The sequence below is a fragment of the Escherichia sp. MOD1-EC7003 genome (assembly GCF_002965065.1).
Taxonomy (GTDB): domain Bacteria; phylum Pseudomonadota; class Gammaproteobacteria; order Enterobacterales; family Enterobacteriaceae; genus Escherichia.
Genome location: NZ_PTRE01000090.1, coordinates 1 through 44,230 on the forward strand (window position 1 = coordinate 1; position 44,230 = coordinate 44,230).

Here is a 44,230-nt window from a genome sequence, read left to right on the forward strand (position 1 = left end):
CTGGCGCATTTGCTTTATCATGTAAAAATCCTCTCTGCTCAGCATGAGTGTTCCCTTTGTGGTGTAGGAACCTTAAGGAAACAACATGTTGGGTGGAGCGGACAATCCAAATGGTGAATTACTGTCTTATATCATTGGCGCTGACAGATTGGTCTGTAGATAGTGTAGAGCAGAAAAGAAAAGGTGGCGTCAGAACAGGATGAAAGTCGGAGGATAAAAAATCAGTTCGAGTATGGGGGATTCAGTGGTTACCAGTAGGGCTTGCAATGGGGGCAGTGAATGTTAACGGTAGCCACGGATAAAATTTACCGATACTTGTCTCATCATTATTCACTGCACAACCAGACATAAGAAAAACATTCATTAATTTCTTCAACACCATTATTAAATGTGAGTAATAATGACAAACAGATAGATGAAACTAAAGCGGAATTTTTATTTTATGCAGCCATCAGAAAATGATGTCAAAATATTCCAATGCTTTCGGTTCATTTTTTTGTAAGCATTAAACATGCACACTCTGGCTGTGCGTAGCGAAACCCGTGCGAACACGATGCCGTTAAGTGAAAGGTATTGTGCTATGAAGGGGGAATCTATCGATGTGGTCAATGGAAGATGGCTACCAGGGATAAATCCTTCTGTTTCATTGAGTGAGTCGCAAAAAAATAAGCCCGTGTAAGGGAGATTACACAGGCCAAGGAGGTGGTTCCTGGTACAGCTCGCATTTTATGGGTTATGTTTTTCAGCGAAACGGATGATAACCTTAATAAATGCAGCTGTATGTGATCGGTTTCTAAGAATTTTCCATCCGCGAAAAATAATCGAAATTAATCATTTAGCGTGCGGGTTACGCGTGGTTTCACCGGAGAAATTACGCATCAGCAGCGCGTAATCCAGTTCGAGATCCTGCGGTACTGGGATCCACACAGTATAACCATCGCCAGGTGCGACTGGCATTGCTTCACCTTTGGCGTTTTCCATATGCGCAAGGGTAAAGTTAATGTTGCCTTGCGGCGTCATCAGCTCAAGGCTGTCGCCAACGGAGAATTTATTTTTCACCGCTACCGCCGCGAGGTCACCCTTGCGCTCACCGGTAAACTCACCAACAAACTGCTGGCGGTCAGAAACTGAATAACCGTATTCGTAGTTCTGATAATCGTCGTGAGTATGACGACGCAGGAATCCTTCGGTGTAACCACGATGCGCCAGACCTTCCAGAGTTTCCAGCAGGCTGGTATCGAACGGTTTTCCCGCAGCTGCGTCATCAATAGCTTTACGATAAACCTGCGCAGTGCGTGCGCAATAGTAGAAAGATTTGGTGCGGCCTTCGATTTTCAGCGAGTGCACGCCCATTTTGGTCAGGCGTTCTACATGGGCGATGGCACGCAGATCTTTCGAGTTCATGATGTAAGTGCCGTGCTCATCTTCAAACGCGGTCATATACTCGCCCGGACGTTGGGCTTCTTCAATCATAAACACTTTGTCGGTTGGCGCGCCGATACCCAGCGTCGGCTCAACATTTTGCACTGGAATCGGCTCGTACTTGTGTACGATGTTGCCGACGTCATCTTCTTTCCCTTCCTGAACGTTGTACTCCCAGCGGCAGGCATTGGTGCAGGTGCCCTGGTTCGGGTCGCGCTTGTTGATATAACCAGAGAGCAGGCAGCGACCAGAGTAGGCCATGCACAGCGCGCCGTGAACGAAGATCTCGATCTCCATATCCGGCACCTGATTACGGATCTCTTCAATCTCTTCCAGCGACAGCTCGCGAGAGAGGATCACGCGGGTCAGGCCCATTTGCTGCCAGAATTTAACCGTCGCCCAGTTCACAGCGTTAGCCTGTACCGAGAGGTGGATCGGCATTTCGGGGAAGTGCTCACGCACCAGCATTATCAACCCTGGATCGGACATAATCAGCGCATCCGGCCCCATTTCCACCACCGGTTTCAGGTCACGGATAAAGGTTTTCAGCTTGGCGTTGTGCGGAGCAATGTTGACCACGACATAAAACTTTTTCCCCAGCGCGTGGGCTTCATTGATGCCGAGCTGGAGATTTTCGTGGTTGAATTCATTGTTGCGCACGCGCAGGGAGTAACGCGGCTGGCCTGCATAAACTGCATCTGCGCCATAGGCGAAAGCGTAACGCATATTTTTCAGCGTTCCCGCCGGGGAAAGGAGTTCCGGTTTAAACATAATTCTCTCGTTCTGATGACAGGTCAGATCCGCTTCACCTGATGAAGCGGCCAGGGGAGTTCCCCCACTTTAAGGGCGGGCATTGTAGCGCAATCGGCGGGGGTGGCTCCAGTGTAATTGTGATGAGCTTTTCGATGCCTGGCGTACAATTGACATCAGAATTGAGTATATTTACGACCGTGAATGTTAAGGAGTTAAAACATGTGGATGTTAAAGAAGGGATTCACGCTGGCTCTGTTGGTTCTGTTTTCTCTGCCCGCTACTGCCGGTCTTTCGCTGGAGGAGACTGCTCGCAAGGTGATTATCGGCTTTCAGCAAGAAGATGCTCAATTAATCAACTCGTTAATTGATAAAAAAACGGGGTTGTATGTTCTCTTCCAGCGTGGCGCTTCGATGGATGTCGAAAATTTTAAGTCAATTGATTTTAAAACGCCTGTTCCCGAGTATTTGCTGTGGCCTTCGGCAGGGGAACATATTCCGCGAGATGAAGAGTTTGATAAGAAAACTATCCCGGAATTTGACTGTGAACGTGGCTGGAATAAGCACGGATATTTTATTAGCAGCAGCGATACACACCATAAAGTCAGCCGTAATTTGGTCTTCACGCAGATGTTTGGTTCACCGCGAAACACTATTTCTGATGCGCAGATTGCCGCAGCGCGTCGAATGGAGTACGGGGCCGTGCGTGTGGTCGCTGCGCCAGAAGGGGGTAGCGATGGACTGGTATTTTATTTAAGTCAACTTTACGGTTATGACCGTGACTGGTATCTGACGGTGGTGGATCAGATTGGTGATTGTGGGGCGTGATAAAGATTTATCCGTCCGCAAGCAGTGATGCTATTTAAAAGGTATGTAACCCCATAATCTGTTGTGAAGTTCCGGATTGCGGGTAAAAAGCGCCTGAAGTTGCTGACGCTGGGGAGCATTCGGTTGAATGCCCGAAAGATTGAAATTGCGTTGCCATACTGCGAGCTGTTTACCTGCAAATTCTTCAGTTAGCTTGTGTTGCGATTGCAGCAGAAGAATTAAACCGTCCCATTTGTTCAAACTATGATACAGCCGACAATATGCGCAAGCATGTTTAACTGACGGCGCGTTTTCCAGCAACTGACGTATTTCCTCGAACGTGAGCGGAACGCGACACCATACACATACGTTAACCATAAATCGAAGCCCGGAGGCGTCCGGGTTAGCCAGTGTGGTCAGAATAATCCCTTTGACACCACCATCAGGATTGGCTTTCGCAAGAATGTGCATAGCGGCTAAACGCAGTGGGAATACATCCTGTGATAATCCCCATTCTGCCAGTTTTAAAATATTGGCATCATGAATGGAGTCCAGCCCATATAAAGCAGCCCGGCGCTGTGAGGGAGTATATTCAGTCGAGGTGACAACATGACGCCAGAATTGTGCAACATCCATGACTTTTTGCAGCATGTTTTTAGCGCGTAGACGGATCAACATATTGTTATCCAGCAGTAATGCGCTGTTCAACGCTGGAGGAATTTCTATAGCTCGGTCAGTAAGGCTAAACAATGTTGCTTGTCGAATATGCGGCCAGCGGTCTTTTAACAGACGAGTTAATACCGCTTCGCTTAACGGTAATTGTTGGCGAGCCAGTGGATGACCGCCAGCATTCGTAAACCTTCGTCGGGCTGCTTGAGTATTAAAAGCAGCGAAGATTCATCATTAAAATAGCCATATTCAATCAGCGTTTGTAATACTGAGCGGGAGAGGTTTTTATCAGGGAAAGTAAGCCAGCGCATTAATTGCGGGCGGTTATTTTCTTTCAGTAAGAAGCTCAGGATCTCGTCTACAAAGGCACGATGAGCGTAACGCTGGCATTGGAGAAGGTTACGTATCAAGGGAAGGTTAACGGCAAATGCAGCTGCATTCTTATCCTTCATTAAATGAAGTAACGCGGAAGAAGCAGCGATATGTACTTCTTTTGCCCAGTCATTGGCAGCAAGTAATAGTTCTTCTATAGCCGCAATATCCTCTTTGTGTCCCAGACATTGCACGGCCTTTTCTCGTATATATCCATTATGGTGATGGGTAAGCTGACAAAGGACCTGGGTATCATGGATATCACAATCATGCGCTAAATAATTGCCTGGCTCGACTATCATTGCCTGGAGTTGTTGCACGACCTCATCCGCTGGCTGTTTTGGTGTTAATGTCGGGTTGTTGTTTTTGCGCCAGAAAAAGGAAATTAATTTTTTAATCGTAATCATCCTGGTCTTCTCAATCGACACGAAGGTAAGGGCCGTCTGCACTAACGTTGGCCCCGAAGCCACAGTCGTTTGGCGTATCGGTGCTTACATCAAGCGTTTCGGTCGTAAGTTTAAGAGCAATATTGCAGTGAATCATATCGTCGGCATCATCACGCAACGCGATTACGCCTGTGCCATTTTTAAGCGTTACAGATTCAGAAAATTCACCGATATTTGGTCCAACGTAAATACCCATCATGCCAAAGTAATAACCCTGATAATCTACCTGCATCGTGCCTGTTAACCGCGCAGGTTTAAAGGTGAACGTACTCCATGTCGCTTTGCCCGCGTAGCCCCAGTATTCACTGGTTGCTGAAAAATCAGCGGGCAAAGCCGCGAGCTTATCTTTGATAAGCTGCAAATTGTAGATGGATTTGGGATCTTGCGGTTTAAGCATGAGCCAGGCACGGGCTTTGCGCCATTGATTCTCGCGCATCTAGGTCAGCGCGACATTGTTATAAGCCGTGGCGATCGCTTTCTCATCATCGGCTTTACAGTCTTCACTCCATGCAGCTTGCTGTTCAAAGTATTTGCGTGCCGCAGGGTAGTTTTTCGCTTTATACAGTGCTTGCCCCTGACTTGCATAGTTGTCGATTTTTGCACAGTCAGCGTGAATTTGCTCGTCAGTTATTTCAGCACAGGCATTAGCCGACAGTAGCAAAATCAAAGATATGACAAAGGGTAATCGCATGCTAAATCCATTTAAAGTAAATAATTCCAGCTGGGATAGTAACGCTGTGAAAATCGGAAATAAAGCCGGACGCAACACACCTGCGCCCGGCGTAGCGATAAATGTTAAGCGATGCGGCAGGCGTCGGCTTCCCAGCGGTAACCGACACCGTAAACGGCACGGATAAATGACTGCTCTTCGTCGAGAGATTCCAGCTTGCGGCGCAGGTTTTTAATGTGGCTGTCGATGGTGCGGTCGGTCACCACACGGTAGTCGTCATAAAGATGATTGAGCAATTGCTCGCGGGAGAATACTTTTCCTGGTTCATGAGAGAGCGTTTTCAGCAGACGAAATTCCGCAGGTGTCAGGTCAAGCATTTTACCGCGCCAGGAAGCCTGAAAACGACCTTCGTCGATAATTAACGGACTTTCGGCATCCTGTTGCTGTAACTCGCGCTGCGGTTTGCAACGGCGCAAAATGGTTTTTACGCGTGCCACGACTTCCCGCGGGCTGTACGGCTTGCAGATATAATCATCGGCGCCAATCTCCAGCCCGAGCAGACGGTCGATCTCTTCGATTTTTGCCGTCACCATCACGATTGGTATGTCAGAAAAACGACGGATCTCCCGGCACAGCGTCAGGCCATCGGTGCCTGGGAGCATCAGATCCAACAAGATCAGATCCGGAGGCGTCTGGCGTACATACGACAGTACCTGATCGCCGTGACTGATTAGCGTTGGCGCGTAGCTTGCGGCACGCAGGTAGTCGATGAGCAACTGCCCCAGCTTCGGTTCATCTTCCACGATCAAAATACGTGGCGTGTTTTCGTCGATTGGTAACTCGGTCATACTTCTCTCTGTAAATCCCGTTCCAGCGGTAACTCTACTGTAATGCTTACCCCGCCAAAAGGCGAATGAGTGGCAACAATGCAGCCATTATGTGCCTCAACAATGTTCAGGCAAATCGCCAGCCCCAGCCCGGAACCGCCGCTGGCACGGTTGCGGGAACCTTCGGTGCGATAAAAACGTTCAAACAATTTTTGTAGCTGATCGTCACTGACGCCTGGCGCACTGTCGGCAAAGGTCAGGCGCACCGTTTTGTCGCGCTGCTCAGCCGAGATTTGCAGGCTGCCGCCGCTGTCGGTATAGCGCAGGCTGTTTTCCAGTAAATTATTGAATAACTGCATTAAACGGTCGCGATCGCCAAATACGGTAATACTGTCTGGCAGGGAAAATTGCAGTTTCAGGCCACGGCTGGCGAATCGTTTGCGAAATGCGCCGCCCGCCATTTCCAGCAGTGGGATCAAATCTACCGGTGCTTTTTGATAGGCGAGAGCGCCTTCATCAGACATCGACAACTGATGGAGATCGTCAACCAGTTTCGTCAGTGTACCGACCTCTGCCTGTAAAGACGCCACCGTCTCCGGCGTGAATTTACGCACGCCATCCTGAATGGCCTCCAGTTCACCGCGCAGCACCGCTAATGGCGTACGCAGTTCGTGAGAAATATCGGCCATAAAATCGCGGCGCATCTGCTGGTTTTTCTCCAGCGTGCTGGCGAGCTGGTTGAAGTCTTGCGCCAGCTTGCCCAGTTCATCTTCACTGGTAGGCGTCACGCGGGTAGTGAAATCGCCCGCCGCCAGTTTGTGTGTGCCATCGACCAGTCGTTTTACCGGAGCCAGCAAACCGCGAGCCAGTGGGAATGTTGCCAGCGCCGCCAATAAGGTAGATAAAGCCACAATCAGCCAGCTGGTTTGCCGCTGTTGTTTATCAAAATTGATATCGGTATTGCGGGTTAACCGTTCAACAGGTGAGGCAATCACTGCGCCAACTTCAACACCATTGACCAGAATGGGCCGTCGTGTACCGTCCGGTGGAATGGGAGAGCGTGGGCCAACCAGCACTTTGTTGTTTTGATCGACCACCCAAAACTGGGTGCGCCAGCCGTGTGGCGGCATACCCGGAACGGGTTTATCTTCCGAATTATCGTGTTCAAATGAACGCAGTATCTGAAAGACAAAGCGATCATTATTGCGCAGAAAACGCCAGTTACCGTGTTGGGCGTATTGTTCGCCAAGTGCATCACCGAGCATTTGCAGCCGCTGTTCATTACCATGCTTAATGTAATCGATAAAGCCGCGCTCAAAACTGATACGTACCGCCCAGTGCATCGTGATCAATAAGATAATGCAGGTGGCGAAAATCGCCAGAAACAGTTTGCCGGTAATACCGGGTCGCCAGAACTTCATTGCGCGCTCCTTTTTCGCCGCGAAATAGCTACATTTTGATGCGTATCGTTCGGCACTCTGGCAAAGATGAACGCCGGAAGGGCGATGATAAACGCCATGCTAAGCCAGGTGTACATAAAGACGGTTTGTGTGGTGCCGCTGTCGGCGCTGACATGCTGCGAACCAAAAAGCCCCAGCAACAGTCCGGCGATAGTCACGCCAATACTCATCGACAATTGCATAATCATCGACAACAGACTGTTGCCGCTGCTCGCCAGATTGTCCGGCAGATCTTTCAGTGTCAGGGTGTTCATGGAGGAGAAACGCGTCGAGTTGACCATTCCTTGTACAAACAGGACGAATGGCAAAACGTAGTACCAGCCCAGCAGCGCGGTAGTCATAAACAGTAGGGTGACCAGCGACAGACCCAGCGTGGTCGCCACCAGTACCCGACGATAACCAAAGCGATTCACCACCTGCACCACAATCCGCTTCATTCCCATGCTGCCGAGCACCATCGGGATCATCATCAGTCCGGCATGAAACGGCGAGAAACCGAGGCCGATCTGTAAGAAAACCGGTGTCATAAAGGGCAACATGCCACTGCCGATACGTCCGGCAAAGCTCCCCGCAAGGCCCAGCGAAAAGGTACGAGTGCGGAACAGTTTCAGACTGAAAAGAGCGCGGTTGTTATTTCTGGCGTGCAGCAGATAAAGCACCAGCGCCACCACGCCAACAGCGACCAGTCCGGCAATCGCCAGCGGTGAAAGTTCCGTGCCTTTACTGCCATCCAGCGCCAGCGTTAATACCGCCATGCCAACTGCCAGCAACAGAAAACCAGAGAGATCAAAGCGCCGCGTCTGCATGGTGTAGTTCGGCATCAACATCAGCGTGGCGATCGCACCGATAATCCCCACCGGAATGTTGATCAAAAAGATCCAATGCCAGGATGCGTACTCTACCAGCAGACCGCCGAGCGCCGGACCAAGCAGCGGGCCGACCTGACCGGGCAGCGTGACAAAGGTCATCGCCGCCATATATTGTTCGCGAGGAACAATTTTCATCACCGTCAACCTGCCGACCGGCACCATCATCGCGCCGCCAACGCCCTGTAACGCTCGTGCCAGCAACAGTTCGTTCAGCGTGCCGGAAAGCGCGCAAAACAGTGACCCGAGAGTAAACAGTACAATGGCGGTAAAGAAAATATTGCGTACGCCGACTTTGTCTGCCAGCCAGCCGCTGGCGGGCAGCATCACCGCCACAGTCAGCACATAAGAGACAATGACCATGTGCATATGCAACGGACTTTCCCCGAGGCTTTGCGCCATTGAGGGAAGGGCGGTGTTAACGATGGTGGTGTCCAGCGACTGCATAAAGAAGCCGAAAGCCACAATCCACAATTGCCAGCGGGTGCTGTCGGGAAGAGCTGTCATTTACACGGTTACCATTTGTTTAGGTTTACGCGAAAAACGCAGCCGCAGACGGTCGAAAAAGAGATACACCACCGGCGTGGTATACAGCGTCAGGAGCTGACTCATAACCAGACCGCCGACAATAGTAATCCCCAGGGGTTGCCGCAGTTCCGAGCCGTCACCGCCCGACAATACCAGCGGCAGCGCGCCAAACAGCGCCGCCAGGGTGGTCATCATAATCGGGCGAAAACGCAGCAGACAGGCCTGGAAAATAGCCTCCTGCGGCGTCAGATTACCGTGTCGTTGAGCTTCAAGCGCAAAATCGACCATCATAATGGCGTTTTTCTTTACGATGCCGATTAATAGCATAATCCCAATCAGGGCGATTAGGCTGAACGGGGCATTGAACAGTTCCAGCGCCAGTAACGCCCCAACGCCCGCCGAGGGCAGGGTGGAGAGAATGGTCAACGGATGCACATAACTCTCGTAAAGGATACCCAGCACGATATACACCGTGGCGATGGCTGCGATAATCAGGATCACCTGCGAGTTCATCGTCTCCTGGAACACCTGCGCTGTTCCGGCAAAACTGCCGCGCACCGTCGAAGGCACGCCAAGCTGGGTCATTGCGCGGTCGATTGCCGCACTGGCGTCCGAGAGCGATTTTCCGGTCGGCAAGTTGAACGAGATGGTCGAGGCCGCTGACAATCCCTGATGATTCACCGACAACGGGGCATTCGCCGGTTGCCATTTAGCGAAATACGACAGTGGGATCGCTTTGCCTTCGTTATTAATGACGAACATTTTTTCCAGCGCACTGATGTCCTGGGTATAGCGAGGATCCACTTCCATCACCACTTTGTACTGGTTCATCGGCTGGTAAATGGTCGAGATTTGCCGCTGACCGAAGGCATTGTTCAGCAGGCTGTTGGCGGCCTGCACGTCGATTCCCAGACGTGCCATGGTGTCGCGATCGTAAACCAGATTCATCTCCGCGCCATTATCCTGTTGGTCGGAGTTTACGTCTGCCAGTTCCGGTAACGTTGCCAGTTTTTTGCGGATTTTCGGCTCCCATTCGCGCAGTGCTGCCAGGTCGTCGGATAGCAACGTATACTGGTAACTGGCATTCGACTGACGCCCACCAACGCGAATATCCTGCACCGCCATCAGGAACAGATTCGCCCCTGGCTCTTTCGCCAGCTTCACACGCAGACGGTCGATAATTTGCTGCGCCGTTTCGCTGCGTTCGTCGCGTGGCTTGAGGGTGATAAACATCATCCCGCTGTTCACCCGCGAACCGCCGGTAAAACCGGTGACATTATCCACTGCCGGATCGTCACGGATAATTTTCATGAAATCCTGCAACTTACCGCGCATCGCCTGAAATGAAATACTCTGATCTGCCTGTATCCCGCCCATCAACACACCGGTGTCCTGCTCCGGGAAGAAGGTTTTCGGAATCGAAATATACAGCCAGATATTCAGCGCGATGGTGCCAAGCAGCACCATGCCCACCAGTCGGGTATGATTGAGTACCCATTTCAGCGACTTACCGTAGCCTTGTTGTAGTGCAACCAACATCCGGCCAAAACCGCGCAGCCGCTTTTGCTCACGCGGCTTGCTGGCTTTCAGCATCCAGCCGCACATCATCGGCGTTAGCGTCAGGGAAACCAGCAACGAAATACCAATGGCGACAGAAAGCGTCACGGCAAACTCACGTAACAGGCGGCCCGGCAATCCACCCATCAACAGCAGCGGCAGGAACACAGCCACCAGTGACAGACTCATCGACAGCACTGTAAAGCCGACTTCGCGAGTACCTTGCAGCGCGGCCTGTAGTGGTTTCATTCCCGCCTCCAGATGACGGGCAATATTTTCCAGCACCACGATGGCGTCATCTACCACAAAACCTGTGGCGATAGTGAGAGCCATCAGCGACAGGTTATTGAGACTGAAACCGCACAGGTACATCGCCGCAAATGTACCAATCAGCGAAACGGGCACCGCAACGGCAGGAATAATCGTGGCGCGACCCGAGCGCAGGAATAAAAAGACCACCAGAATCACCAGCGCCACCGAGATAATCAGCGTTTGTTCGACTTCTTCCAGCGAGGCGCGAATGGTAGGGGAGCGATCCTGGGCAATTTGCAGATCAATCGCCGCCGGAATGGTCTCCTGCAACTCCGGTAATTTTGCCCGGATACTGTCTACCGTCTGGATAATATTGGCTTCCGGCAGCTTGCGGATCATCAACAAAATAGCCGGTTTGGCGTTGGTCATCCCGGCGTTGCGTACATCTTGTACAGAGTCGGTCACCGTCGCCACATCGCCCAGACGAACCGCGCCGCCGTTGTTGTAATGAATAATCAGCGGCTGATATTCAGCGGCGGTTTTCAGTTCATCGTTAGTTTGGATCTGCCAGCGGTGAGTGCCATCTTCCAGCGCCCCTTGCGGTTTACGTACGTTGGCATTGTTGATGGCGGTGCGTACATCGTCCAGCGACACGCCCTGATTAAACAGCGCCAGTGGATTCAGCCCGACGCGCACCGCAGGCAGCGAACTGCCGCCGACATCGACATCACCAACACCGTCGATTTGCGAAATCGTTGGAGCCAGCTGCGTCGAGGCAAAATCGTACAGTTCACCTTGCGAATAAGTATCGGACGTCAGCGTGAGGATCATAATTGGCGCATCCGACGGGTTCGCTTTGCGATAGGTCGGACGGCTGGGCATTCCGCTGGGTAGCAAACTTTGCGCGGCGTTGATCGCCGCCTGCACATCACGCGCCGCGCCGTTGATATCCCGGTCAAAATCAAACTGCAAAATAATGCGCGTGCTGCCGAGCGAACTGCTGGAAGTCATTTCACTGACTCCGGCAATGCGCCCAAGCGAGCGCTCCAGCGGTGTGGCAACGGAAGATGCCATTGTCTCTGGCGCTGCACCGGGCAGCGAGGCGCTGACCATTATCACCGGAAAATCGACCTGCGGCAGCGGGGCGACCGGCAGCATACGGAAGCCCAGTATGCCGCACAGGGTAATGGCGACCGACAGTAAAATTGTTGCCACCGGGCGGTAAATGAAGAGGGCAAAAAACTTCACTTACGCCTCCTCTTCATGACGGGCAAAGCGGCTTTTAGTCCACAGTGCCAGACGGTCGAACAGCAGATAAATCACCGGCGTGGTGAACAGCGTCAGTACCTGGCTGACAACCAGACCACCGACCATACCAATGCCTAACGGACGACGTAGTTCTGCGCCGACGCCAGTACTCAACATCAGCGGCAGCGCGCCGAGCAGTGCCGCCAGAGTGGTCATCAGGATCGGACGAAAACGCAGCAAACAGGCCTGATAGATGGCATCGCGCGGCGACATGCCTTGTTCGCGCTCGGCAGCCAGCGCGAAGTCGATCATCATGATGGCGTTCTTCTTTACGATCCCAATCAGCAAAATAATGCCGATAATGGCGATCACATCCAGTTCGCTACCGGCAATCAGTAACGCCAGCAATGCGCCGACCCCTGCCGTTGGCAACGTAGATAGAATGGTGATCGGATGAATAAAGCTTTCGTACAGAATGCCGAGCACGATGTACATCGCCACCACTGCCGCGACAATCAGCCAGACAGTGCTGCTCAGCGCCGACAGGAAGGCGAGGGTACTACCCTGGAACTGCGTGGTGATATCTACCGGTAGATTCAGCGTCTTCTCAGTGTCCATAATCGCCTGCACCGCATCGCCCAGCGAATAGTTATCCGGCACGTTAAAGGAGATGGTCGTTACCGGGAACTGATCCAGATGGTTGATGGAGAGCGGCGCAAAACGCTGCTCAATTTTGGCAATCGCGCTTAATGGCACCACGCCGCCGTCGCTGCTGGTCAGGCGAATAGTCTCCAGCGCCGTAAGCCCTGGGGTATTTTCGGTGTTGTGTTCCAGCACCACGCGGTACTGGTTGGCCTGGGTATAAATAGTGGAAATCAGCCGCTGACCAAACGCGTTGTACAGGGCGTTATCGACGTCTGCCATGCTGATCCCCAGACGGCTGGCGCTGTCTCGGTCCACATTGACATACGCCACCAACCCTTTGTCCTGCCAGTCGCTGGAGACATCAGAAAGCTGTGGCAGCTGTTGGAGTTTTTCCATCAACTGTGGCACCCAGGTATTGAGCGCATCCAGTGAGGTGGCCTGCAAGGTAAACTGGTACTGGGTGCGGCTGACCTGAGTATCAATGGTCAGATCCTGCGTTGGTTGCAGGAAGAGTTCGACACCCGGCACTTTATCCACCGCTGTTTGCAAACGGGCGATGACTTTTTGCACCCGGTCATCACGTTCATCCAGTGGTTTGAGGTTGATTTGTAAACGCGCACTGTTCAGCGACGGGTTCGTACCGTCAACGCCAACAAATGAGGTCAGGCTTTGCACCGCCGGGTCCTGCAAAATCACATCCGCGACCTGACGTTGCCGCTGGGCCATATTGGCAAAGGAGCTGGATTGCGGTGCCTGCAAGGTGCCCTGAATAATGCCGTTGTCCTGTACCGGGAAGAAACCTTTCGGAATGAACACCCACAATAGAACGCTAAGCAGCAGCGTGCTGAGAGCCACGCTTAAGGTCAGCCACGGATGATTCAGCACCTTCACCAGTCCGCGACCATAGGCGGCGATTATCCTGTCGAACATTTTCTCCGAGGCACGGGAGAAGCGGTTCTGTTTACGCAGCGACTCCTGGCTGAGCATCCGTGCGCACATCATCGGGGTCAGGGTCAGCGACACCACCGCTGAGATCAAAATCGCTACCGCCAGGGTAATAGCAAATTCGCGGAACAGTCGCCCGACGATATCGCCCATAAACAGCAGCGGGATCAGTACTGCAATCAGTGAGAAAGTCAGTGAGATAATGGTAAAGCCGATTTCACCTGCGCCTTTGAGCGCCGCCGCCAGCGGTTTTTCGCCTTTTTCGATATAGCGGGAAATATTTTCGATCACCACGATGGCGTCATCGACCACGAATCCGGTGGCGATAGTTAACGCCATCAGCGTCAGGTTATTGATTGAAAAATCGAGAAACACCATGACCGCGAAGGTGCCGATTAACGACAGCGGCACCGCGACACCGGGAATGATGGTCGCCGGAATATTGCGCAAAAACAGGTAGATAATCATGACTACCAGCGCGATAGCCATCATCAGCTCAAACTGGGTATCGTTGACCGATGCGCGGATGTTGGTGGTGCGATCAGAAAGCACCGTCACTTTGACCGATTTCGGCAAACTCTCGGTGAGCTGTGGCAGCATCTGCCGGATGTTGTCGGCGGTGGAGATAATGTTAGCACCAGGCTGGCGCTGAACATTCATTACAATGGCCTGTTCTTTATTCGCCCACGCGCCGAGCCAGCTGTTTTCAGCCCCTTGCTCTACGGTTGCGACATCGCCAAGACGAATCGGCGCGCCGTTCTGGTAGGCGATAATCAACTGGCGATATTCTTGCGCAGATTGCATCTGGTCATTCGCGGAAAGCGTGACCGCGCGAGAAGGGCCATCAAGGCTACCTTTAGCCGAGTTAACGTTCGCGCCGGTAATGGCGGTGCGCACGGTTTCGCTGGTCAGGCCGAGGGCGGCAATCGCCTGAGCGTTAAGTTTGACGCGGACAGCCGGACGCTGACCGCCGGAAAGCGTCACCAACCCGACACCGGAAATCTGCGAGATTTTCTGCGCGACGCGGGTTTCCACCATATCTTCTACCTGGGTCATTGGCATGGCGGTTGAGGTGACAGCGAGCGTCATGATCGGTGGATCTGCCGGGTTCACTTTGCTGTAAACCGGCGGGTTAGGCAGATCGCCTGGTAACAGGTTAGTGGCGGCGTTAATCGCGGCCTGCACCTCCTGCTCGGCGACATCCAGCGGCAATGTTAGCTGGAACTGTAAGGTGATAACTGACGCGCCACCGGAACTCTGCGATGACATCTGTTTCAGGCCGGACATCTGCCCAAACTGGCGTTCAAGCGGCGCGGTAACCGCAGAGGTCATGACATCCGGACTGGCGCCAGGGTAGAGGGTGACTACCTGAATGGTCGGGTAGTCCACTTCCGGTAGCGCTGAAACCGGCAGGGCGCGATAACCGATAATCCCGGCGAGTAAGATAGCCACCATCAGCAGCGTGGTGGCGACAGGACGCATAATAAACAGGCGCGACGGGCCGCCTGTGCTGCTCGGGGGTAACACCTGCATCAGGAGCGAGCTCCTTTTTTCGCGTATTCGCGGCTGGTGGCTTTCTCTTCTGGTGCGGTGGTGCTCTGGGCTTCCAGCACTTCCACTTTCGCGCCTTCGGTCAGGCGATCAATGCCGTCCGTCACTACGCGATCGCCCGCAGAAATACCTGCGCGGATCACCACTTTCTGGCTGTCCTGAATGCCCGGTGTCACCAGATGTTTGCTGACTTTGTTTTCGCTATTCAGTACCCAGACAAAATGGCCTTCGTTGCCCATTTGCAGCGCGGCGGTGGGGATCACCACGGCATTTTGTTCGGTGTCGACTAACATACGCGCGTTAACAAACTGATTGGGAAACAGCGCATCATCCTGATTATTAAAGCGTGCTTTCACTTTAATCGTACCGGTAGTGGCATCGATTTGGTTGTCGAGACTTAACAGCGAGCCTTCACTTAACTTCTTCGAGTTGGTGCGATCCCAGGCTTCAACGATCAGCCGTTTTCCGGCTTTTTGCGCCTGCACTACGGTAGCAATATCGCTTTCTGGCAGGGTAAAGAGCAAATCGATAGGATGCGTCTGGGTGATCACCACAATCCCGGTGGTATCGCCACTGGAGATTTGGTTACCAACATCAACCTGCTTGAGACCAACGCGACCATCGACTGGCGCGGTAATACGGCTCCAGTCGAGTTGCAACTGTGCGCTGGCTACGCTCGCTTCATCGACCTTAACGGTGCCTTCGGTTTCACTGACCAGCGCCTGTTGAGCGTCCAGTTCCTGGCGGGAAACGAGATTGGTTTTTGCCAGTTGTTGATAGCGCGCCAGGTCACGGCGGGCATTGGCAAGCGTCGCTTTATCTTTTGCCAGTTGCCCCTGGGCTTGTGCTAATGCAACGTTGAACTGGCTGGGGTCAATTTCGGCCAGTAAATCGCCTGCTTTGACCTGCTGGCCTTCCTGGAAATGCAACGCCATCAACTGACCATCCACACGGCTACGCACCGTAACGGTGTTAGCCGCGGTAATAGTGCCCAGTCCGGTGAGATAACGTGGCACTGCCTGTTCTACGGCGGTCGCCGCCTGTACTGGGGCTAATGGGCCGGAACGCATACCACGACGACCACCCGCGGGTGGTTGCTGTGCTTGTTTCGTCGCATCTGGCGCTACACTCTGGGATTCACTGCGGCCTTGCCAGAACCAGAGTGCGGCGATGGCGGCGATAACCACCACGCTTACGATTACCCAACGGGATTTATAACTGCCTTTCATCGTTAAGAGTTTCTCTTCCTGAACGTTTCGCGCAATGTTACTAGTGTAGCCAGCCAATAAGGGAGAAAAATGGAGGAATTATGAAACACTGTCGGGAATCGTCTGAATGACGGGCACATTTGCGAGCACGCATCCAGTAATAACACAGGAAACTATTTTATCTACGCGTTAGCGATAGACTGCATACAGGGCGAAAGGAGGTAGGCCGACGATTTCAGCGGGACGCTGAAACGGGAAAACCCCTCCCGAGGAAGGGGCCTTAAATAAGGAAAGGGTCATGATGAAGATACTCATCATCGTGGTGCTCTTAGTCATTAGCTTCCCGGCTTACTAAGACTACCAGGGCGGGGGAAACCCCGCTCAACCCTCACTCCTGAAAATATGTCACTCTGCCCTTACTGTCAATCGACGGATCCCCATTCTTGCGAGGCGAATAGCAAAATTATCTTCGCCGCCGGGCTTAATTCTGAAAATGTCTTCGTTTGCTCTTATTTCATTATTGCAATCGATATGATAGCGGACCTCAATAATTCTCTAAGAAGGGATTTCTTATGAGCGAACAAATCACGTTTGCCACCAGCGATTTTGCCAGTAATCCAGAACCACGCTGCCCCTGCATTTTGCTACTGGATGTTTCTGGCTCGATGAGCGGCAGACCTATTAATGAACTTAACGCCGGATTGCTTACCTTTCGCGATGAACTGCTTGCCGATCCGCTGGCCTTAAAAAGAGTGGAGCTTGGCATTGTGACGTTCGGCCCGGTGCATGTGGAACAACCATTTACCAGCGCCGCTAACTTTTTCCCGCCCATCCTGTTTGCCCAGGGTGATACACCAATAGGCGCCGCCATTACCGAAGCCCTGAATATGGTTGAAGAGCGGAAACGTGAGTACCGCGCAAATGGTATTTCGTATTATCGCCCGTGGATTTTCCTGATCACTGATGGTGCGCCAACCGATGACTGGCAGGCCGCCGCCAGTAAAGTGTTTGCGGGGGAAGAGGATAAGAAGTTTGCCTTCTTTTCCATCGGTGTCCAGGGGGCTGATATGAAGACTCTGGCACAAATCAGCGTCCGTCAGCCTTTGCCACTGCAGGGATTACAATTCCGCGAACTGTTTAGCTGGTTATCGAGTTCGCTACGTTCGGTTTCTCGCTCCACGCCGGGAACGGAAGTTGTGCTGGAAGCGCCAAAAGGCTGGACGTCAGTGTGACCTGGCGCCTGGTTTATGCATCCGCTGTTGGAACGTCGCACATCAGCGCTGATTTGCCTTGTCAGGATGCCTGCCAGATGCAGGTTGCCTGGCTAAATGACCAGCAGCCATTATTGTCGCTATTTGTCGCTGATGGCGCAGGCAGTGTCTCGCAGGGAGGTGAAGGTGCGATGCTCGCCGTCAATGAAGCGATGGCTTATGTGTCGCAAAAAGTGCAGAACGGTGAATTTGGACTCAATGATGTCCTCGCAACGGATATTGTACTGACCATACGTCAGCGACTTTTTGCCGAGGCAGAAGCCAAAGAATTAGCGGTTCGCGATTTTGCCTGCACATTTCTGGGACTGATTTCATCGCCTAAAGGCACCTTGATTATGCAGATTGGCGATGGTGGCGTGGTGGTGGATTTTGGTCACGGTCTGCAATTGCCTGTCACGCCGATGGTGGGTGAATATGCCAATATGACGCACTTCATTACCGATGAAGATGCCGTTTCCAGACTGGAAACTTACACCGGCACTGAGTGTGCGCATAAAGTTGCAGCATTTACGGATGGTATTCAGCGCCTGGCGTTAAATATGCTGGATAATTCTCCGCATGTGCCTTTCTTTACCCCGTTTTTCAATGGACTGGCGTCAGCAACGCAGGAACAACTCGATTTATTACCTGAATTGTTAAAACAGTTTTTGTCCAGCCCGGCGGTAAATGAGCGTACCGATGATGATAAAACTCTGGCACTGGCTATGTGGTTACCATGAAACCCACTTTATATACTGCTACTGGTGAGTGCGTTACGCCAGGCCGTGAACTGGGCAAAGGCGGTGAAGGTGCGGTTTATGAAATCGAGGAGTTTGTCGATAGCGTCGCCAAGATTTACCACACGCCGCCACCTGCCTTAAAACAGGACAAACTTGCCTTTATGGCTGCGACAGCTGACGTGCAGTTGCTGAATTATGTCGCCTGGCCGCAGGCAACGCTTCACGGTGGACGAGGTGGAAAGGTTATCGGTTTTATGATGCCGAAGGTTTCAGGTAAAGAACCGATTCATATGATCTATAGCCCGGCACATCGTCGTCAACGTTACCCTCATTGTGCGTGGGATTTTCTACTCTATGTTGCGCGCAATATTGCTTCATCTTTTGCTACGATTCACGAGCACGGGCATGTTGTGGGTGACGTAAACCAGAACAGCTTTATGGTAGGTCGCGACAGTAAAGTGGTGCTGATCGATAGCGACTCCTTTCAGATTAACGCCAATGGCACACTGCATTTATGCGAAGTCGGCGTATCGCATTTTACGCCGCCAGAGCTGCAAACCCTGCCGTCATTTGTCGGCTTTGAACGCACCGCGAATCACGATAATTTTGGCCTTGCGTTGCTAATTTTTCACGTCTTGTTTGGTGGACGTCATCCTTATTCCGGTGTGCCGCTTATCTCTGAAGCGGGTAATGCGCTGGAGACGGATATTGCCCATTTCCGTTATGCCTACGCGCCAGACAATCAGCTACGTGGCTTAAAACCGCCGCCACGATCTATTCCGCTATCGATGTTACCGGATGATGTTGAAGCCATGTTTCAGCAGGCGTTTACGGAAAATGGCGTGGCAATCGCGCGTCCGACGGCAAAAGCGTGGGTAGCGGCACTTGATTCTCTACGTCAACAGTTAAAGAAATGTACCGTTTCGGCAATGCATGTTTACCCCGGTCATTTAACCGACTGCCCGTGGTGTGCGCTGGATAATCAAGGTGTTATCTATTTTATTGATCTCGGCGAAGAGGTCATTACCACCGGTGGGGATTTTGTGCTGGCGAAAGTCTGGGCGATGGTGATGGCGTCAGTGCCACCGCCAGCACTACAACTGCCTTTGCCCGGTCATTTCCAACTCACCGGTTTGCCTCTTCCTGTAGGGCTATTGCCGAGTGAATACATCATTCTGATAGAAATCTTGCTGTCAGTGTTATCTCTATTGCTTTGCAGTTTTCAGAAGGAGCCGCATTTTATTATTTTACTTCCAGTACTGGCGGTTATTTGGATTGTTGGCAGCCTGACAGGTAGAGCCCATAAAGCGGAAATCCAGCGTCGCCGCAAGGCTTTTAATAGCGCAAAAATGAACTATGACCATTTAGTTAACTAGATCCAACAGGTAGGGGGGCTGGAAGGTTTTATCGCCAAACGGATGATGCTCGAAAAAATGAAGGATGAAATTCTGGGGTTACCGGAAGAAGAGAAACGCGCTCTGGTAGCACTTCATGACACCGCAAGGGAACGGCAGAAGCAGAAGTTTCTGGAAGGATTTTTTATTGATGTTGCCTCTATTCCCGGCGTTGGCCCTACGCGTAAAGCGGCGTTACGGTCCTTTGGTATTGAAACCGCGGCAGATGTTACCCGACGCGGCGTTAAGCAAGTGAAAGGGTTTAGCGACCATTTGACTCAGGCGATTATCGACTGGAAAGCGAGTTGCGAACGCCGTTTTGTGTTCAGGTCGAATGAAGCGGTAACGCTGGCAGACAGACAGGCAGTAACGGCGAAAATGGCCGCCAAACGACATCGACTGGAAGCCGCATTGACAGAGGGCGCGGCAGAGTTGCAGCGATTCCATCTTCATGCATCTGCACGGGCTATGCCGTTGATGGAACCGCTACGTCAGGCAGCGGAGAAACTGGCCCAGGCGCAGGCTGATTTAAGCTGTTGTTGAGCTATTTTCCAATTAACGAAACACGACTTCTGCCCAGCGAGCCAGCCCGGCGGTAACCGATCCGAAGTCATCGCCACCGGCAATCGGAATACCCGGCAGCTGTTCTGCCAGTGCTTTTTTAATCAGCGGGGAACGGGCGCTACCGCCGGTCAGGTAGATAACGTCCGGTTTTTCCTGAGCGTTATCCAGCGCCAGTTGCACCTGTTCCAGAATCCGCGCCAGTGGCTGGCTGAGCGCACTTTCCAGGCCTTGCTGGTTAATCAGCGTGGCCAGTTCGTCGCGGATAAACGGCAGCGACGCACAGGTTTCCACCGTGCCTGAGAGGGCGATTTTGCTCTCTTCTGCGCTGCGGACCAGTCGATAACTTAACCGTTGACGCCAGACTTTCTGCAACAGAGCCACTTTCTCTGGTTCGCGGGCATCGCGCACCAGATCGTTAAGTAGACGTCCATTGGCACTACTGTAGAAATCACTCTGCGCAGGAACGTCGTTGATGGCAACCGCATTCCACCACGGCAGAATCGGCAGGGCGATGCCTTTTTCTGTTTCGCCCCCCATACCCAGTAACGGCATCAGGTTTTTAAACGCCAGTGCGATATCCAGATCGTTACCACCAATACGGCAACCACTGTGACCCAGCAGGCTGGCTTCACGATCGAGACGCGAACGCCACTGCGGCCCCATCAGTAGCAAGGAACAGTCAGTCGTACCACCGCCGATATCCACCACCAGCACCCGTTTTTCTTCCTGTAAGGTGGCTTCGTAATCCAGCCCTGCCGCGACCGGCTCGTACTGGAATACCACATCCCTGAATCCGGCACGCTTTGCCGCGCGTTCCAGAATCCCTTGCGCCTGGGCGTTTGCTTCATCGCCGCCCAGCCCCTGGAAGTTGATCGGGCGACCAATCACCGCATGAGTAATCGCTTCTGGCAGCTGCGCCTGCGCCTGCTGGCGAATGTGCAACATCATTGCGCAGACCAGATCCTCAAACAGCGCAACTTGCTGCGGTTTTAAGCCGCTGGCACCGAGGAACGATTTTGGGGATTTCACAAACCATACTTCTTGCGGATCATCGATGTACTGTGCCAGAGAGGAAAGACCGAACTGCACGCTTTTCGCTGTAACATCAATATCTTCTTCGCGGTTATAACGAATCGCCCGACGTAACAGCGCCTGGGTTTCATCGTCGTCTGCCGGAACATCATGATGGCGGTACAGCCACTCGCTCACCGCTTCACGCGTTGGCGCACAAAGCATTGAAGGCAGCAGCGTGCTGTCGTTTTCCATTTTCAGTAATTGCGGTTTACCGTCGCGCATGACCGCCACTGAACAGTTTGCTGTACCGTAATCAAAACCAATAAACACGAAATAATTCCCATGCCGGTGAAGAAGGGGCGTGACTTTAGCGAAATGTTGCCGCCGCGACAACCGGAATATGAAAGCAAAGCGCAGCGTCTGAATAACGTTTATGCTGAAAGCGGATAAACAAGGAGATGCGATGTATACCCTGAACTGGCAGCCGCCGTATGACTGGTCGTGGATGTTGGGATTTCTCGCCGCCCGTGCGGTGAGCGGTGTGGAAACGGTCGCGGACAATTATTATGCCCGTAGTCTGGCGGTGGGCGAATATCGCGGCGTGGTGACGGCTATTCCGGATATAGCCAGCCATACTCTGCGCATAAATTTAAGTGCAGGTTTAGAACCCGTTGCCGCTGAGTGTCTGGCGAAAATGAGCCACCTGTTTGATCTGCAATGTAATCCGCAGATTGTTAATGGTGCGTTAGCCGGGTTAGGCACGGCGCGGCCCGGATTGCGTTTACCCGGCAGTGTTGATGCTTTTGAACAGGGCGTGCGGGCGATTTGTAGGCCTGATAAGACGCGTTAGCGTCGCATCAGGCAATGGGCAACGCTCCCTCAGTTAATCGCGAAATAACTGCTATTCACCAGCAAATCCAGCGGTTGAGCGTCGGCAATTACATCACCATAAATCAGATCGACGCCGATGCCAGAAAGCGTATCCATCACCAGGGGGAAAACGACTGGCCCGGCGATGGTTTTCATCCCGAGACGCTGAGCATGACCCTGAATGATCGTAATCAGCATTTCATCCAGCAAATTACCCTGCACGCTGGCGCATAACTCACCATCAAGTAGCAGGTAATCTGCCATATTCGCTTTCAGCGTGTTGAAGATTTGTAGATCGCGACCCACCTGGCTGAGTACGATCCGACATCCCGCCAACCGCAGTTTTTGCACGCTTTCGGCGTGATCGAAAATCGCTTCTGCCGGAATAATCAGATGTAATAACCGTGGTGGTAGAGGGCGACTTTCCAGTTGCTCAAGCAGTTCATTTACCAGCGTGGCGCGACTCAAGCGACATCGCTGCCCGTTTGCTATGTGCGGCGGCTTGCTGCGGCTCGTAAATCGTCACCCGACCCCGGCCACCATTTTTTGAGGCATAACAGGCGATATCAGCCTGCGACATCACTTCTGCCGCCTGATGATTGTTGTCATCGATCAAGGTAATCCCGGCACTGGCACCTACCCGATGTACACGGCCTTCCCATATAAAGTGATAGTCATTCACGGCACTGATAATGCGTGTAGCGGTAAAACGAGCACTTTCGACATTGCAGTCTGGCAACAGCAGACCAAATTCATCACCGCCAAGCCGCGCCAGCACGTCGCTGGCGCGCAGCATACTCAGCATCAATGACGCCAGTTCGCGCAGCAAAGCGTCGCCCGCCGCATGCCCGGCGCTGTCATTCACCGCTTTAAAGCGATCAAGATCGATAAACACCAGTGCATGTCGCTGATGCGTACTGTTTATCGTTTGCAGCAGGATACGCAATTGCTTCTCAAAACTGGCGCGATTGGCGAGATGCGTCAGCGCATCATGGGAGGCGCTATAGCTCAGCTGACGCAGCATTTTGCGTGATTCGGTGACGTCCTGAATCACCAGTACCGAGCCTATATTGCTGCCGTCCAGAGTACTTAGCGGCGTAATACTGTAATGCACATCGTAGCTGCCGCCGCTCCGGCAGTGCAACACTACATCTTGTTCAATCGCAGAACGCGAGGTGTCGGCACTGTAAATGTTCTCCATCAGGGGACCATTGTCGCCAAAGGTAATATGCAACACCGTCAGGAGCGGAACACCCAGCGCTTCTTCCTGCGTCCAGCCGCTCATCTTCTCAGCCACCGGATTCATAAAGGTAATTTTCATCGCCATATCAATACAGACTACGGCTTCGCCGATGGAATCCAGCGTAATGTGTAGGCGCTCTTTTTCCTGAAACAATGCTTCGTTAAGCTGTTTCACTTCGGTCATATCCATATTGATGCCGAGCAGGCGTTCGACTTCGCCTTCTTTATTCAGTACCTGGTTGGCGAGGGCGCGGATATGGCGGGTGCCATCTTTCACGGCAATGCGAAATTCCAGCTTAAAGGGAGAGCGTGATTGCAATGAATCACGAATCACTTTTTCGGCGTGTTGGCGATCTTCCGGCAGCACGCACTCGTACCACACTTGCCAGTTCGGTTTGATATGCGGAGGAATTTCATACAACTCAAACATCCGCTTATCCCAACGGAAAATATTCGGCTTTAGCTCCCACTCCCAGATGCCAATCCCGCCTGCTTCGTTAGCCAGCGTGATGCGTTCCATCAGCTGCTGATTCACCTGCTCGGTGCGTTTTAGCTCGTTAATGTCTTCAATCTGAGCAATAAAATAGAGCGGCGTGCCATCCGTGTGGCGCACCAGTGAGACGGCAAGCAACGCCCAGACAACATCGCCATTGCGGTTGTAGTAGCGTTTTTCCATTGAATAGGTGTTTATTTCACCGCTTATCAGCTTTTCAACCTGTTGGAGATCTTTATTGAGATCCTCCGGCCAGGTCAGTTGCTGAAAGGTAAGTCCGTGCAGCTCTTCCTGACTGTAACCGAGAAACCGGCAGAGCGCTTTGTTGGATTGCAGCCATTGTCCCTCGGTGCCCACTAATGCCATGCCGATGGCAGAATATTCCATGGCGTTGCGAAAGCGGGTTTCGCTTTCGGAAATGTGTTTGCGTTCCGCACGAAAGGCATACATCACCATGGTCATGATGTTGGCGGGCAGCAGGATCAGTAAAAAGGGGAGCCACGGAATATGACTCATCAGGTATGTTCGCGGCGTAGCAAGCAGGGCGGGATCTGCGGCCATCATCAGCGACACCATCATCACTGTGGTAAGGAAGATCAAAAAGGCTTCCATTCGCGGCAGGCGCACGGCGCTCCACATTAACAGCACAATAATGAAGGTAAAAGGCCACGGCAGGTACAACATCGAAAGCCAGCTTAACGTCAGTGTGATGGCTAACGTGAGCAGCGACTCAAAAAGTAACCGTGGGTTGCGATGGCGCAGCAGATAGTGTGGTTTAAATAACAGTCCCAGCGGCACCAGCGCCAGTGCGCCGATGGATTCTGACAGTACCCATATCAAAAATGCTCTGAGAGGATCGTCGCCAGGCGTCAGCAGGACAACCAGAATACCACCCAACAGAGGGGGAACAATGGCGCTGCCGAGTGCTAAACGCAGCCAGTCAGCCAGATTTTGCAATGGGTTATACCACGGCAGTAATTTACGCAGCAGTACTGCCCCGACCACGGCTTCAATAATATTAATGGTCGTCCAGGCCATGTTCAGTGAGTTGGTAGAAAAAAGCAGGACGGATGCGGCGATATTTCCCAGCGAACAGCTCAGCGCGATCCCCGGCCACATGCGTCCGGCATGGCGATAAAACGCCACCATCATGATGGACGTCGGGAACCACAGCGGAGCGAGTTGGGTGCCAAACTGCGAAAGCTCAAGCGAGAAAAGGGTAAAGATAAACGAGACTAAACCTAAACTGACCAGGTGAAGCAGCGGGTGGGGCGGGGCAATTAATACATGCTGTGATTGTTTGCTCATTACCGCTTTATCCGCAAGACCTGGTCGCCAGTATTCGTTTCTGTGTTTATGCTAGTACAAAAGTTTTACATTTTATATGCAAATTGCTCATAAAGTGACGTAAAGGCAGATAATTTGCGCAATTGCGTATAACATTTTTTACTTTGCATTAAAACAGAACAACGTAATTTGCCTCCGGGAATCATTCGTCAACGATGCGTCTGAGCACGCGGCAACGCTATTCGACTGGTATCAGGCAGATGAAATCCCTATAATTGCCGCGTTTGGCGCTTCTGCGCCCCCTTCCTAACATCCAGGTTAATCAGGTCGCTAAATATATGACTGATCAGTCTCATCAGTGCGTCATTATCGGTATTGCTGGCGCATCGGCTTCCGGCAAGAGTCTTATTGCCAGTACCCTTTATCGTGAATTACGTGAACAAGTCGGTGATGAACACATCGGCGTAATTCCCGAAGACTGCTATTACAAAGATCAAAGCCATCTGTCGATGGAAGAACGCGTTAAGACCAACTACGATCATCCCAGTGCGATGGATCACAGCCTGTTGCTTGAGCATTTACAAGCGTTGAAACGCGGTTCGGCTATTAACTTGCCGGTTTACAGCTATGTTGAACATACGCGTATGAAAGAAACGGTGAAGGTTGAGCCGAAGAAGGTCATCATTCTCGAAGGCATTTTGTTGCTGACGGATGCGCGTTTGCGTAACGAACTTAACTTCTCAATTTTCGTTGATACCCCGCTGGATATCTGCCTGATGCGCCGCATCAAGCGCGACGTTAACGAGCGTGGGCGTTCAATGGATTCTGTGATGGTGCAATATCAAAAAACCGTGCGCCCGATGTTCCTGCAATTCATTGAGCCTTCTAAACAATATGCAGACATTATCGTGCCGCGCGGCGGGAAAAACCGCATCGCGATCGATATATTGAAAGCAAAAATAAGTCAGTTCTTTGAATAAGCTTGATAAATTGTGTACCGTTCAGTGATAACCTGGTATGCCCTTGACGTAACTGGCGTTAAGGGAGTGAAGCGCGAAAGGAGAAAATGCCATGCGTCTGTGTGACCGAGATATTGAAGCCTGGCTTGATGAAGGCCGTTTGTCGATCAACCCACGTCCACCCGTGGAGCGTATTAACGGCGCGACGGTGGATGTGCGCCTGGGCAATAAATTTCGTACCTTCAGTGGTCACACGGCAGCGTTTATCGATCTGAGCGGTCCCAAAGATGAAGTGAGCGCCGCGCTTGACCGCGTGATGAGCGATGAAATCGTGCTCGACGAGGGTGAGGCGTTTTATCTTCACCCAGGAGAACTGGCGCTGGCGGTGACGCTGGAGTCGGTCACGCTGCCAGCCGATCTGGTGGGCTGGCTGGACGGGCGTTCCTCACTGGCGCGTCTGGGGCTGATGGTTCACGTTACTGCGCACCGTATTGATCCTGGCTGGTCTGGCTGCATTGTGCTGGAGTTTTATAACTCCGGTAAGCTGCCGCTGGCGCTGCGTCCGGGCATGTTAATTGGTGCGCTGAGCTTTGAGCCGCTTTCCGGCCCGGCGGCGCGGCCATACAACCGCCGTGAAGATGCGAAATATCGCAACCAGCAGGGCGCGGTAGCCAGCCGAATCGATAAAGACTAATTCAGGCCCATTGAGGATACGATGAGACGATTTCTGACGACGCTGATGATATTCCTGGTCGTGCTGGTGGCCGGGTTATCTGCGTTAGTGTTGCTGGTGAATCCGAATGATTTCCGCGACTATATGGTCAAGCAAGTTGCTGCACGTAGCGGTTATCAATTGCAGCTCGACGGACCACTGCGTTGGCACGTCTGGCCGCAGCTTAGTATCCTCTCCGGGCGAATGTCTCTCACCGCCCAGGGCGCGAGCCAGCCACTGGTTCACGCAGACAATATGCGTCTGGACGTGGCGCTTTTACCGCTACTGAGTCATCAACTGAGCGTTAAGCAGGTGATGCTAAAAGGGGCAGTGATCCAACTGACGCCGCAGACGGAAGCGGTGCGCAGTGAAGATGCCCCGGTTGCACCACGCGACAATACCTTGCCGGATCTGTCAGACGATCGCGGATGGTCGTTTGATATTTCCAGTCTTAAGGTGGCAGACAGCGTGCTGGTGTTCCAGCATGAAGATGACGAGCAGGTGACAATCCGCAATATCCACCTGCAAATGGAACAAGATCCCCAGCATCGTGGCTCGTTTGAGTTCTCCGGGCGGGTTAATCGCGATCAGCGCGATCTCACATTATCCATCAACGGCACCGTTGATGCTTCTGATTATCCGCATGATTTAACGGCGGCTATTGAACACATTAACTGGCAGTTGCAGGGCGCAGACTTACCAAAACAAGGTATTCAGGGACAGGGGAGTTTCCAGGCCCAGTGGCAAGAGTCACAAAAACGACTTTCATTTAACCAAATCAATTTGACCGCTAATGACAGTTCGCTTAGTGGGCAAGCACAGGTCACGCTGACTGAGAGGCCCGAATGGCTGCTAAGGCTGCAATTCCCGCAACTGAATCTTGACAACCTCATCCCGCTTAAAGAAACAGCGAACGGTGAAAACGGTGCCGCGCAGCAGGGACAGAGCCAGTCAACGTTGCCGCGCCCGGTCATTTCTTCGCGCATTGATGAACCGGCCTATCAGGGACTGCAGGGCTTTACGGCTGATATTTTGTTGCAGGCCAGTAACGTGCGCTGGCGTGGAATGAATTTTACAGATGTTGCCACGCAAATGACCAACAAGTCGGGTTTGCTGGAAATTACTCAACTGCAGGGCAAGCTTAACGATGGACAAGTTTCACTGCCGGGCACGCTGGACGCGACATCAATAAATCCGCAGATAAACTTCCAGCCACGGCTGGAAAACGTTGAGATTGGCACCATTCTGAAGGCATTTAACTATCCGATTTCATTGACCGGAAAGATGTCACTGGCGGGTGATTTCTCCGGTGCTGACATTGATGCCGACGCATTTCGCCACAGCTGGCAAGGACAGGCGCATGTCGAAATGACTGACACGCGTATGGAAGGGATGAACTTCCAGCAGATGATCCAGCAAGCGGTAGAACGTAATGGTGGTGATGTGAAGGCTGCTGAAAACTTCGATAACGTGACGCGGCTTGACAAATTTACCACCGATCTAACGTTAAAGGATGGCGTCGTGACGTTAAACGACATGCAAGGTCAATCGCCAGTGTTGGCCCTGACAGGGGCTGGAACGTTGAATCTGGCAGAGCAGACCTGCGACACCCAGTTTGATGTTCGTGTCATTGGTGGCTGGAACGGGGAAAGCAAGCTGATTGATTTTCTTAAAGGAACACCGGTTCCGCTACGGGTTTATGGCAACTGGCAGCAACTCAATTACAGCCTGCAAGTGGACCAGCTGCTGCGCAAATATCTACAAGACGAAGCTAAACGCCGCCTGAATGGCTGGGCCGAGCGGAAAAAAGATTCCCGCAATGGCAAAGATGTGAAGAAGTTGCTGGAGAAGATGTAAGTCATCCAGATGACATATGCTGTAGGCCTGATAAGACGCGTAAAGCGTCGCATCAGGCGTTCGTGGCGGCACCATTATATTCTGAATATGTAAGATCGAAGGCTGTTCCGTTCACTTTATGTTCCTCGCCACTATGGAACGCTCAAGCCGGTGAACGTGCCAGGGTGGCTCAATCGCCACCACCCTGGCAACCCGGGCTCCCGGCGGTAAATCGCCGCTGGCGCGGTTCCCTCATCTTATTCCTTTCGGCTATCGGGTACGGGCGCGAGGTAACATCCCTGTAAAACGCGCCCTCAGCCCACATCCATGTGGGCTGCCCCGGCCTACAGGAAACGATTCGGCAATTTACAGCCGGACCCACACCCCCGCGGTGATGTCCGTTTACCATAGACAACGCTTCATTGCTGAGGTTGTAAGGCGTTACGCAGCATCGGGTAAAATGACCGATACCATCACACCTCGTACTCCATCTCGTCATCCTTACGTAGCGGAATAATCTGCACCTTCTGCACGCGATGGCTTTCCACCTGCAACGTTTTAAGCAAATAATCCCCCACCTGCACTTCTTCGCCTGGTTTCGGAATGCGCTGCAAATATTCCATCAATAGCCCGGCGATGGTGTGATATTCGCGTTTCTCGTCCAGAGGCAGTGGCACATATTGCACCAGATCTTCCAGCGGCATATGACCATTCGCCGTCCAGGAACCGTCCGCATTTTTCTGAATATCATGGCGGGCGTCGATCTCTTCCACTTCGTTCGGTAAGTTACCGGCAATAGTTTCAGTGACGTCACTTAATGTCACAATCCCTTCCACTGAACCAAACTCATCCACCACAAAAGCAAAGTGGGTGCGGGCATTACGGAACTGCTCCAGGGCAGGTAACAGCGGCAAGGTTTCCGGGAACACCAGCGGCTGGCGAATCAACACCCGCAGGTTGAGCAGTTCACCGCGCAGTGACTGTTGTAACAGGTCGATAACGTGAACGACACCGAGCAAATCTTCCGCGTCATCACCGTCGGTAACGACCAGACGCGTGTGCTGATTTCGCTCCAGCAACTGGCGAATCTCATCTTCCGGTGCGTTGAGATCGATATGCTCAATATCGTGGCGCGACGTCATGATGCTGCTGACAGTACGCTGGTTAAGATTAAGCACCCGCTCAATCATTCGCCGTTCCTGCGGATTAAAGATCTGCTGGTTGCCATGATCCACCAGCATGGACGCCGTTTCGGCGTCCAGTTCCGCATCTTCTTTTTGCCCGCTTAACAGGCGCATTACTGCTTCGGTAGTCCGCTGGCGCAGCGTCTGGTTAGCGGAAAGAAAACGTCGCCGATTAAAGATAGCCAACTGATTGAGCGCCTCGATCATCACCGAAAAACCAATGGCAGCGTACAGGTAGCCTTTCGGAATGATGAAGCCGAAACCTTCTGCCACCAGGCTAAAGCCAATCATCAACAGGAAACTTAAGCAGAGAATAACGATGGTCGGGTGGCTATTAACAAAGTGCGTTAACGGCTTGCTTGCCATCAACATCAGGCTGATAGCGATAACAACGGCGGCCATCATGACCAGTAAATGGTCGACCATCCCGACGGCGGTAATCACCGAGTCGAGTGAGAAAATGGCGTCCAGCACCACAATTTGTGTCACCACGCCCCAAAACTTCGCACCTTTGCGTTGCGTGGGGTTATTGCTGTCTTTCCCTTCCAGCCGTTCGTTCAGCTCCATCGTGGCTTTGAACAGCAGGAATAAACCACCAAACAGCATGATTAAGTCGCGGGCGCTAAAGGTAAACGAACGAAAGCTGAACAGCGGTTGAGTCAGAGTGACCAGCCAGGAGATTGACGCCAGCAGTAACAGGCGCATTAACATTGCCAGCAGCAGCCCGGTAACTCGTGCACGGTCGCGCTGCTTCGGCGGTAGTTTTTCGGCGAGGATGGCAATAAAGACCAGGTTATCAATGCCGAGGACCAGTTCGATCACAATCAGCGTGATTAACCCGGCCCAGATAGACGGATCGGCAATCCATTCCATAGAAGTACAAAACCTATTCGTTGTATGACAAATGTCACAATTCGATCATGGATAAATCGTGGCAAAAATGCAATGTTGCAGCACTATTTATCTCATATTCTGTGAGGGGGATAACCTCACATTATCCCTGAATTAAAAACGGTAATAATAAAACATTATTTAAGAAATATCGCATGTGGAGCCGCTATATTAATTATTGTCAACATAAAGAAACTCCTAAAAACCATATTGAATGACACTTAATATAATTCTTAAAAATAGCCAATTGCCGAATTGTTATCTTGCCTGCTATTCCGTTAGCTGTAACACTTCCTCCTGCATTATTGGAGAGCCGATATTCAATTACCATAATGTCATCTTATATTCAGAAAGTTAATTACCGGAATACCCCTTTCTCATCAACGACTGCATGTTGAGAAGGTTTGGAAAATTAAACTAAATCAGTGCATTGGTAGCTAAAAAGCCAGGGGCGGTAGCGTGTCTGGATGCCTGCAAGACCAGTCTGAATTATTCTGTCAATAGCCTGCGGATGAAATCAATTTTTTTAGGACTGATGCCAGTTAAATTTTTATTCAATTAACTGCAAGGTAAATGTGCATGGCGACATTGCTATTAATCGTGCACAGGATAATTACTCTGCCAAAGTGATAAATAAACAATGATGAAATCCAAAATAAAATTGATGCCATTATTAGTGTCAGTAACCTTGATAAGCGGTTGCACAGTACTTCCGGGCAGCAATATGTCGACGCTGGAAAGTGAGATTGCGAATTACCAGTATCGCATCGGGCCGGGCGACGTTCTTAATGTCACCGTCTGGGATCACCCGGAACTCACCACGCCAGCCGGTCAGTACCGCAGCTCCAGCGACACCGGCAACTGGGTACAGCCTGACGGCACTATGTTCTACCCGTATATCGGCAAAGTCCACGTAGTAGGGAAAACACTCGCTGAAATTCGCAGTGATATTACCGGGCGCTTAGCGACGTACATCGCTGACCCGCAGGCGGACGTTAATATCGCTGCCTTCCGCTCGCAAAAGGCCTATATCTCCGGTCAGGTGAATAAATCCGGTCAACAGGCCATCACCAACGTGCCACTGACCATTCTCGACGCCATTAACGCCGCAGGTGGCCTGACCGATACCGCTGACTGGCGCAACGTGGTGCGAACACACAATGGTCGTGAAGAACGCATTTCTTTGCAGGCGCTGATGCAAAACGGTGACCTCAACCAGAATCGACTGCTTTACCCCGGCGATATTCTCTACGTGCCGCGTAATGACGATCTGAAAGTGTTTGTGATGGGGGAAGTGAAGAAACAGAGCACCCTGAAAATGGACTTTAGCGGCATGACCCTGACCGAAGCCCTGGGCAATGCTGAAGGTATCGACATGACCACCTCCAACGCCAGCGGCATCTTTGTCATTCGTCCGCTGAAAGGCGAGGGCGGGCGTAACGGCAAGATTGCCAATATGGCACCAATAACGTCAATGGCCTGTCGGAAATTCTGATTGGTCAGGGCGATATTGCCGCCAGCGCCAAACCCACTTCGATTGCTAAATTTGACCTGATCCCACGCGGCCAGGTGCCACCGAATCCATCTGAACTGTTGATGAGCGAACGCTTTGCCGAACTGGTGAACTGGGGGAGTAAAAACTACGACCTGGTGTTGATTGATACGCCGCCGATTCTGGCAGTGACCGATGCCGCAATTGTCGGTCGCCACGCTGGAACCACGTTAATGGTGGCGCGTTATGCGGTCAACACATTGAAAGAAGTGGAAACCAGTCTGAGCCGCTTTGAGCAAAACGGTATTTCGGTGAAAGGAGTGATTCTGAACTCCATCTTCCGTCGCGCCAGTGCGTATCAGAATTATGGTTATTACGAATACGAATATAAGTCGGATGCGAAATAACGAAATCCTGTCGGATGCGATGCTGACGCATCTTATCCGACCTACGTTCACTTATCCGACCTACGGTTCAGGCACAGGTTTGTAGGCCGGATAAGCGTAAGCGCATCCGGCACCAGCACACAACTGCCGGATGCGGCGTAAACGCCTTATCCGACCTACGGTTCAGGCACAGGTTTGTAGGCCGGATAAGCGTAAGCGCATCCGGCACCAGCACACAATTGCCGGATGCGGCGTAAACGCCTTATCCGGCCTACGGTTCTGGCTCGGGCCTTGTAGGCCTGATAAGACGCGCCAGCGTCGCATCAGGCAAAAAACGGCAACGAACACAATAAACACAGCCTCACCTGGCATCAAATTTATGAGGAAAAAATGAAATTACTTATTCTGGGCAACCACACTTGCGGCAATCGCGGCGACAGTGCCATCCTGCGCGGCTTACTTGATGCCATTAACATCCTCAATCCACACGCCGAAGTGGACGTGATGAGCCGCTATCCGGTCAGTTCTTCCTGGCTGCTCAACCGCCCGGTAATGGGCGATCCACTGTTTCTGCAAATGAAACAACACAACAGCGCGGCGGGCGTTGTCGGGCCCTTCGTCGCCGTTATCAACACCAGGTACTGCTCTCACGCGTCACCGACACTGGCAAGCTGCGCAACATCGCCATCGCCCAGGGATTCACCGACTTCGTGCGCCTGCTGTCAGGTTACGACGCCATTATTCAGGTCGGTGGATCGTTTTTTGTCGATCTCTACGGCGTGCCGCAGTTTGAACACGCGCTTTGCACGTTTATGGCGAAAAAGCCGCTGTTTATGATTGGTCACAGCGTCGGCCCGTTCCAGGATGAGCCATTTAACCAACTGGCGAACTACGTTTTTGGTCACTGCGACGCGCTGATCCTGCGCGAATCGGTCAGCCTCGAGCTGATGAAACGCAGCAATATCACCACCGCAAAAGTGGAACATGGCGTCGATACCGCCTGGCTGGTCGATCACCACACCGAAGACTTCACCGCCAGCTATGCTGTTCAACACTGGCTGAACGTTGCCGCACAACAGAAAACGGTGGCCATTACCCTGCGCGAACTGGCACCGTTCGACAAACGCCTCGGCACCACTCAACAAGTGTATGAAAAAGCCTTTGCCGGGGTGGTCAATCGCATTCTCGATGAAGGGTATCAGGTGATTGCGCTCTCCACCTGTACGGGTATCGACAGCTATAACAAAGATGACCGCATGGTGGCGCTCAATCTGCGCCAGCACATCAGCGATCCTGCCCGTTACCACGTGGTGATGGATGAACTTAACGATCTGGAAATGGGCAAAATTCTCGGAACCTGTGAACTCACCGTTGGCACGCGCCTGCACTCTGCCATTATCTCGATGAACTTTGCCACTCCGGCGATTGCCATCAACTACGAACATAAATCTGCCGGGATTATGCAGCAACTGGGGTTACCGGAGATGGCGATTGATATCCGTCATTTATTAGACGGCAGCCTGCAAGCGATGGTTGCGGATACCTTAGGCCAACTTCCGGCGCTGAACGCACGACTTAACGAAGCCGTCAGTCGTGAGCGTCAGACGGGAATGCAGATGGTGAAATCTGTGCTTGAACGCATCGGGGAGGCGAAATGAAGGTCGGCTTCTTTTTACTGAAATTTCCGCTGTCGTCGGAAACCTTTGTCCTCAACCAAATTACTGCGTTTATTGATATGGGCTTTGAGGTAGAGATTGTCGCGTTGCAAAAAGGCGACACTCAGAACACCCACGCGGCATGGACGAAATACAACCTTGCTGCCAGAACCCGCTGGTTACAGGACGAACCTGTGGGCAACGTGGCGAAGCTGCGCCACCGCGCCAGCCAGACGTTACGCGGCATTCATCGTAAAAATACCTGGCAGGCGCTCAACCTCAAACGCTATGGTGCCGAGTCGCGGAACCTGATTTTGTCTGCCATTTGTGGCCAGGTCGCAACACCGTTTCGTGCCGATGTGTTCATCGCTCATTTTGGCCCTGTGGGGGTAACCGCAACAAAACTACGCGAATTGGGTGTCATTCGCGGCAAAATTGCCACTATCTTCCACGGTGTTGATATCTCCAGTCGGGAAGTGCTCAACCACTACACACCCGAATATCAACAACTGTTTCGCCGTGGCGACCTGATGTTACCGATAAGCGATCTGTGGGCCGGAAGGCTGCAAAAAATGGGCTGCCCGAGGGACAAAATCGCCGTATCGCGCATGGGCGTGGACATGACGCGCTTTAGTCTGCGTCCGGTGAAAGCACCTGCAACGCCGCTGGAAATCATTTCCGTCGCACGCTTAACCGAGAAAAAAGGTCTGCATGTGGCGATCGAAGCCTGCCGTCAGTTGAAAGAGCAGGGCGTGGCGTTCCGCTATCGCATCCTCGGCATTGGCCCGTGGGAACGACGCCTGCGCACGCTCATCGAACAATATCAACTGGAAGATGTGGTGGAGATGCCGGGCTTTAAACCGAGCCATGAAGTGAAAGCGATGCTCGACGACGCGGATGTCTTCCTGTTGCCATCGGTGACGGGCGCGGATGGCGATATGGAAGGCATTCCGGTGGTTTCTACTCTGCATAGCGGGATACCGGAACTGGTGGAAGCCGATAGATCCGGCTGGCTGGTGCCTGAGAACGATGCTCGCGCACTGGCGCAACGACTGGCGGCGTTTAGCCAACTGGACACCGATGAACTGGCTCCGGTTATCAAACGTGCGCGCGAAAAAGTCGAACATGATTTTAACCAGCAGGTGATTAATCGAGAACTCGCCAGCTTACTGCAGGCTTTATAGAGGAGAACGCATGCCATTTAAAAAACTCTCCCGACGCACCTTCCTGACGGCAAGCCCGGCGCTTGCCTTCCTCCATACGCCTTTTGCCCGTGCACTTCCCGCCCGGCAAAGCGTTAATATTAACGACTACAATCCTCACGACTGGATCGCCTCATTTAAACAAGCCTTCAGTGAAGGACAAACGGTCGTCGTGCCCGCCGGATTGGTTTGCGACAATATCAATACCGGCATCTTCATCCCTCCTGGTAAAACGCTACACATCCCTGGAAGCCTGCGCGGCAACGGCAAAGGGCGATTTGTCTTACAGGACGGCAGCCGGGTGACAGGGGAGAAGGGCGGCAGTATGCATAACATCACCCTGGATGTTCGCGGCTCTGACTGCACCATCAAAGGGCTGACGATGAGCGGCTTTGGCCCGGTAACGCAGATTTATATCGGCGGCAAAAACAAACGGGTCATGCGCAACCTGACCATCGATAACCTGACCGTCAGCCACGCTAATTACGCCATTTTACGCCAGGGATTTCATAACCAGATTATCGGTGCCAACATCACCAACTGTAAGTTCAGCGACTTACAGGGCGACGCCATTGAATGGAACGTGGCAATTAACGACCACGACATTTTGATCTCCGACCACGTTATTGAGCGCATCAACTGTACTAACGGCAAAATCAACTGGGGCATTGGTATAGGCCTTGCGGGGAGTACTTACGATAACAACTACCCGGAAGACCAGGCAGTGAAAAACTTTGTCGTGGCGAATATCACGGGATTAGATTGTCGGCAACTGATCCATGTTGAAAATGGTAAACATTTTGTTAACCGTAATATCAAAGCCCGCAATATTACGCCTGATTTCAGTAAGAAAGCCGGAATTGATAACGCCACGGCTGCTATTTACGGTTGTGACAATTTCGTGATTGATAATATTGAAATGATTAATAGCGCCGGGATGTTAATTGGCTATGGGGTAATTAAAGGCAAATATTTCTCGATACCGCAAAATTTCCGAGTGAATAATATTCAACTGGATAACACTCATCTTGCTTACAAATTGCGCGGTATCCAAATCTCTGCCGGGAATGCCGTCTCCTTTGTGGCGCTAACTAACATTGCGATGAAGCATGCATCGCTGGAGCTGCACAACAAACCGCAACATCTTTTTATGAGAAATATCAAGGTGATGCAGGAATCCTCTGTTGGACCAGCATTGAGCATGAACTTCGACATGCGCAAAGACGTTCGCGGCGTTTTTATGGCGAAAAAAGAAATACTGCTGTCGCTTGCAAATGTTCATGCCGTGAATGAAAAAGGACAAAGCTCCGTCGATATCGACAGGATTAATCACCATATTGTTAATGTGGAAAAGATTAACTTTAGATTGCCGGAACGGAGGGAGTAGATTTGCGACCATTGCAGGACAAATGGAGCCATACTTAGGAACAATGCTACTGCAATCCACAACAAAGCGGCGTAACATCACAAGTAATTCAGTAATCAATTCAGGGTAATTGATGCTGGCGAAAAAAATCGAACAAGCTATAATTCAGCAACCATTTTACAGGTGGATGAAATAATGACGAATTTAAAAGCAGTTATTCCTGTAGCGGGTCTTGGGATGCATATGTTGCCTGCCACTAAGGCGATACCCAAAGAGATGCTACCGATCGTCGACAAGCCAATGATTCAGTACATTGTTGACGAGATTGTGGCTGCAGGGATCAAAGAAATCCTCCTGGTAACTCACGCGTCCAAGAACGCGGTCGAAAACCACTTCGACACCTCTTATGAATTAGAATCTCTCCTTGAACTGCGCGTGAAGCGTCAACTACTGGCAGAAGTGCAGTCCATCTGCCCACCAGGCGTGACCATTATGAACGTGCGTCAGGGGGAACCTTTAGGTTTAGGCCACTCTATTTTGTGTGCGCGACCTGCCATTGGTGACAACCCATTTGTCGTGGTGCTGCCAGACGTTGTGATCGACGACGCCAGCGCCGACCCGCTGCGTTACAACCTTGCTGCCATGATTGCACGTTTCAACGAAACGGGCCGCAGCCAGGTGCTGGCAAAACGTATGCCGGGTGACCTCTCTGAATACTCCGTCATTCAGACCAAAGAACCACTGGATCGTGAAGGTAAAGTCAGCCGCATTGTTGAATTTATCGAAAAACCGGATCAGCCACAGACGCTGGACTCAGACATCATGGCCGTTGGTCGCTATGTGCTTTCTGCCGATATTTGGCCAGAACTGGAACGCACTCAGCCAGGTGCATGGGGACGTATTCAGCTGACTGATGCCATTGCCGAGCTGGCGAAAAAGCAATCAGTTGATGCAATGCTGATGACCGGCGACAGCTACGACTGCGGTAAAAAAATGGGCTATATGCAGGCGTTTGTGAAGTATGGACTACGCAACCTGAAAGAAGGGGCGAAGTTTCGTAAAGGGATTGAGAAGCTGTTAAGCGAATAATGAAAATCTGACCGGATGTAACGGTTGATGAGAAAATTATAACGGCAGTGAAGATTTGTGGCAAAAGTAATGTGTTGCGAATATTCCTGCCGTTGTTTTATATAAACAATCCGAATAACAACGAGTTAGTAATAAGATTTTAGTCAAAGTTTTCCAGGATTTTCCTTGTTTCCAGAGCGGATTGGTAAGACAATTAGCACTTGAATTTTTCGGATTTGGTGCGAGTGGGTAACGCTCGTCACATCGTAGACATGTATGCAGTGCTCTGGTAGCTGTAAAGCCAGGGGCGGTAGCGTGCATTAATACCTCTATTAATCAAACTGAGAGCCGCTTATTTCACAGCATGCTCTGATGTAATATGGAATAAAAAAGTGAAGATACTTGTTACTGGTGGCGCAGGATTTATTGGTTCTGCTGTAGTTCGTCACATTATAAATAATACGCAGGATAGTGTTGTTAATGTCGATAAATTAACGTACGCCGGAAACCTGGAATCACTTGCTGATGTTTCTGCTTCTGAACGCTATGTTTTTGAACATGCGGATATTTGCGATGCTGCTGCAATGGCACGGATTTTTGCTCAGCATCAGCCGGATGCAGTGATGCACCTGGCAGCTGAAAGCCATGTTGACCGTTCAATCACAGGCCCTGCGGCATTTATTGAAACCAATATTGTTGGTACTTATGTCCTGTTAGAAGCCGCTCGCAATTACTGGTCTGCTCTTGATAGCGACAGGAAAAATAGCTTCCGTTTTCATCATATTTCTACTGACGAAGTCTATGGTGATTTGCCTCATCCTGACGAAGTAAATAATACAGAAGAATTACCCTTATTTACTGAGACGACAGCTTATGCGCCAAGCAGCCCTTATTCTGCATCAAAAGCATCCAGCGATCATTTAGTCCGCGCATGGAAACGTACCTATGGTTTACCGACCATTGTGACTAATTGTTCGAATAACTACGGTCCTTATCACTTTCCGGAAAAATTGATTCCGCTGGTAATTCTTAATGCTCTGGAAGGTAAGGCATTACCTATTTATGGCAAAGGGGATCAAATTCGCGATTGGCTGTATGTTGAAGATCATGCGCGTGCGTTATATACCGTCGTAACCGAAGGTAAAGCCAGTGAAACTTATAACATTGGTGGGCACAACGAAAAGAAAAACATCGATGTAGTGCTCACTATTTGTGATTTGCTGGATGAGATTGTACCGAAAGAGAAATCTTACCGCGAGCAAATCACTTATGTTGCCGATCGTCCGGGACACGATCGCCGTTATGCTATTGATGCTGAGAAGATTAGCCGCGAATTGGGCTGGAAACCGCAGGAAACGTTTGAGAGCGGGATTCGGAAGACAGTGGAATGGTACCTGTCCAATACAAAATGGGTTGATAATGTGAAGAGTGGTGCCTATCAATCGTGGATTGAACAGAACTATGAGGGCCGCCAGTAATGAATATTCTCCTTTTCGGCAAAACAGGGCAGGTAGGTTGGGAACTACAGCGTGCTCTGGCACCTTTGGGTAATTTGATTGCTCTTGATGTTCACTCCACTGATTATTGTGGTGATTTTAGTAATCCTGAAGGTGTAGCTGAAACCGTAAGAAGCATTCGGCCTGATATTATTGTTAATGCTGCTGCTCACACCGCAGTAGACAAAGCAGAATCAGAACCGGAGTTTGCACAATTACTTAACGCAACAAGTGTCGAAGCGATTGCGAAAGCAGCAAATGAAGTTGGAGCTTGGGTTATCCATTACTCGACTGATTACGTCTTCCCTGGAAATGGCGATATGCCATGGCTGGAGACGGATGAAACCGCACCACTAAATGTTTACGGTGAAACCAAGTTAGCCGGAGAAAAAGCGTTACAGGAATATTGCGCGAAGCATCTTATTTTCCGTACCAGCTGGGTCTATGCAGGAAAAGGAAATAACTTCGCCAAAACAATGTTGCGTCTGGCAAAAGAGCGTGAAGAATTAGCCGTTATTAATGATCAATTTGGTGCGCCAACTGGCGCAGAGTTGCTGGCTGATTGTACGGCACATGCCATTCGTGTCGCACTGAATAAGCCAGACGTTGCAGGTTTGTACCATTTGGTAGCCAGTGGTACTACAACCTGGTACGATTATGCTGCGCTGGTTTTTGAAGAGGTGCGCAAAGCAGGCATTCCTCTTGCGCTCAACAAGCTCAACGCGGTACCTACAACAGCCTATCCTACACCAGCTCGTCGCCCACATAACTCTCGTCTTAATACAGAAAAATTTCAGCAGAACTTTGCGCTTGTCTTGCCTGACTGGCAGGTTGGCGTGAAACGAATGCTCAACGAATTATTTACGACTACAGCAATTTAATAGTTTTTGCATCTTGTTCGTGATGGTGGAGCGAGATGAATTTAAAGGAATGATGAAATGAAAACGCGTAAAGGTATTATTTTAGCGGGTGGTTCTGGTACCCGTCTTTATCCTGTAACTATAGCTGTCAGTAAACAGTTATTACCGATTTATGATAAACCGATGATTTATTACCCGCTGTCTACACTGATGTTAGCGGGTATTCGCGATATTCTGATTATCAGTACGCCACAGGATACTCCACGTTTTCAACAACTGCTGGGTGACGGTAGCCAGTGGGGCCTGAATCTTCAGTATAAAGTGCAACCGAGTCCGGATGGTCTTGCGCAGGCATTTATCATCGGTGAAGAGTTTATCGGTGGTGATGATTGTGCTTTGGTTCTTGGTGATAATATCTTTTACGGTCACGATCTGCCGAAGTTAATGGATGCCGCTGTTAACAAAGAAAGTGGTGCAACGGTATTTGCCTATCACGTTAATGATCCTGAACGCTACGGTGTCGTTGAGTTTGATAAAAACGGTACGGCAATAAGCCTGGAAGAAAAACCGTTACAACCAAAAAGTAATTATGCGGTAACCGGGCTTTATTTCTATGATAACGACGTTGTCGAAATGGCGAAAAACCTTAAGCCTTCTGCCCGTGGGGAACTAGAAATTACCGATATTAACCGTATCTATATGGAGCAGGGGCGTTTATCCGTTGCCATGATGGGCCGTGGTTATGCATGGCTGGACACGGGGACACATCAAAGCCTTATTGAGGCGAGCAACTTCATTGCAACAATTGAAGAGCGTCAGGGGTTGAAAGTTTCCTGCCCGGAAGAAATTGCTTACCGTAAAGGGTTTATTGATTCTGAGCAGGTGAAAGTATTAGCTGAACCGCTGAAGAAAAATGCTTATGGTCAGTATCTGCTGAAAATGATTAAAGGTTATTAATAAAATGAACGTAATTAAAACAGAAATTCCAGATGTGCTGATTTTTGAACCAAAAGTTTTTGGTGATGAGCGTGGTTTCTTTATGGAAAGCTTTAATCAAAAAGTTTTTGAAGAGGCAGTGGGCCGTAAGGTTGAATTTGTTCAGGATAACCATTCGAAATCAGTTAAAGGTGTTTTAAGAGGATTGCATTTTCAAATTGAACCCTATCCTCAGGCAAAATTAGTTCGCTGTGTTAAAGGTGAAGTTTATGATGTCGCTGTTGATATACGTCCTGACTCAAGTACATACCGTAAATGGGTTGGTGTATTCCTTTCAGCGCAAAATAAAAAACAGTTATGGATACCCGAAGGCTTTGCACATGGTTTTGTAGTAATTAGTGAAGAGGCCGAATTTCTATATAAAACGACCAATTATTACATGCCAAGTGCCGAAGGCAGTATCAGATGGAATGATCCAATATTGAATATTGACTGGCCAATAAAAAGTAATGAACTTATCCTGTCGGATAAAGATAAAAATGCTGATTTTTTTTGGGAGAATAAAGAATGAAGATGATACCTTTTAATAAACCGTATCTTCATGGAAATGAGTTGAAATATATTTCAGAAGCTGTGTCGAATGGTAAGGTCTCTGGTGATGGAATTTTTACAAAAAAATGTCATGATTTTTTTGAGGAGAAATATGGATTTCAGAAAGCTCTATTGACTACTTCCTGCACAGACGCGCTGGAAATGGCAGCAATTCTGTTAGATATCAAACCTGGCGATGAAGTTATTGCACCTGCTTATACCTTTGTTTCAACTGTAAATGCTTTTGCTCTCAGAGGCGCAAAAATAATTTTTGCTGACAGTTATGATGATAATCCCAATATGGACCCAGAATCTGCGATTAAACTTATCACAAATAGAACGAAAGCAATAATTGTTGTGCACTATGCAGGTGTAGCATGCGATATGGATAGATTTTTAGGAATTGCTAAAGAATACGGAATTCATATTGTTGAGGATGCTGCCCAAGCAATCGATTCATATTATAAAGATAGACCGCTAGGCAGTATTGGTACATTTGGGACATTTTCATTTCATGAAACCAAAAATATAATATCAGGAGAAGGTGGGTTAGTTGTTTTAAATGATGATAAATATTCTCATCGAGCAGAAATTATCAGAGAGAAAGGAACGAATCGCGCCTCTTTCTTTAGAGGGGAAGTCAACAAATATGGATGGGTTGATATAGGTTCTTCGTTTCTCCCATCGGATATAATAGCAGCATATCTTTATGCACAATTGGAGAATATTGAAATCATTCAAAATAAACGAAAGGAATTATGGAATGAATACTATAGTAATCTAAGTGATTTGGCTGGTTCAGGATATATACAACTTCCTAAGATACCAGAATACGCAACTAATAATGCACATATGTTTTATATACTGTGCCATGATCTTAAAAAACGCTCTGAACTTATCTCCTACCTTAAAGAAAATAAAATACATTCTGTTTTTCATTACCTTTCATTAAATAAAAGTGAATACTATATTAAACAAAACGGAAAGGTTAATTTGGAAAATAGTGATAAATTTTCAGATTGTTTGCTCAGGCTACCAATGTATTATGAGTTGGAGAATAAGCAGGTTAACTATATTTCGGAAAAGATAGCTGAGTTCTTTAAAAAAAATGCTTGAAATAAAGTGGTGGTATTATAACCACCATTTTATGCTTTGGAGGATATCATATATTATGAAGTATGGTTTATGAATAAACAAGTTAAGGTTTTAATCTACATATATAGCGTTAGGATATATTCCGCATTAATTACAATTATTCTTATTCCAATACTGATAGATATAGTTGGATTAGAGACATATGGTCTAATTGGATTTTTTACAGTTCTTCAGGCTTGCCTTAGTATCTTGGATGCTGGCTTGGGAAGCGTAATAACTAGAGAAGCGATTATTTCTAGGAAAAACCAAGAAACTTATAAAAAATTTAACATATTATATAAAAAAATAGTTATATTTTTTTTAGTCGTGTCATTTTTATTAGCTATCATTGGTTGGTGGGTAAGTGAGCAGTATAGTACTTCATGGCTAAACACACAACTAGATAGAAATGTGGTTGTTTTTTGTACAACGCTGATGTTTTGGATATTTGCATTACGTTATATGCAAGGGCCATCTCGTAGTATACTACTTTCTAACGAATCACAAGTTACATTGACATCTATTAATTTATTCAGTATTACACTATCTCAACCATTAACGATATTTTTAATGAAATACTTTAATGAAGGGATTGAGTTTTATTTTTTGATGCAATTGATTTCATCGGCTATTGGTTGTGTTTTAATGGTGTTGTGTAGTGAGAAAATAAGAAAGACAGGATTATTGTTATGTCCTCCAAAAGAAAGTAATATCGAATTTAGTGATACATCAGTTAAGAAAATAATTGGATTCGCGTTACAGTTATCAACTTTATCAATTTTATGGGTTTTGGTTAATCAATCAGACAAATTAGCACTAACCAAATACAGTACATTGAGCGAATATGGCATTTACAGTGTGGCAGTATCAATAATAAGTGTATTAGCTATATTGAGTGACCCACTAAATCAATATTTACAACCCAAGCTAACAAGATATTATCATCAAAATAACTTAAAAGCATATTCTGAATTGTTTAGCAATTCATTAATATGTATATTCATCGTTACTATACCGCTAAGTACATTTTTGTTTTTTTACAGCAAAGATATTATATTTATATGGAGTAATAATGAAACATTATCAGCAAAAGCTGCCAACTATTTACCATGGCTATTTATAGGTGGCGTATTTTCAATATATTCCAATTTTGTGTTTTTACTGCTATATAGCTTTGGTGAACTAAAGAAACATACTATTGTGTATGCACTATTTAGTATTATCGTAATCCCGGTAAATATCTTTGTTGCAAAAAAATATTTTGGAGAGGGAACATCTATTTTCTTTGGTGTTAGTTCTGCTTTTTTATTTTTACTATGGGGGGGGTATAATTTTGCAAAGTTCTTTATCAAAGGATTACGGATTATATATTTATATATTATTCC

The 44,230-nt window shown here is 50.0% G+C and carries 27 protein-coding genes and 8 pseudogenes; 21 read left to right on the plus strand and 14 right to left on the minus strand.

From position 1 onward, the window contains the following. Positions 1 to 301: 301 nt before the first annotated feature. Positions 302 to 376, minus strand: a pseudogene (locus A7090_RS27300) (hypothetical protein); the annotation flags it as partial. 455 nt (positions 377 to 831) lie between these two features. Next, positions 832 to 2,193, minus strand: coding sequence for a prephenate-dependent tRNA uridine(34) hydroxylase TrhP (trhP, locus tag A7090_RS16170; RefSeq protein WP_105274790.1), 1,362 nt, complete (start codon positions 2,191 to 2,193; stop codon positions 832 to 834). Between the two features lie 201 nt (positions 2,194 to 2,394). Between trhP and A7090_RS16175 the strand changes: the two genes are divergently transcribed. After that, positions 2,395 to 3,000: a hypothetical protein gene (locus A7090_RS16175; RefSeq protein ID WP_059219455.1), complete on the plus strand. Its 606-nt coding sequence runs from the start codon at positions 2,395 to 2,397 to the stop codon at positions 2,998 to 3,000. Between the two features lie 30 nt (positions 3,001 to 3,030). On the opposite strand, the gene A7090_RS26650 is transcribed toward A7090_RS16175, so the two are convergent. The 9 genes and pseudogenes from A7090_RS26650 to mdtA form a co-directional block, all read right to left on the minus strand. Then, the gene (locus tag A7090_RS26650; protein ID WP_241957277.1) at positions 3,031 to 3,657 is read right to left on the minus strand and encodes a hypothetical protein; all 627 of its coding nucleotides are present in this window, start codon (positions 3,655 to 3,657) and stop codon (positions 3,031 to 3,033) included. A gap of 131 nt (positions 3,658 to 3,788) precedes the next feature. Continuing rightward, on the minus strand, positions 3,789 to 4,427 hold the full coding sequence (locus A7090_RS26655; RefSeq protein WP_241957278.1) for a HEAT repeat domain-containing protein: 639 nt from the start codon (positions 4,425 to 4,427) through the stop codon (positions 3,789 to 3,791). A 10-nt stretch (positions 4,428 to 4,437) separates the two neighbouring features. Continuing rightward, positions 4,438 to 5,157: pseudogene (locus A7090_RS16185) on the minus strand (tetratricopeptide repeat protein). Between the two features lie 104 nt (positions 5,158 to 5,261). Next, positions 5,262 to 5,984 carry an envelope stress response regulator BaeR gene (gene baeR, locus A7090_RS16190; RefSeq protein WP_105274791.1) on the minus strand — a complete coding sequence of 241 codons (723 nt, stop codon included), beginning with the start codon at positions 5,982 to 5,984 and terminating at the stop codon, positions 5,262 to 5,264. After that, positions 5,981 to 7,384 carry an envelope stress sensor histidine kinase BaeS gene (baeS, locus tag A7090_RS16195; protein ID WP_105274792.1) on the minus strand — a complete coding sequence of 468 codons (1,404 nt, stop codon included), beginning with the start codon at positions 7,382 to 7,384 and terminating at the stop codon, positions 5,981 to 5,983. The genes baeR and baeS overlap by 4 nt, the downstream gene beginning before the upstream one ends. Beyond that, a complete protein-coding gene (gene mdtD / locus A7090_RS16200) occupies positions 7,381 to 8,796 on the minus strand; it encodes an MFS transporter (protein WP_105274793.1) in 1,416 nt (471 codons plus the stop codon). The genes baeS and mdtD overlap by 4 nt, the downstream gene beginning before the upstream one ends. Then, entirely contained in the window at positions 8,797 to 11,874 is a 3,078-nt protein-coding gene (mdtC, locus tag A7090_RS16205; RefSeq protein ID WP_105274794.1) for a multidrug efflux RND transporter permease subunit MdtC, read from the minus strand. Then, positions 11,875 to 14,997: a multidrug efflux RND transporter permease subunit MdtB gene (gene mdtB / locus A7090_RS16210; protein WP_105274795.1), complete on the minus strand. Its 3,123-nt coding sequence runs from the start codon at positions 14,995 to 14,997 to the stop codon at positions 11,875 to 11,877. It abuts the gene before it with no gap. Beyond that, positions 14,997 to 16,244: a multidrug efflux RND transporter subunit MdtA gene (gene mdtA / locus A7090_RS16215; RefSeq protein ID WP_105274796.1), complete on the minus strand. Its 1,248-nt coding sequence runs from the start codon at positions 16,242 to 16,244 to the stop codon at positions 14,997 to 14,999. The genes mdtB and mdtA overlap by 1 nt, the downstream gene beginning before the upstream one ends. A gap of 277 nt (positions 16,245 to 16,521) precedes the next feature. Here mdtA and A7090_RS16220 point away from each other — a divergent pair, with 277 nt between their 5' ends. The 4 genes and pseudogenes from A7090_RS16220 to A7090_RS16235 all read left to right on the plus strand — a co-directional run bounded on the left by A7090_RS16220 (position 16,522) and on the right by A7090_RS16235 (position 20,150). Next, positions 16,522 to 16,578, plus strand: coding sequence for a type I toxin-antitoxin system Ibs family toxin (locus A7090_RS16220; protein ID WP_100792650.1), 57 nt, complete (start codon positions 16,522 to 16,524; stop codon positions 16,576 to 16,578). A 217-nt stretch (positions 16,579 to 16,795) separates the two neighbouring features. Beyond that, positions 16,796 to 17,455, plus strand: a complete 660-nt coding sequence (locus A7090_RS16225) for a vWA domain-containing protein (RefSeq protein ID WP_105274797.1) — start codon at positions 16,796 to 16,798, stop codon at positions 17,453 to 17,455. Next, a complete protein-coding gene (locus A7090_RS16230; protein WP_105274798.1) occupies positions 17,452 to 18,213 on the plus strand; it encodes a PP2C family serine/threonine-protein phosphatase in 762 nt (253 codons plus the stop codon). Before A7090_RS16225 ends, A7090_RS16230 begins: the two co-directional genes overlap by 4 nt. Then, a pseudogene (locus tag A7090_RS16235) lies at positions 18,210 to 20,150 on the plus strand (helix-hairpin-helix domain-containing protein). The gene A7090_RS16230 and the pseudogene A7090_RS16235 overlap by 4 nt, the downstream one beginning before the upstream one ends. A 12-nt stretch (positions 20,151 to 20,162) precedes the next feature. Here the strand turns inward: A7090_RS16235 and yegD are convergent. Continuing rightward, positions 20,163 to 21,515 (minus strand): molecular chaperone, encoded by a 1,353-nt coding sequence (gene yegD / locus A7090_RS16245; RefSeq protein ID WP_105274800.1) that lies wholly within the window; start codon positions 21,513 to 21,515, stop codon positions 20,163 to 20,165. Positions 21,516 to 21,648: 133 nt separating this feature from the next. Between yegD and A7090_RS16255 the strand changes: the two are divergent. Then, positions 21,649 to 22,011, plus strand: a pseudogene (locus A7090_RS16255) (AlkA N-terminal domain-containing protein); the annotation flags it as partial. 53 nt (positions 22,012 to 22,064) lie between these two features. Here the strand turns inward: A7090_RS16255 and A7090_RS16260 are convergent. After that, a pseudogene (locus A7090_RS16260) lies at positions 22,065 to 25,098 on the minus strand (diguanylate cyclase). Between the two features lie 317 nt (positions 25,099 to 25,415). On the opposite strand from A7090_RS16260, the gene udk reads away from it, so the two are divergent. The 3 genes from udk to asmA all read left to right on the plus strand — a co-directional run bounded on the left by udk (position 25,416) and on the right by asmA (position 28,605). Then, a complete protein-coding gene (gene udk / locus A7090_RS16265) occupies positions 25,416 to 26,057 on the plus strand; it encodes a uridine kinase (protein ID WP_105274801.1) in 642 nt (213 codons plus the stop codon). 91 nt (positions 26,058 to 26,148) lie between these two features. Next, on the plus strand, positions 26,149 to 26,730 hold the full coding sequence (dcd, locus tag A7090_RS16270; protein ID WP_105274802.1) for a dCTP deaminase: 582 nt from the start codon (positions 26,149 to 26,151) through the stop codon (positions 26,728 to 26,730). Positions 26,731 to 26,751: 21 nt separating this feature from the next. Further along, positions 26,752 to 28,605 carry an outer membrane assembly protein AsmA gene (asmA, locus tag A7090_RS16275; protein WP_105274803.1) on the plus strand — a complete coding sequence of 618 codons (1,854 nt, stop codon included), beginning with the start codon at positions 26,752 to 26,754 and terminating at the stop codon, positions 28,603 to 28,605. 452 nt (positions 28,606 to 29,057) lie between these two features. On the opposite strand, the gene A7090_RS16280 is transcribed toward asmA, so the two are convergent. After that, on the minus strand, positions 29,058 to 30,641 hold the full coding sequence (locus A7090_RS16280) for a TerC family protein (RefSeq protein ID WP_105274804.1): 1,584 nt from the start codon (positions 30,639 to 30,641) through the stop codon (positions 29,058 to 29,060). Positions 30,642 to 31,299: 658 nt separating this feature from the next. On the opposite strand from A7090_RS16280, the pseudogene A7090_RS16285 reads away from it, so the two are divergent. The 12 genes and pseudogenes from A7090_RS16285 to A7090_RS16345 form a co-directional block, all read left to right on the plus strand. Then, a pseudogene (locus A7090_RS16285) lies at positions 31,300 to 32,118 on the plus strand (polysaccharide export protein); the annotation flags it as partial. Continuing rightward, positions 32,118 to 32,558: pseudogene (locus A7090_RS16290) on the plus strand (polysaccharide biosynthesis tyrosine autokinase); the annotation flags it as partial. The pseudogenes A7090_RS16285 and A7090_RS16290, both read left to right, overlap by 1 nt. A gap of 369 nt (positions 32,559 to 32,927) precedes the next feature. Then, a pseudogene (wcaK, locus tag A7090_RS16295) lies at positions 32,928 to 34,195 on the plus strand (colanic acid biosynthesis pyruvyl transferase WcaK). Beyond that, positions 34,192 to 35,376 carry a colanic acid biosynthesis glycosyltransferase WcaL gene (gene wcaL / locus A7090_RS16300; RefSeq protein WP_105274805.1) on the plus strand — a complete coding sequence of 395 codons (1,185 nt, stop codon included), beginning with the start codon at positions 34,192 to 34,194 and terminating at the stop codon, positions 35,374 to 35,376. Before wcaK ends, wcaL begins: the two are co-directional and overlap by 4 nt. Before the next feature lie 10 nt (positions 35,377 to 35,386). Beyond that, on the plus strand, positions 35,387 to 36,781 hold the full coding sequence (gene wcaM / locus A7090_RS16305; protein WP_105274806.1) for a colanic acid biosynthesis protein WcaM: 1,395 nt from the start codon (positions 35,387 to 35,389) through the stop codon (positions 36,779 to 36,781). Positions 36,782 to 36,955: 174 nt separating this feature from the next. Then, the gene (gene galF / locus A7090_RS16310) at positions 36,956 to 37,849 is read left to right on the plus strand and encodes a UTP--glucose-1-phosphate uridylyltransferase GalF (RefSeq protein WP_000183032.1); all 894 of its coding nucleotides are present in this window, start codon (positions 36,956 to 36,958) and stop codon (positions 37,847 to 37,849) included. Positions 37,850 to 38,220: 371 nt separating this feature from the next. After that, the gene (rfbB, locus tag A7090_RS16320) at positions 38,221 to 39,306 is read left to right on the plus strand and encodes a dTDP-glucose 4,6-dehydratase (RefSeq protein WP_105274808.1); all 1,086 of its coding nucleotides are present in this window, start codon (positions 38,221 to 38,223) and stop codon (positions 39,304 to 39,306) included. Next, positions 39,306 to 40,205: a dTDP-4-dehydrorhamnose reductase gene (gene rfbD / locus A7090_RS16325; RefSeq protein WP_105274809.1), complete on the plus strand. Its 900-nt coding sequence runs from the start codon at positions 39,306 to 39,308 to the stop codon at positions 40,203 to 40,205. The genes rfbB and rfbD overlap by 1 nt, the downstream gene beginning before the upstream one ends. 57 nt (positions 40,206 to 40,262) lie before the next feature. Further along, positions 40,263 to 41,141: a glucose-1-phosphate thymidylyltransferase RfbA gene (gene rfbA, locus A7090_RS16330; protein ID WP_105274810.1), complete on the plus strand. Its 879-nt coding sequence runs from the start codon at positions 40,263 to 40,265 to the stop codon at positions 41,139 to 41,141. Positions 41,142 to 41,145: 4 nt separating this feature from the next. Further along, positions 41,146 to 41,691, plus strand: coding sequence for a dTDP-4-dehydrorhamnose 3,5-epimerase (gene rfbC / locus A7090_RS16335; RefSeq protein ID WP_105274811.1), 546 nt, complete (start codon positions 41,146 to 41,148; stop codon positions 41,689 to 41,691). A gap of 2 nt (positions 41,692 to 41,693) precedes the next feature. After that, a complete protein-coding gene (rffA, locus tag A7090_RS16340) occupies positions 41,694 to 42,827 on the plus strand; it encodes a dTDP-4-amino-4,6-dideoxygalactose transaminase (protein WP_105274814.1) in 1,134 nt (377 codons plus the stop codon). Between the two features lie 69 nt (positions 42,828 to 42,896). Continuing rightward, positions 42,897 to 44,230: oligosaccharide flippase family protein (locus tag A7090_RS16345; RefSeq protein ID WP_105274812.1), on the plus strand; the 1,334-nt coding region annotated here is incomplete at its 3' end.

Bases quoted from the DNA above. Each gene is read 5' to 3' on its own strand.
- trhP (WP_105274790.1), bottom strand. From the start codon at position 2,193: ATGTTTAAACCGGAACTCCTTTCCCCGGCGGGAACGCTGAAAAATATG.
- A7090_RS16175 (WP_059219455.1), top strand. From the start codon at position 2,395: ATGTGGATGTTAAAGAAGGGATTCACGCTGGCTCTGTTGGTTCTGTTT.
- A7090_RS26650 (WP_241957277.1), bottom strand. From the start codon at position 3,657: ATGTTGATCCGTCTACGCGCTAAAAACATGCTGCAAAAAGTCATGGAT.
- A7090_RS26655 (WP_241957278.1), bottom strand. From the start codon at position 4,427: ATGATTACGATTAAAAAATTAATTTCCTTTTTCTGGCGCAAAAACAAC.
- baeR (WP_105274791.1), bottom strand. From the start codon at position 5,984: ATGACCGAGTTACCAATCGACGAAAACACGCCACGTATTTTGATCGTG.
- baeS (WP_105274792.1), bottom strand. From the start codon at position 7,384: ATGAAGTTCTGGCGACCCGGTATTACCGGCAAACTGTTTCTGGCGATT.
- mdtD (WP_105274793.1), bottom strand. From the start codon at position 8,796: ATGACAGCTCTTCCCGACAGCACCCGCTGGCAATTGTGGATTGTGGCT.
- mdtB (WP_105274795.1), bottom strand. From the start codon at position 14,997: ATGCAGGTGTTACCCCCGAGCAGCACAGGCGGCCCGTCGCGCCTGTTT.
- mdtA (WP_105274796.1), bottom strand. From the start codon at position 16,244: ATGAAAGGCAGTTATAAATCCCGTTGGGTAATCGTAAGCGTGGTGGTT.
- A7090_RS16225 (WP_105274797.1), top strand. From the start codon at position 16,796: ATGAGCGAACAAATCACGTTTGCCACCAGCGATTTTGCCAGTAATCCA.
- udk (WP_105274801.1), top strand. From the start codon at position 25,416: ATGACTGATCAGTCTCATCAGTGCGTCATTATCGGTATTGCTGGCGCA.
- dcd (WP_105274802.1), top strand. From the start codon at position 26,149: ATGCGTCTGTGTGACCGAGATATTGAAGCCTGGCTTGATGAAGGCCGT.
- asmA (WP_105274803.1), top strand. From the start codon at position 26,752: ATGAGACGATTTCTGACGACGCTGATGATATTCCTGGTCGTGCTGGTG.
- A7090_RS16280 (WP_105274804.1), bottom strand. From the start codon at position 30,641: ATGGAATGGATTGCCGATCCGTCTATCTGGGCCGGGTTAATCACGCTG.
- wcaL (WP_105274805.1), top strand. From the start codon at position 34,192: ATGAAGGTCGGCTTCTTTTTACTGAAATTTCCGCTGTCGTCGGAAACC.
- wcaM (WP_105274806.1), top strand. From the start codon at position 35,387: ATGCCATTTAAAAAACTCTCCCGACGCACCTTCCTGACGGCAAGCCCG.
- galF (WP_000183032.1), top strand. From the start codon at position 36,956: ATGACGAATTTAAAAGCAGTTATTCCTGTAGCGGGTCTTGGGATGCAT.
- rfbD (WP_105274809.1), top strand. From the start codon at position 39,306: ATGAATATTCTCCTTTTCGGCAAAACAGGGCAGGTAGGTTGGGAACTA.
- rfbA (WP_105274810.1), top strand. From the start codon at position 40,263: ATGAAAACGCGTAAAGGTATTATTTTAGCGGGTGGTTCTGGTACCCGT.
- rfbC (WP_105274811.1), top strand. From the start codon at position 41,146: ATGAACGTAATTAAAACAGAAATTCCAGATGTGCTGATTTTTGAACCA.
- rffA (WP_105274814.1), top strand. From the start codon at position 41,694: ATGATACCTTTTAATAAACCGTATCTTCATGGAAATGAGTTGAAATAT.